Source organism: Streptomyces sp. NPDC102514 (genome assembly GCF_055584525.1).
This window is the reverse complement of record NZ_JBVJLW010000006.1, coordinates 215,759-271,799: the sequence shown is the minus strand read 5'-3', so window position 1 is coordinate 271,799 and position 56,041 is coordinate 215,759. Positions and strand designations below refer to the sequence as shown.

Here is a 56,041-nt window from a genome sequence, read left to right as displayed (position 1 = left end):
AGAGGGACCCGCCGCACAGGAACTTAGGTTAGGCTAACCTAAGTTAAGCGCCGCCCCCCACGGCCCCGTCATGCGCCCGTCCCTCTCCCGCCCCTCCGGAGGACTCCCCCATGCGCTCGCACCTGCTCAATGACACGACCGCGGATCGGTACCGCCGTTCCGTGACCGAAGGAATAGAGCGGGTGGCGGCCAAACTCGCCACCACCGACCGTCCGTTCACGGGTGTCACGGTCGACACCCTCGCCCCCCGCATCGACCGGATCGACCTCGACAAGCCGCTGCACGACACCACCGCGGTGCTCGACGAGCTGGAGGACGTCTACCTCCGGGACGCGATCTACTTCCACCACCCCCGCTACCTCGCCCACCTCAACTGCCCGGTGGTCATCCCCGCGGTGGTGGGCGAAGCGGTCCTGTCCGCCGTCAACTCCTCCCTGGACACCTGGGACCAGTCGGCCGGCGGCACCCTCATCGAGCGCAGGCTCATCGACTGGACCAACGAGCGCATCGGGTTCGGCTGCTCCGCCGACGGCGTGTTCACCTCCGGCGGCTCGCAGTCCAACCTCCAGGCGCTGCTGCTCGCCCGCGAGGAAGCGAAGACCGACTCGTACGCCAAACTGCGGATCTTCGCCTCCGAGGCGAGCCACTTCAGCGTCAAGAAGTCGGCGAAACTCCTCGGGCTCGGCGCGGACTCCGTGGTCACCGTGCCCACCGGCAACGACAAGCGCATGCAGACCGTGGCGCTCGCCCACGAGCTGGAGCGCTGCAGGCGGGACGGCCTGGTCCCGATGGCCGTCGTCGCCACCGCCGGCACCACCGACTTCGGCTCCATCGACCCGCTGCCCGAGATCGCCGAGCTGTGCGAGCAGTTCGGCGCCTGGCTGCACGTGGATGCCGCGTACGGCTGCGGACTGCTCACCTCGCTGAAGAACCGGCACCGCATCGACGGCATCGAGCGCGCCGACTCGGTCACCGTGGACTACCACAAGTCCTTCTTCCAGCCGGTGAGTTCGTCCGCCGTGCTCGTCCGCGACGCGGCCACCCTGCGCCACGCGACCTACCACGCGGAGTACCTCAACCCGCAGCGCATGGTGCAGGAGCGCATCCCGAACCAGGTCGACAAGTCCCTCCAGACCACCCGCCGGTTCGACGCCCTCAAACTGTGGATGACGCTGCGCGTGATGGGCGCCGACGGCATCGGCCAGCTCTTCGACGAGGTCTGCGACCTGGCCGAACAGGGCTGGCGACTGCTGGCCGCCGACCCGCGCTACGACGTCGTGGTCGCCCCCTCGCTCTCCACCCTCGTCTTCCGCTACATCCCGGCCGCCGTCACCGACCCCGCCGAGATCGACCGCGCCAACCTGTACGCCCGCAAGGCGCTGTTCGCCTCCGGCGACGCGGTGGTCGCGGGGACGAAGGTCGGCGGCCGTCACTTCCTGAAGTTCACCCTGCTCAACCCCGAGACCACGACGGACGACATCTCCGCCGTACTCGACCTGATCGCCGGCCACGCCGAGCAGTACCTGGGAGACTCCCTTGACCGCGCTTCCTGAATCCGCCGTGCGCACGCACGATTTCATCGGCATCGGGCTGGGCCCCTTCAACCTCGGTCTCGCCTGCCTCACCGAGCCGATCGACGAACTCGACGGTGTCTTCCTGGAGTCCAAGCCGGACTTCGAGTGGCACTCCGGGATGTTCCTGGAGGGCGCGCACCTCCAGACGCCGTTCATGTCGGACCTGGTCACCCTGGCCGACCCGACGTCCCCGTACTCCTTCCTCAACTACCTCAAAGAGTCGGGCCGTCTGTACTCGTTCTACATACGCGAGAACTTCTATCCGCTGCGCGTCGAGTACGACGACTACTGCCGCTGGGCCGCCTCGAAACTCTCCTGCGTCCGTTTCAGCACGACGGTCGCGGAGGTGACGTACGAGGACGCGCACGAGGTGTACGTGGTGCGGACCACCGCCGGTGACGAGTACCGCGCCCGGCATCTCGTCCTCGGCACCGGCACTCCCCCGTACGTCCCGGAGGCCTGCGCGGACCTCGGCGGGGACTTCATCCACAACTCCCGCTACCGGCAGCACAAGCGGGAGCTGCAGGCCAAGAAGTCGATCACGCTGGTCGGCAGCGGGCAGTCCGCCGCCGAGATCTACCACGACCTGCTGAGCGAGATCGACGTCCACGGCTATCGGTTGAACTGGGTCACGCGCTCCCCGCGGTTCTTCCCGCTGGAGTACACGAAGCTCACGCTGGAGATGACCTCCCCGGAGTACATCGACTACTTCCACGCGCTGCCCGAGCGGACCCGCTACCGCCTCCAGTCGGAGCAGAAGGGCCTGTTCAAGGGCATCGACGGGGAGCTGATCGACTCGATCTTCGACCTGCTCTACCAGAAGAACCTCGGCGGCCCGGTCCCCACCCGCCTGCTCACCAACTCGGCGCTGAGAACGGCGGGTCACGAGAACGGCACGTACACCCTGGGGCTGCGCCAGGAGGAGCAGGAGACGGACTACGAGCTGCAGTCCGAGGGTCTGATCCTGGCGACCGGCTACAAGTACGTGGAGCCGGAGTTCCTCAAGCCCGTGCGTGACCGGATCCGCTACGACGAGCACGGCAACCACGACGTGGCGCGCAACTACGCCATCGACACGACGGGCCGCGGCATCTTCCTGCAGAACGCCGGCGTCCACACCCACTCGGTGACGTCACCGGACCTCGGCATGGGCGCGTACCGCAACGCGTACATCATCCGGGAACTGCTCGGCACCGAGTACTACCCGGTGGAGAAGTCCATCGCGTTCCAGGAGTTCGCCGTATGAGCGCCCCGGGAACGGGCGACGGCGTGGGCGCCCTCACCATCCGCCCCCTCGACCCCCTCAAGGACGCGGAGCTGCTGCACTCCTGGGTGACCGACCCCAAGGCGGCGTTCTGGATGATGCAGGACGCGAAACTCCAGGACGTCGAGCGCGAGTACATGGCCATCGCGGCCGGCGAGCACCACCACGCGTACCTCGGTCTGCACGACGGCCGGCCCGCGTTCCTGATGGAGAAGTACGACCCCCGGTACATCGAACTCGTCGGGCTGTACGAGCCCGAACCGGGTGACGTCGGCATGCACTTCCTGGTCGCCCCCACCGACCGGCCCGTGCACGGCTTCACCCGGGCCGTCATCACCGCCGTGATGGACGAGCTGTTCGCCGCCCCCCGCACCCGCCGGGTCGTCGTCGAGCCCGATGTCACCAACAAGGCGGTCCACGCGCTCAACGAGACCGTCGGTTTCGTCCCGGAGCGCGAGATCGAGAAGCCGGAGAAACGCGCGCTGCTGTCCTTCTGCACGCGCGAACAGTTCCTGAACCGGCGCAGTCCGGCCAGCCGAGGAGTTTCCCTGTGACCCTGTCCGACGCCGTGGCGCATCTGTCCCCCCACCGCTGGGCCCGGGCCAATCGCCTCCTCATCCGCAAGGCCCTCGCCGAGTTCGCCCACGAGCGCCTGATCACCCCCGAGCCCCTTGACGAGGGTGGCACCGGCAAAAAAGCCGAGTACGCCGTCCGCAGCGACGACGGTCTGACCCGCTACCGCTTCACCGCCACCCGCCGCGCCCTAGACCACTGGCAGGTCGACGCCGAGTCGATCACCCGCAGCCGTGACGGCGGTGAACTCCCGCTCGCCGCACTGGACTTCTTCATCGAGCTGAAAAAATCACTCGGCCTGAGCGACGAGGTGCTGCCGGTCTACCTGGAGGAGATCTCCTCCACCCTCTCCGGCACCTGCTACAAGCTCACCAAGCCGCAGCTCACCTCCCCCGAGCTGGCGAAGAGCGGCTTCCAGGAGATCGAGACGGGGATGACCGAGGGTCACCCCTGCTTCGTCGCCAACAACGGCCGGCTCGGCTTCGGCATCCACGAGTACCTGTCGTACGCGCCCGAGACCGCGAGCCCCGTACGGCTGGTCTGGCTGGCCGCGCACCGTTCGCGGGCCGCGTTCACGGCGGGCGTGGGCATCGAGTACGAGTCCTTCCTCCAGGGCGAGCTGGGCAAGGAGACCGTGGACCGCTTCCACGGCACGCTCCGCGACCAGGGCCTCGACCCGGCCGACTACCTGTTCATCCCGGTCCACCCCTGGCAGTGGTGGAACAAACTGACGGTCACCTTCGCCGCCGAGATCGCCCGGCAGCACCTGGTGTGCCTGGGCGAGGGCGACGACGAGTACCTGGCCCAGCAGTCGATCCGGACGTTCTTCAACAGGAGCGAGCCCGGGAAGCACTATGTGAAGACCGCCCTGTCGGTCATCAACATGGGCTTCATGCGCGGCCTGTCCGCCGCCTACATGGAGGCGACCCCGGCCATCAACGACTGGCTGGCCCAACTCATCGACAACGACCCGGTGCTGCGGTCGACCGGCCTGTCGATCATCCGCGAACGCGCGGCCGTCGGCTACCGGCACCTGGAGTACGAGGCCGCCACCGACCGCTACTCCCCGTACCGGAAAATGCTCGCCGCCCTGTGGCGCGAGAGCCCGGTCCCCACGCTCGGGGACAGCGAGTCCCTGGCCACCATGGCCTCGCTCGTCCACGTGGACCACGACGGCTCCTCGATCGCCGCAGCGCTGATCGAGCGCTCGGGCCGCACCCCGGTGGAGTGGCTGCGCCGCTACCTCCGCGCCTACCTCACCCCGCTGCTGCACAGTTTCTACGCGTACGACCTGGTGTTCATGCCGCACGGCGAGAACGTCATCCTCGTCCTCAAGGACGGGGTGGTCGAGCGGGCGATCTACAAGGACATCGCCGAGGAGATCGCCGTCATGGACCCGGACGCGGTGCTCCCGCCGACGGTCGAGCGGCTGCGCGTCGACGTCCCCGAGGACAAGAAACTCCTGTCGATCTTCACCGACGTCTTCGACTGCTTCTTCCGCTTCCTGGCGGCGAACCTCGCGGCCGAGGGCGTCATCGAGGAGGACGACTTCTGGCGGACGGTCGCCGACTGCGTACGCGACTACCAGGCGTCCGCGCCCGAACTCGCGGACAAGTTCCGGCAGTACGACCTGTTCGCGCCCGAGTTCGCACTGTCCTGCCTCAACCGGCTGCAACTGCGGAACAACGAGCAGATGGTCGACCTGTCCGACCCGGCCGGGGCCCTCCAGCTCGTCGGCACCCTGAAGAACCCCATAGCCGGGCTGTAGAACCCGTTCCGCAGCCCCCACAGCAGGCGGGCGCCCCCATGTACGGTCCCAGGGGCGCCCGCCGTCGTACTCGGTCCTGATCAGTAACTACTGTGCGGGCCAGGGCACTTGCGGCGACCGGTAGTAGTCGATGCCCAGCGCGTCCCAGCGGGGCGCCTGCGCGGCGAGCCGCACCTTGTAGGTGTCCCAGTCGTGCGTCGAGTCGGGCGACCAGCCCAGCTCGGCCACACCCGGCAGCCGCGGGAACGCCATGTACTCGATGTGCGACGAGGTCGAGAGCGTCTCGGTCCACAGCGGCGCCTCGACCCCCCGCACGGCCGAACCGGTCACGCCCGGCAGGTAGTCGCCCGGGTCCCAGTCGTACGACCGCCGCACCTCCACCAGCCCGGCCCAGTCCTGCCCGAGGGGCGTGTCGGCGGTGTACTTCATGTCCAGATACACGCGGTCGGCGGGCGAGAGGACGACCCCGGTGCCGTTCCTGGCCGCCGCCGCGACCTGCTCCTTCTCGGCGGCGCTCGTGTCGTCGAGACCCCAGTACTGGGCCAGCGCGCCCTTCGCCGGACTCGCGCCGGTCAGCTGGTGCCAGCCCATCACGCTCTTCCCGTACTTGGCGACGATCGGCTGGACCTTCTCCATGAAGGCCACATAGTCCTCGTGGCTGGTGGAGTGCGCCTCGTCACCGCCGATGTGGAGGTACTTGCCCGGGGTGAGCGCGGCCAGTTCGCGGATGACATCGTCCACGAAGTCGTACGTCACCGGCTTGTCGACGCACAGCGAACTGAAGCCGACCTCGGTGCCGGTGTAGAGCGGCGGGGCGACACCGTCGCAGTTCAGCTCCGCGTACGAGGCGAGCGCCGCGTTGGTGTGACCGGGCATGTCGATCTCGGGCACGACCTGCAGATGCCGCGAGGAGGCGTACCGCACGAGGTCCTTGTACTGGGCCTTCGTGTAGTGGCCGCCGGGCCCACCGCCACCGACCTGCGTGGAGCCGCCGTACGTGGCGAGGCGCGGCCAGGAGTCGATGGCGATGCGCCAGCCCTGGTCGTCGCTGAGGTGCAGATGCAGCGTGTTGATCTTGTAGAGCGCGAGCTGGTCGATATAGCGCTTGACCTGGTCCACGGTGAAGAAGTGCCGGGAGACGTCGAGCATCGCGCCGCGGTAGCCGTAGCGGGGGGTGTCCGTGATGGTGCCGCCGGCGACGGCCCACGGCCCCGGCTGCGCGGAGTCCTTCTCGATCGCCGCGGGCAGCAGCTGCCGCAGGGTCTGCACACCGTGGAACAGCCCGGCGGGCGCGCGGGCGGTGATCGTGACAGCACCCTTCCCGCTGGTCAGCCGGTACCCCTCGGCGCCGAGGCCGCCGGTGCCCTTGTCGCTGATCCTGAGCCGGATGCCGTCGCCGCCCGGGTCGCCGGTGACGGGAAGCCGGTAACCGGTCGACGGCCGCAGCACACCGGCGAGATACGCGCCGACGTCCTGGACCCCCTTCGACCGGTCCACACGGATACGCGTACCGCTCGTGATCCGGTACGGGGAGCCGCCCGGGTCGACCGAGGCGGGTGCCGGGACGACCCGGCTCAGCGGAGTGACGGTGCGGTCGACTGTGCGGTCGGGCGCGGACGGTGCCGCGCCGACCACGGAGATACCGGCGGCTGCCACGAGCAGCAGCGTACCGAGCAGACGGGGCGTTCTGTGCTGTCTCACATGCGCTCCCTTCGAATGGGTATAGACCACTCTCCCGCAGAGCCGGTGAAACAATCCCCCTCATGGCGGAAATCATCCAACGGGACGGTACGTGGACCTTCGACGGCGACGCCCTTCGGCTGGTGCCGGGCCGCGACAAGAACGCGGGCGTGCTGCGCAAGTCCCTGGGTGAACTGGCGGTCCCGCTGGGCGCGTTGGCGGGGATCTCGTTCGAACAGGGCAAGAAGTCCGGCCGGCTCAGGCTGCGGCTGCGGGACGGCGCGGACCCGCTGCTGCACGCGACCGGAGGCAGACTCACGGAGGCCTCCGACCCCTACCAGCTGACCGTCGAGTCGGACCGCTACGGCGTCGCCGAGTACTTCGTGGACGAGATACGCAACGCGCTGCTGCTGGACGAGGTGCCGAGCGGCGCCGTCGACCGCTATCTGCTGCCGGGTCCCGCCGTGCCCCTGTCGGTCTCCGCCGGGGACGGCACCGCGAGCTTCGACGGGGAGCAGGTGCGGCTGGAGTGGAACTGGAAGACCGAGGAGGCGAAGTCGGCCGCGGGCGCGCGAACGCTCGCGCTGGCGGACATCCAGGGGGTGGAGTGGCAGCCGTCGGTGGGCCTGGAGAACGGGCATCTGCGCTTCACCGTCCGAGGCGCACCGACGAAGGCGCCGCCGAAGTACGACCCCAACGCGGTCGAACTGTGGGGCTTCAAGAAGGACCCCCTGATGGCGCTGGTCGCGGCGGCGGTCCAGGCCCGCCTCCCCCACCCGTCGGCTCCGCCGCCCGCTCCCGCGAAGCACCTCACGCCCCCGGAGGTCGACCACGACGCACTCCTGCGCCGCCTCCGAGAACTCGGCGACCTACGCACGGCGGGCGTCCTGACGGAGGAGGAGTTCACCCTGGCGAAGCGAGCGATCCTACGGGGGAGGTAGGGCGGGTGCGGCCCGGTGGGGGCGGGCCGCGCAGTTCCCCACCGACCCGCAGGCTCACACAGCGTTTCGACAGCCCCTTGCCCGAAATCGGGCAGGATCCTTGCGATTACCCGCGCTTTACCCCAGGATCAACGGGTGCACGACGACCTTGTTGATCACCTGACGCGTTCCTCACCCCTCAGCCGGGGCGAGGCACTGCGGGTGATCCAGGACGTGCTCGCCTACTTCGACGAGACGACGGAGGACTACGTCCGTCGCCGCCACCGGGAGCTCCAGGCGCAGGGCCTGGTCAACTCGGCGATCTTCGAACGGATCACGGCGGACCTCGAATACCGCGCGGTCGCACCGCCGGAGCTCACGCTCCGGCAGGTGCGCCGCATCGTCTACGGCTAGGAACTTCTCTGTATGTGCGGAATCGTGGGATACATCGGCAGGCGTGACGTGGCGCCGCTCCTCCTGGAGGGTCTGCAGCGCCTGGAGTACCGCGGCTACGACTCGGCCGGTCTCGTCGTGACGTCACCGAAGACGGCCGGTCTGAAGATGGTCAAGGCCAAGGGCCGCGTACGTGACCTGGAGGCCCGCGTCCCCAAGCGCTTCGCCGGCACCACGGGCATCGCCCACACCCGCTGGGCCACCCACGGCGCCCCCTCCGACGAGAACGCGCACCCGCACATGTCGGCCGACAACAAGGTCGCGGTCGTCCACAACGGCATCATCGACAACGCCTCCGACCTGCGCAAGAAGCTGGAGGCGGAGGGCGTCGAGTTCCTCTCGGAGACCGACACCGAGGTCCTCACGCACCTCATCGCCCGCTCGCAGGCCGAGAAGCTGGAGGACAAGGTCCGCGAGACCCTCCGGCTGATCGAGGGCACGTACGGCATCGCCGTGATGCACGCCGACCACGCGGACCGCATCGTGGTCGCCCGCAACGGCTCCCCGGTCGTCCTCGGCATCGGCGAGAAGGAGATGTTCGTCGCTTCGGACATCGCCGCGCTGGTCACCCACACCCGCCAGATCGTCACGCTCGACGACGGCGAGATGGCCACGCTGAAGGCCGACGACTTCCGTACGTACACCACCGAGGGCACCCGTACGACGGCCGAGCCGACCACCGTCGAGTGGGAGGCCGCCTCCTACGACATGGGCGGCCACGACACGTACATGCACAAGGAGATCCACGAGCAGGCCGAGGCCGTGGACCGGGTGCTGCGCGGCCGGATCGACGACCGGTTCTCGACCGTGCACCTGGGCGGGCTGAACCTGGACGCCCGCGAGGCGCGCAAGATCCGCCGCGTGAAGATCCTGGGCTGCGGCACCTCGTACCACGCGGGCATGATCGGCGCCCAGATGATAGAGGAGCTGGCCCGTATCCCCGCGGACGCCGAGCCCGCCTCGGAGTTCCGCTACCGCAACGCCGTCGTCGACCCCGACACGCTGTACGTGGCGGTGTCCCAGTCCGGTGAGACGTATGACGTACTGGCCGCCGTGCAGGAGCTGAAGCGCAAGGGCGCCCGGGTCCTCGGCATCGTGAACGTGGTCGGTTCCGCCATCGCCCGCGAGGCCGACGGCGGCATGTACGTGCACGCCGGGCCCGAGGTCTGCGTGGTCTCCACCAAGTGCTTCACGAACACCACGGTCGCCTTCGCGCTGCTCGCCCTGCACCTCGGCCGCACCCGTGACCTGTCGGTCTCCGACGGCAAGCGGATCATCGAGGGCCTGCGCAAGCTGCCCGGCCAGATCACGGAGATCCTCGACCAGGAGGACGAGATCAAGAAGCTGGCCGAGCAGTACGCCGAGGCCCGCTCGATGCTCTTCATCGGTCGTGTACGCGGCTATCCGGTGGCCCGTGAGGCCTCGCTGAAGCTGAAGGAGGTCTCGTACATCCACGCCGAGGCCTACCCCGCCTCGGAGTTGAAGCACGGCCCGCTCGCGCTGATCGAGCCCGCACTGCCGACGGTCGCGATCGTCCCCAACGACGACCTGCTGGAGAAGAACCGCGCGGCCCTTGAGGAGATCAAGGCTCGCAGCGGCAAGATCCTCGCCGTCGCCCACGACGTCCAGGAGAAGGCCGACCAGACGATCGTCGTCCCGAAGAACGAGGACGAACTGGACCCCATCCTGATGGGCATCCCCCTCCAACTCCTCGCCTACCACACGGCTTTGGCCCTGGGCCGAGACATCGACAAGCCGAGGAACCTGGCAAAGTCGGTAACGGTCGAGTAGCCCCGCAAGGGCACCCCTGAGGGGCGCGGGGAACGGCGCAATCTTTTATCTTTAAGGGGCGCGGGGAACGGCGCAGTCTTTCGTCTTCGGGGGCGCAGCCCCTTAGGGGCGCGGGGAACTGCGCGACCGGCCCCCACCGGCCCGCAGAGACAACGCACCGCAAAAGAACGGACCCCCACGTGTCGCCACCAGACACGCGGGGGTCCGTTCACGCGCCGGGGCCGCCCAAAACCCCGGCTGGCTGCCCACCACCGGTAACCGTCACGCTCCGGCCGGCAGCACGTACACGCTCACCGGTGCCGCACAACGGCGGCAAACCTGCTGCCTATATGCCCTTCACAAGCACACAAACACATCTACGCATGAGTAGTTTTGCCGTGCCACGAAAGGGAGTTACCGCGCCCCGGGACGCATATCACCTGGGACGGAGCCGAGTTGAGGACCGAGCCGCGGGCCGGGTTACGGAATGACGACCACGGGCCGCTGCGCCCGCTTGGCGAGCCGCCCCGCGACCGACCCGAAGATGCGCCCGACGATCCCGTGGGTCGACCCCACCACGATCGCGTCGGCCTCGTACTCCCGCCCCACCTCTTCGAGTTCGTGGCAGATGTCGCCACCGCGCTCGACGAGGATCCACGGAACCTCGGCCAGATACTCCGCGCAGGCCAGCTCAAGACCGAGCACCTCGGTGCGGTGGTCCGGCACGTCGACGAAGACGGGGGGCTCGCAGCCGGCCCACACCGTGGTGGGCAGCCGGTTCGCGACGTGCACGATGATCAGGCCCGATCCGGAGCGGCAGGCCATGCCGATCGCGTACGCGAGGGCGCGCTCGCTGGATGTCGAGCCGTCGAAGCCCACGACGACGCCATGCTTGAAGGCTGGGTCGCAGGACTGGCGTGTCTCTTCCGCCGCCAAGGGCTCGGCCGCCGTGTGATCGGCGACGGGGCGCTTGCGGTCCGCGGGTTCGAATTCGTGACCGGCCATGGGTGTCTCGGCGTTCGGATCCTCTTGGGTGGGCCGACAGGAGCTGCGGAGCTGTGTCCGGGAATCATCTTCCCAACCCCATACCCCCAAGGGTACGGCGGCACGCCTCCTCTGCCCAGATCCCGCTCTCGCCGCGGGAGGGTTCCAGGGAGCATGCCCGAGAGCATGCCCGTAACGCAATGGTTGCTGCCCCGTACAGCCGTTTTACACAGCACTCCCTCAGCCGGCCCTCCCCCGGGGCAAGGGACGCAGCCCCGCCCGTCAGGGGCGCGGGGAACTGCGCGACGAGCCCCCACGGACCCGCACCCGACCCTCCGCCCCAGGGGGCGCAGCCCCTCAAGGGGCGCGGGGGACTACGCGACCGGCCCCCACCGGACCCGCACCCGACGGGACGCACCCCGCGGCGGAGCCGAGGCATCCCGGGGAACCCTGGGAAAACCCCCGTGACCGCCCGCTCGAACAAGCGTTGAACCCATGTACCCCACGTCCCCCAGGGAGGAGCCCACCGTGCCCGGCCACCACACGACCGCCCCCCACCCTCCCGCCGGCGAAGGCAGGGGCACCGCGCAGGACACCGCCACGGACGTGGTCCGCTGGGCGGCCTTCAGCTGCGTCCTGGTTCCGGTCGTCCTCGTCGGGTACGGGACCTCACTGGCGGGCACGGCCGGCACGGCCCTCGGTCTCGCCGCGGTGACGGGCGCCTGCCGGGTACTGCTGCGCCGGTCCGAGCGCGGCGCGGCGCAACCGCACGCGGCGGAGCGGACCCCGCATCATGTGCTGCACGGCGGGGCAGACGACGGTGACCGCCACGACATCCGTCAAGGTGTCCGTCAGGGCGTCCCTCACGGCGACCGCCACGGAGGCCGGCACGCCGGTGGAAATACGCCGGTTGACTGACCGGTTTGTGCGCACGCGCCCGCTGCTTTTCAGCCAACTTCCATGCCCTGCGTACCCCTTGGCCGAACCACCCCCCAACCCCCGTTCGACCTGCACCGAAAGGGTCCCGTAGGGTGCCCGCACCCTACGGGGACCGGCCACGGGGACGAGGCGCACTTCCCTGTGCGGCCCACGAGTGCAACGCTTCGTGATCGAATGCTTCACGCCAAGTTGCCATGTCGACAATCTGCCGAGTGCTGAACTGGCCACCTCGGCACCTGACGACACAGTAGATTCGATCTTGACGTCTTACGGCGGGGGACTCGTGCAGGACCGAGGGGAAACGTGCAGGAGCGACACAACCGAGGAGCCGCGACCACCGAGGGGGGCTTAGCAGGATGAGCCACGACTCCACTGCCGCGCCGGAAGCCGCGGCCCGGAAACTTTCCGGGCGACGCCGCAAGGAGATCGTCGCGGTGCTGCTGTTCAGCGGCGGCCCCATCTTCGAGAGTTCCATACCGCTGTCGGTGTTCGGCATCGACCGCCAGGACGCCGGCGTGCCGCGGTATCGACTACTCGTGTGCGCCGGTGAGGAAGGCCCACTGCGGACGACAGGTGGCCTGGAACTCACCGCGCCCAACGGGCTGGAGGCGATCTCCCGGGCGGGCACCGTTGTCGTGCCCGCCTGGCGGTCGATCACCTCACCGCCACCGGAGGAGGCGCTCGACGCACTGCGCCGGGCACATGAGGAGGGCGCCCGCATAGTCGGGCTGTGCACCGGCGCCTTCGTGCTCGCCGCGGCCGGACTGCTGGACGGCCGTCCCGCGACCACACACTGGATGTACGCACCGACGCTGGCCAAGCGCTATCCGTCGGTGCATGTCGATCCCCGCGAGCTGTTCGTGGACGACGGCGACGTGCTGACGTCGGCGGGCACCGCGGCGGGGATCGACCTGTGTCTGCACATAGTGCGGACGGACCACGGGAACGAGGCGGCCGGGGCACTGGCCCGCCGTCTGGTGGTCCCGCCCCGGCGCAGTGGCGGCCAGGAGCGCTATCTCGATCGATCTTTACCGGAGGAGATCGGCGCCGACCCCCTCGCGGAGGTCGTCGCCTGGGCACTGGAGCACCTCCACGAGCAGTTCGACGTGGAGACGCTGGCGGCACGCGCGTACATGAGCAGGCGTACGTTCGACCGCCGGTTCCGCTCGCTCACCGGGAGCGCTCCCCTGCAGTGGCTGATCACGCAGCGGGTGCTCCAGGCGCAGCGGCTCCTGGAGACGTCCGACTACTCGGTGGACGAGGTCGCGGGCCGCTGCGGCTTCCGTTCGCCGGTGGCGCTGCGCGGGCACTTCCGCCGCCAGCTCGGCTCCTCCCCGGCGGCGTACCGCGCCGCGTACCGGGCACGCCGCCCGCAGGGTGAGAAGAAGAGCGACCCGGACGGTCCGCCGCCACCGGCGCCGCCGGTGCTCCAGCAGGAGCCACCCGTGCCGTTCCAGACCCGTCGCACGGCAGCCGCCCACGCGGTCGGCGCGACCGCCTCGTCCCTCTCCACGGACGCGGGCCGCCCGGGCGCGGAGCTGTACGCGGCCGGACGGCACAGCCTGCCGGGCCAGCGGAGCGCGCCCTAGCTCCCCGCGGTGACGTCGTACGCCGGCCCCGGACCCTTCACGGTCCGGGGCCGGCGCCGTTCGTGTACCCCGGCCCGGGCGTTCCGCCGTCCCGCCGGTCACGACTGCCGAGGTCCCGGGCCTGCCGGGGCGGGTGAGCGGGCCGTAGGGTGAGCCCATGAACGATCGCATGGTGTGGATCGACTGCGAGATGACCGGTCTCTCGCTGTCGGAGGACGCGCTCATCGAGGTGGCCGCGCTGGTGACCGACTCGGAGCTCAACGTGCTCGGCGAGGGGGTGGACATCGTGATCCGTCCGCCGGACGCCGCGCTGGAGACGATGCCGGAGGTGGTGCGCACGATGCACACGTCCTCCGGTCTCCTCGACGAGCTGGCCGCGGGCACGACCCTGGCCGCCGCGGAGGAGGAGGTCCTCTCCTACATCCGTGAGCACGTCAAGGAACCGGGCAAGGCCCCGCTGTGCGGGAACTCGGTGGGCACGGACCGCGGCTTCCTGCTGAGGGACATGGCGACCCTGGAGGCGTACCTCCACTACCGGATCGTGGACGTGTCCTCCGTGAAGGAACTGGCCCGCCGCTGGTATCCCCGGGCGTACTTCAACAGTCCCGACAAGAACGGCAACCACCGGGCGCTGGCCGACATCCGCGAGTCGATCGCCGAGCTGCGCTACTACCGCGAGGCGATCTTCGTCCCGCAGCCCGGACCGGACTCGGACACGGCCCGTTCCATCGCCGCGAAGCACGTCCTGCCCGCGCAGTAGCCCCCGCCGTAAAGGCGGGAGCGAGCACCCCTTCGGACCCTGTACACTTTTTCTCGGCCGGTCGGTGAACCACTTCAGGTGAACCAAGCGCAGGATCGCCGGTCATGGTGGGTGTAGCTCAGCTGGTAGAGCACCTGGTTGTGGTCCAGGATGCCGCGGGTTCAAGTCCCGTCACTCACCCTGATGATCAGAGGGCCGGGCCGCGAAAGCGGTCCGGCCCTCTGGCGTTTCCCCCACGAGGGGTCACGGCCCTCCCCCTGCGCGGGGTCACGACGAATGCCGTGCCACCAGCTCCGTGGGAAGCACCAGCTGCCGTCGTTCCAGGCCCCGGGAGACCGCCGGGCGGCGGTCCGCGATCTCGTCCATCAGCAGGGCGAGCATCGCGCGGCCCATGTCCTCGATCGGCTGGCGCACACTCGTCAGGGGCGGGTCCATGTGGCGGGCGATCGCCGAGTCGTCGTAGCCGACGAGGGCGACGTCGTCGGGTATGCGGCGCCCCACCTCGCGCAGGACCTGCCGGGCGCCGGCCGCCATCACGTCCGACCCGGCGAAGACCGCGTCCAGCGTGGGGCAGACGGCGAGCAGTTCCGTCATCGCGCGACGGCCGCCCTCCTCGGTGAAGTCCCCCGGCACGATGAGGCGTTCGTCGACCTCGTGGCCCGCGTCGCGCAGCGCGGCGCGGTAGCCGTCGACGCGGCGCTGGGCACCGAACACGTCGAGGCGTCCGGCCAGGTGGGCTATGGTGCGGCGGCCCTGGGCGATGAGGTGCTCGACGGCGAACCGGCCGCCGCCGAAGTTGTCCGAGTCCACGGACGGCAGCGTCTCGTCCGCCGACCTGCGACCGCTGATCACGGCCGGGATCTCCAGCTGGGCCAGCAGGTCGGGCAGCGGGTCGTCCGCGTGGACCGAGACCAGCAGGACCCCGTCCACCCGGTGCGCCGCCAGGTACTGGGCCAGCCGGGCCCGCTCCCGGTCGCTGCCCGCGAAGATCAGCAGCAGCTGCATCTCGGTGTCGGAGAGGGCCGCGCCCACGCCCCGCAGCATGTCGGAGAAGTACGGCTCGGCGAAGAAGCGGGTCTCGGGCTCGGGGACGACCAGGGCGATCGCGTCGGTGCGGTTGGCGGCGAGGGCCCGGGCCGCGGTGTTCGGCACGTACCCCAGTTCCGCGACCGCCGCCTCCACGGCCGCCCGGGTGGCGTCGCTGACCCGCGGGGAGCCGTTGATCACACGGGAGACCGTGCCGCGGCCCACCCCGGCCCGCGCGGCGACCTCTTCGAGCGTCGGCCTCCCGCCGCTCCGGCTCCGCGCTCCGTGGACTGCCATGGTCCGCCTCCCGTCCGACACGGTTGACACCGCGCTTGGCCTGGAATGTAACAGCCGTGATCGGGGCCGGGCCCGCGGAGACGGTGCCTCCACTTTCCTGACGCCCTCCCCCGGCGTCCCCGGGGCCACTCCGAAGCCGATCCGGAGCCTTCCCGAGGCCGTCCCGCAACCGTCGGAGACCTACCCTCCGGGTCTCCCCTCGGGTCTCCGCCGGCGTTAGTTAACAGCCCGATAACTGAAGACACGTCTCTGCGTCCTCTCCCTTGACACCCCCGCGCCGAGCGACGAACCTTCAACACATCACCTGTGGGAGCGCTCCCACAGTACCTGACACATACACATCCCGCACGTTCCCCGCCCGAGCCGCAGCATGAACAAACGGGCCCAACAACGCAGTTGGCCGGGGGGTCGGCACGTCAGGCAACAGGAGGACGCAATGCGCACGAGTAACCGCGGGTCCCGCAGGCTGATGGCCCTCGCGGCCGTGGCCGCGCTGACGACGGGGCTGCTCGCCGGCTGCGCCGAGGACTCGGACGACGGGTCGTCGGACTCGGACGGCGGCAGCGGCGGTGGCAAGACCACGCTGACCATCGGCACTTTCGGGGTCTTCGGCTACAAGCAGGCCGGCCTCTACGACGAGTACATGAAGCAGAACCCCGACATCACGATCAAGGAGAACGTCACCACCCGTACGGACGTGTACTGGCCGAAGACGCTCACCCGTCTGCAGGCCGGGTCCGGTACGGACGACATCCAGGCGATCGAGGTCGGCAACGTCGCCGAGGCCGTCCAGACGCAGGGCGACAAGTTCGTCGACCTCGGAAAGGACGTCGACAAGTCCCAGTGGCTGGACTGGAAGACCGCGCAGGCCACCACCAAGGACGGCAAGACCATCGGGCTCGGCACCGACATCGGTCCGATGGCGGTCTGCTACCGCAAGGACCTCTTCAAGGCGGCGGGCCTGGAGACGGACCGCGTCAAGCTCGCCGAGCAGTGGAAGGGCGACTGGTCGAAGTACGTGGCCGTCGGCAAGGACTACATGAAGAAGGCGCCCAAGGGCACCAAGTTCGTGGACTCCGCCGCCTCGGTCTACAACGCGGCTCTCGGTGGCGAGAGCGAGCGGTACTACGACAAGGACGGCAACGTCATCTGGGACAAGTCCGCCGGGGTGGAGAAGGCCTGGGACGCCTCCATGGAGGTGGCGACCAGCAACATGTCGGCGAAGCTGAAGCAGTTCGACAAGCCGTGGGACCAGGCCTTCGCCAACGGCGGCTTCGCGACGGTGGCCTGCCCCGCGTGGATGCTGGGCTACATCCAGGAGAAGTCCGGTGACTCCGGCAAGGGCAAGTGGGACGTGGCGGCAGCGCCCACCGCGGCCAACTGGGGCGGCTCGTTCATCGGTGTGCCCACGGCGGGCAAGCACCAGAAGGAGGCCATCGCGCTGGCGAAGTGGCTGACCGCCCCCGAGCAGCAGGCGAAGGTCTTCGGCAAGCAGGCGAGCTTCCCGTCCACCCCGTCGGCGTACGCGAGCCTGAAGCCGCAGGCCGCCACCACGACGTTCTTCTCGGACGCGCCGATCACGCAGATCTTCTCCGACTCGGCGAAGACCATCCCGACGCAGATCTTCGGCGTCAAGGACCAGCCGATCAACACCGCGATCTCGGACATCGGCATCCTCCAGGTCGAGCAGAAGGGCAAGACCCCGGACCAGGGCTGGGACGCGGCCACCAAGGAGATCAAGGACGTGCTCGGCCAGTGACCAGCTCCAAGCAGGCTCTCGCGCGAACCGCGCCGAGCGCCGACGCCGCGCCCGGCTCCCAGCCGGGCGCGGCGCGCCGTGCTCAAGGTCGTGGTACACCGCCCCCGGGCCCCGGCTCGTGGCGCAGCCGGCTGTACCGCTGGGACATGAAGGCGTCGCCGTACGCGTTCGTCGCCCCCTTCTTCATCTTCTTCGGGGCCTTCGGGCTCGTCCCGCTGCTGTACACGGCCTGGTACTCGCTGCACAACGTGCAGCTGTCCAACCTGGACCAGCAGACCTGGGTCGGCCTGGACAACTACAAGAACCTGATGTCCTCGGACTTCTTCTGGGGGGCACTGCAGAACACCTTCACCATCGGTGTGATCTCGACCGTGCCGCAGCTGGTCATGGCGATCGGCATCGCGCATCTGCTCAACTACAAGCTGCGGGGCTCGACCCTGTGGCGGGTCGTGATGCTCACCCCGTACGCCACCTCGGTGGCGGCGGCGACGCTGGTGTTCGTCCTGCTCTACTCGTGGGACGGCGGCATGATCAACTGGCTGCTGCACTTCGTCGGGGTCGACGCCGTCAACTGGCGTGAGTCCACCTGGGGTTCGCAGTTCGCCGTCTCCTCGATCGTGATCTGGCGGTGGACCGGCTACAACGCGCTGATCTACCTGGCCGCGATGCAGGCGATCCCCGCCGACCTGTACGAGTCGGCGGCGCTGGACGGCGCGGGCCGCTGGCAGCAGTTCCGCCATGTGACGATCCCGATGCTGCGGCCCACCATCCTGTTCACGGTGGTCGTCTCCACGATCGGCGCGACGCAGCTGTTCGGCGAACCGCTCCTGTTCGGCGGGGTCAGCGGCTCCAAGGGCGGCTCCGAGCACCAGTACCAGACGCTCGGCCTGTACATGTACGACCAGGGCTGGATCATCGGCAACCTCGGCAAGGCGTCCGCGATCGCCTGGACGATGTTCCTGATCCTGCTGATCGTCGCCGCGGTCAACCTGCTGATCACCCGACGGCTGAGGAAGTCCCAATGACCACTAGCGAACTGACGGCCCCTCAGGCGCCGATGGACGCGGCCGAGAAGGCCGCCCGGGACGGCTCCGGGCGCCGCCGGCTCATGGGCGCGGGCAAGCAACTGCACGCGGGGCCCCTCACGTACGTCGTCCTGGCGGTCTTCGCGCTCGTCTCGCTGGCGCCGCTGCTGTGGACCGTGGTCGCGGCCTCGCGCACCAACCAGCGGCTCGCCGAGACCCCGCCGCCGCTGTGGATCGGCGGGAACCTCTTCAAGAACCTGCAGAGCGCGTGGGAGGAGGGCGGCCTCGGCACCGCGATGGTCAACAGCACGATCGTCGCCGGCACCATCACCGTCGGTACGGTCCTGTTCTCCACGCTCGCCGGCTTCGCCTTCGCCAAGCTGCGGTTCAAGTTCTCGAACGTCCTGCTGCTGCTGACCATCGGCACGATGATGATCCCGCCGCAGCTGGCCGTCGTACCGCTGTACCTGTGGATGAGCGAGCTGGGCTGGTCCAACCAGCTGCAGACGGTCATCCTGCCGACCCTGGTCAGCGCCTTCGGTACGTTCTTCATGCGGCAGTACCTGATCCAGGCGCTGCCCAGTGAGCTGATCGAGGCGGCGCGGGTCGACGGCGCGAGCAGTCTGCGCATCGTGTGGCACGTCGTCTTCCCGGCGGCGCGGCCCGCGATGGCCGTGCTCGGCCTGCTGACGTTCGTGATGGCCTGGAACGACTTCCTGTGGCCGATCATCGCGCTCAACCAGCAGAACCCCACCGTGCAGGTCGCCCTCAACTCGCTCGGCACGGGCTATGTGCCCGACCAGGCGGTGATCATGGCGGGCGCGCTCCTCGGCACCCTGCCGCTGCTCATCGCCTTCCTGCTGTTCGGCAAGCAGATCGTGGGCGGCATCATGCAGGGCGCGATCAAGGGCTGACCCGCGCCCCGCGCCGACGGGGGCGAGCCGCCGCCGCCTCGCCCCCGCTCCCCGACCTCACATTCCCCGGTCTCCTACGACCTTCCTCCCATGGGAGCGCTTCCATGCCCGAGTCCGAAACGCCCGTGACCTTCCCGCCCGCCTTCCTCTGGGGCTCCGCGACCTCCGCGTACCAGATCGAGGGGGCGGTGCGGGAGGACGGACGTACGCCCTCGATCTGGGACACCTTCAGCCATACGCCCGGCAAGACGGCGGGCGGTGAGAACGGCGACATCGCCAACGACCACTACCACCGCTACCGCGACGACGTGGCGATGATGGCGGACCTCGGCCTGACCGCGTACCGCTTCTCGGTGTCCTGGTCCCGGGTGCAGCCGACGGGCCGCGGGCCCGCCGTGCAGCGCGGCCTCGACTTCTACCGCCGCCTCGTCGACGAGCTGCTCTCGCACGGCATCAAGCCCGCGATCACCCTCTACCACTGGGACCTCCCCCAGGAGCTGGAGGACGCGGGCGGCTGGCCCGAGCGCGACACCGCGCTGCGCTTCGCCGAGTACGCGCAGATCGTCGGCGAGGCACTCGGGGACCGCGTCGAGCAGTGGATCACGCTCAACGAGCCCTGGTGCAGCGCGTTCCTCGGGTACGCGTCCGGTGTGCACGCCCCCGGCCGCACCGACCACGAGGCCTCCCTGAGGGCGGCGCACCACCTCAACCTGGCGCACGGCCTGGGCACCAAGGCCCTGCGCACCGCGATGCCGGCCCGCAACTCCATCGCGGTGAGCCTCAACTCCTCGGTGGTCAGGCCGCTGACCCGGGACCCCGCCGACCTGGCGGCGGTGCAGCGGATCGACGACCTGGCCAACGGCATCTTCCACGGCCCGATGCTGCACGGCGCGTACCCGGAGACCCTCCTCGCCGCGACGGCCTCGGTGACGGACTGGTCGTACGTGCGCGACGGCGACCTCGCCCTGATCAAGCAGCCGCTGGACGCGCTCGGCCTGAACTACTACACGCCGACGCTGGTGTCGGCCGCCCCGGCGGACGCCTCGGGACCGCGCGCGGACGGCCACGGGGCGAGTTCGTCCTCCCCCTGGCCGGGCGCGGACGACGTGGCCTTCCACCAGACGCCCGGTGAGCGCACCGAGATGGGCTGGACGATCGACCCGTCGGGCCTCCAGGACCTGATCATGCGCTATACGCGGGAGGTGCCGGGCCTGCCGCTGTACATCACGGAGAACGGCGCCGCCTACGACGACAAGCCGGACCCGGACGGCCGCGTCCACGACCCGGAGCGCATCGCCTACCTGCACGGACACCTGCGCGCGGTCCGCCGCGCGATCGCCGAGGGCGCGGACGTACGCGGCTACTACCTGTGGTCCCTGATGGACAACTTCGAGTGGGCGTACGGCTACGGCAAGCGCTTCGGCGCGGTGTACGTGGACTACGCGACGCAGGCGCGCACCCCGAAGTCGAGCGCCCTGTGGTACCGCGAGGCGGCCCGCACCGGCGAGCTGCCGCCGGTGAGTCGGGCCGAGTGACCGAGTAGACGCCCCTCCTGGGGGAAGCGGGCGGGGGCGGGGCGCGGCACACGGTGAGGGGAGTGCCGCGCCCCGCGTACGCGTGCACGCGCGCCCCGGCCGGGTGGGGGGAAGGCCGGCCGGGGCGCGCGACCCCCGCGCGGGCATGACCTCCTGCGGGGGCGTTCGGGGGTACCGCTCACGTGGTGTCAGCGGGGGCTCACTTGTAGGCGGCGAAGGCCTTCGAGAAGGCGTTCGCGTCCTGGAGGACCGAGCTGCAGGTGGCGTCGGCGGTGGGCTTGGTGCCGCCCGCGCACTGCTTGTCGCGGGTGGCGGACCACAGGGAGAGCCAGCCGAGCCCCTTCGACTTGGCGAAGGCCACGAGCTGGGTGGCGTCCTCGACCTTGAAGATCTCCGACGCGACGTCGTTGACGCCGATCATCGGGGTGACGGCGACCGCCTTCCAGGCGGCGGAGTCGGAGAGCCCGAGGACGCCCTTGATCTGCGCCTGGGTCGCGGTGGCGGCCTGCTCGGCGTAGGTGCCCATGTCGTCGCTGTAGGCCGGTCCGTAGTCCATCGCCATGATGTTGACCGTGGCGATGCCCACGCCGTTCGCCTTGGCGTCGGCGAGCAGGCTCACACCGTCCTGGGTGAGGCCCTCCGGCATGACGGGCAGGGTGAACGAGACGTCCAGGCCCGGGTGCTGGGCCTGCAGCTTCGCGATCGCCTGCGCCCTGCGGGTGTTGGCCGCCTTGTCCGGGAGCGCGCCGCCCTCCACGTCGAAGTCGACCTTCGTCAGGTCGTACGCGTCCACGGCCTTGCCGTACGCCGCCGCGAGGGCGTCCGCGGACGAGCAGTTCAGCGCCAGCTCGGAGCCGGACGCGCCGCCGAACGAGACGCGGACGTCACCGCCCTTGGCCCGGAGCGCGCCGATCTGCGCGGCGACCGCGTCGCCTGCGAGGTCCGTCACCCCGCCCCACTTGGGGGTGCAGCCCCCGCCGTCCGTGACGAACGCGAGGTTGTACTCCTTCACCCCGGTGGCCGCGGAGTGGGCGAGCAGGTCGAAGGCGGGGTAGAGCGAGGTGTCGACGTAGGGCGCGAAGCCTGCGCCGGCGGCCGTGCCGCCGCCGGTGGTCCCGGAGGGCGTGGGGGTGGCGGTCGGGCTCTTGGTCGCGGTGGCCGTGGCGGTCGGCGTGGCCGTCGGGGTGGCGGTGGCCTTCGTCGGTTCCGGCGACGGGGACGAGGTCTGCGTCGGGCGGCCGGTGGGCTCCGGTGTCGCGCCGTCGTCCACCGAGCACTTGGCGCCGTCGACGAGACAGCCGGTCGGGTCGCCGGAGCCGCGCACCACGAAACCGACGGTCACCGACTCGCCCTCGGCGAGCCCGTCCTTGTCCCAGGACGGCGGCTTCACGGTGACGTGCCGGCCGCTCACCTTCGACTCGGCGTTCCACAGCGAGCTGAGCTCGGCGCCCGACGGCAGGTCGAACTCCAGCGTCCAGTCCGTCTTCGCACCGGCGCTGTCGTTGGCCACGACGTACTGCGCGGTGTAACCCGTCGACCAGTCGCTGGTCTTCGTGTACGCGGCTCCGACGCCCGCCGCCTGTGCCGTACCGGAGAACATGAGCGCCCCGCCGCCGACCACGGCCGCGGCGACCACGCCGCCTATCGCCTTGTTCCTGCCACTGGCCATGCGCCGGTGCGTGCTCATCGCGTGCCTGCCTTCGCCGTACGGAGCCCCGGTTTCCCGCGAACGGGACCGAGGGTGGGGGTGCGGCAGCACGCTAGCGAGCCGGAAACCGGCAAAACGCCTGATCCGGACGGGGCTTGTGGTTCTTAGGGTGCGCTTAAGGAAGGGATCGGGAACGGTTAAAGGTCGAGACCAATGCGGCGGGCCTGCGCCGTCGCACCGAGCCCCGGTGACCGCGCCGCTCGGGCTCGCGCCCGTCCAGCTGGATCCAGATCCTGACCTCGGTGCCGCCCAGGACGGACCGGCCGATCCGCACGTCCCCGCCCGTCGACTCCGCGAGCCGGCTCACGATGTCCAGACCGAGCCCGGTCGAGCCGTCGGCGCCGGAACCGCGGCCACGGGCCATCGCGGCCTGCGGGTCGGCTATCCCCGGGCCCGCGTCCGAGACGAGGACGATCACCGCGTCCTCGCCGTTGTGCACGTCGACCGCGAAGGCCGTGCCCTCGGCCGTGTGCCGGAACACGTTCCCGAGCAGCGCGTCGAGCGCGGCGACGAGATCGGCGCGGGCCACGGGTATCCGTACGGGCCGGTCGACCCCGGCCACCCGCACCTTGCGTCCCTCGTCCTCCGCGAGCGCCGACCAGAAGTCCATCCGCTCCCGGACGACCTCGGCCGCGTCGCAGCCGACGCCGACTCCGATCGCGGCGGTCTGCGGCTTGGCGTCCCGGGCCGTGCGGATGATCGTGTCGACCTCGCGCTCCAGCTGGGCGACGGCGGCCCGGGTCTGCTCGGCGGCGGGCCCGTCACCGAGCGAGGCCGCGTTCAGCCGCAGCACGGTGAGCGGTGTACGCAGCCGGTGCGAGAGGTCGGCCGCCAACTCCCGCTCATTGGCCAGCAGTTGTACGACCTGGTCGGCCATCGAGTTGAAGGCGACCGCCGCGAGCCGCAGTTCGGTCGGCCCCTCCTCGGGCACCCGCACGCCCAGCTTCCCCTCCCCCAGTTCGTGCGCGCTCTCCACCAGGCGCTGCGCGGGCTGCACCATCCGGACGCCGAGCCGGTCGGCCACCGCGACCGAGCCGACGATCAACGCGACCCCGACGCCGGCGAGGACGGCCCAGGCGGTGCCCAGGCCGTTGCTGACCTCCGCCTCGGGGACGTACACCTCGACGACCGCGATCGCGCCCGAGCTGAGCGCGACGGGCTGCAACAGCGTGGAGCCGCCGGGTACTTCGGTGGTGGAGGCCCGGCCCAGCTTCCGGGTCGTGGCGATGTCCTTGTCGGCGGCGCGCTGCCGCCCGATGTCGACGGCCTGCTGCTTCCCACCGGAGCCACCGGCACCACCGGTGGCATCGGTGGTGCCTCTGCCGCCACTGTCACCGCTGCCGCCGCCTGCGGGGATGTGCACGGCCATGCCCGCGTCCGACGCGGCCGAGGCGACGACCCGCTCCAACTCGGCCCGGTCGGTGGTGATCGAGAGCGCGGGGGCGATGGCCGCCGCCTCCCGCTCGGCGTTCGAGAACGCGCGGTCCCTCGCCATCTCCCTGATCACCAGGCCCAGCGGAACCGCGAACGCCACCACGACCATCGTGGTGACGGCCACACAGACCTTCACCAGCGCCCACCTCATCGCGCCGGCTCCGTGCCCGCCGGACCGCGCAGCCCGCCCTGGCCCGGCGGCTCCAGCTTCACGCCGACCCCGCGCAGGGTGTGCAGATAGCGCGGCCGTGCCGCCGTCTCACCCAGCTTCCGCCGCAGCCACGACAGATGGACGTCGATCGTCTGGTCGTCCCCGTAGGACTGCTGCCACACCTCGGCCAGCAGCTCCTTGCGCGCCACGACGACACCGGGCCGCCCCGCGAGAAAGGCCAGCAGGTCGAACTCGCGCCGGGTCAGGTCCAGTCGTACGCCGTCCAGTTCGGCCTGGCGGCGCAGCGGGTCGATGGCGAGGCCGCCGACCCTGAGCTGGGGCGAGGGCGGCGGCTCGGCGGCCGAGGACCGGGCCCGGCGCAGGACCGCCGCCATCCTCGCCGACAGGTGCTCCACCGAGAACGGCTTGGTCAGATAGTCGTCCGCGCCGTCGTTCAACAGCCGGACGATCTCCGTCTCGTCGTCCCGCGCGGTCGCCACGATCACGGGCACGTCGGTGATGCCGCGCAGCATCTTCAGCGCCTCCGACCCGTCCAGGTCGGGCAGGCCGAGATCCAGGATCACGACGTCGAAACGGAAATGGGCGACCTCACGCAACGCCTCAAGGGCCGTACCGACACTGCGCACCGTGTGCGCGGCCTCGGTCAGATGCCGGATGAGAGCGGAGCGTACGAACTGGTCGTCCTCGACCACGAGCACACTTGCCATGCGCCGCACCGTACGCCAATCCGGCGGACCGGGTCCTGGGCCTGTGGACAACTCCCAGGCCTGTGGACGGGCGGGACACGGACGGGGCTCGTGGGGCAGGATGGCCCGCGATGCGCAGAGGACTCGTACACGTACTGGCTTGGTCGCTCGCCACGGGCGCGGCGGTCACGCTGTCGTGGTGGGGTGTGCACTCGGTCATGACGGGCACGGCCTACGATCCGCCGCGGGCCCTGCCGATCGCGGCGGACGGGACCGCGCAGGGGGCGAAACCGCTGTCGTCCTCGACGAGTCGGCCGGAGTCCCCGGCGGGGTCGGCGGCCTCGCCGTCGAAGAGCCCGTCGCCGCATGCGAGCGGTTCTTCTCCGGCCGCGCCCTCGGCTTCATCGTCACCGTCGGCGTCGGCGTCGCATTCGAAGCCGGCGAGTGCGACTTCGCCGAGCGTGGGGGCCTCCGGTGAGGTGAAGAGTTACGACACCGACGGAGGGCGGGCCGTCTTCGACCTCGGGAAGACGTCCGCGTCGCTGGTGTCCGCGACGCCCGCGTCCGGGTGGTCGATGCAGGTGTGGAAGACGGAGACGTGGATTCGGGTGGAGTTCTCGTCCGGGGCGGATCGGGTGTCGGTGTTCTGTACGTGGCACGACTCGGCGCCGCGGGTCGAAGTGAACGATTACTGAGGGTTCTGACTCCGACTGCGGGTCCGGTGGGGGCTGGTCGCGCAGTTCCCCGCGCCCCTGAAAAACGGGCCCGCTACGCCTTGGCCCTACCGGAAAACTGATGGCGGAGGCGCGGGGGACGCCACTGCCGATGCGTCCGTCACCGGGGCTGCTCCGCCGGTGAAGTCCCTCAGTTGCTTGCCGTGTTCGACCCTGGCGGGGTGGGGGTCGGAGGCCGCTCGGCGGGTCAGTTCCGCGACCGGCAGTGGCTGGTCGGAGGCGACCAGGACCGCGTTGCCGAAGCGTTTGCCGCGCAGGACCGTGGGGTCGGCGACGAGGGCGAGTTCGGGGAAGACGCCGGCCGCGGTGGCGATCTGGCCGCGCAGATGCGCCAGAGGCGGACCGTCGGCGAGGTTGGCGGCGTACAGCCCCCCGGCCTTCACGACCCTGCGCACCTCGGTGAGGAACTCTCCGGATGTCAGATGCGCGGGCGTGCGCGCCCCGCTGAACACATCGGCGATGACCAGGTCCGCCCAGCCGTCCGGCACCTTGGCGAGCCCTTCGCGTGCGTCGACGGACCGCACCCGGATCCGGGCGTTCGGGTCCAACGGCAGTTCGCGCCGCACCAGTTGGACGAGCGCCGCGTCCCGTTCGACGACCTGCTGGGTGGAGCGGGGGCGGGTGGCGGCCACGTACCGGGCGAGGGTGAGGGCGCCACCGCCGAGGTGCACGGCGTGCACGGGCCGGCCGGGCGGGGCGACGAGGTCGATGACGTGCCCGAGGCGGCGCTGGTACTCGAAGCTCAGATAGGCCGGGTCGTCGAGGTCGACATGCGACTGCGGGGCCCCGTCGATGAGCAGGGTCCACCCGCGCGCCCGCTCCCGATCGGGCAACAACTCGGCAAGCCCCCCGTCGACCTGTCCGACAACGGCCGCACTCACCACACGCCGGTTCTTCCCCTTACCCATCCCCCCATTATCGACCAACCGAACGAACCCACCTCAGCACCGTCCCACCCAAGGACCGCGGGGAACGGCACAGTCTTTTGCCTTGGGGGCGCGGGGAACGGCGCAATCTTTCGTCGTGAGGGGGCGCAGCCCCCAAGGGGCGCGGGGAACGGCGCAGTCTTTTGCCCTTAAGGGGCGCGGGGAACGGCGCGACCAGCCACAACGAACCCGCACCCGACAACGAGACGCCCAGCCCCACAACCCCCCGGCCCACCTCAACGGCAGTTGTCCGCCGCCTCGATCAACCGAGCCGCCTCCCCCAACGCCGCCCGCAACACCGCAGGGTCCGTCGCCAGCTCCGCCTCGCCCGGCGGCAGCAGCCAGTCCGACCCCTCGACGGGCGGCTCGGGCGGCGCCAACCGCACCCCCCGCCCTTCGGTCCGCGTACACGTACTGCCGGGGACGTCCCACGCGGAAGCCGTACCGGGCGGCACCAGAAACCCCAGCGTGTCGCAGTTGTCGTCGTGCAGAACGGGCCCGACGGCCTCGGCGGGAGCACCCCGCCGCAGAATGTCGACGGCCTCCAGCCCCTGCCGCGCGGGCACGGTGACAAGGTCACAAGGGTCCCCGCGGCCTTCGCTCTGCCTGGTCTCCATCCTGGCCTCCACCACGGAACCCCTCCTCGATCGAGCACACCACATGGTTCAACGCTGCACAGCGTCAACGGCTACGGCGAAACTCGGCCGCAAAGGATGGCAGTTCATGGCAGATCAGGGATGAGATATCCGTTTTGTAGCCAAACCCCGTGTGGTCGACTCATCACAGCGGGTACGTTCGTGCCCGCCGGAAACACAGGTGCGGCCCGATCGCTCGCATGATCGACTCGCTCCGGTTCCGGCATGGTTCGACGGTTCGCGAGAGAGGGCCCGGCCATGGCGTCGTCACCGACGACCTCGTCGTCCCAGTCACCTCGACCACCTCGGCCGCCACGGCCGAACCTCGCTTTCCGGCGCCTGCGCGGACAGCGCTCGCCGGGCGAGTTCGCCGCCGCCGTGCGGCGGGCGGCCCTGGAGATCGACGAACGGGTCAGCTGCGACGCGCGCTACATCGGGCGGGTCGAGGCGGGCGAGATCCGCTGTCCCAACTACGCGTACGAACGGGTTTTCCTGCACATGTTCCCCGGCCGGACACTGACCGACCTGGGCTTCGTGCCCCGTTCGGCGGTACGTGGACGGGGGGCGCGCACCGCCGAGGTGGCGCCCGCTCCACGCACCACGAGCCCACTGTCCGCCCCGCATGAGACGAACGGGGCGTACGAGCCGTATGTAACGGCACACGCGCCGCATGCGTCGTACGCCCCGCACGACCCGTACGGCCCGCACGAGATCGACGATCAGAACCACGAGGAGAGCGACGTGCAACGTCGCGCATTCATGAGCGGCGGTACCGCCACGGTGGCGGCCGTCTCACTGGGCCCCTGGGGGCTCGCGTTCGGCGGCACGGCCGAGGCCGCGCCGCGTTCCGTGCGCCGCGCCGGCGAAGCCGAGGCGGGGGCACTGGAGGACGCCGTCCGCAAGATCCGCGTACTGGACGACCGGCACGGCGCCGACGGGCTGTACCGGAGGGCGGCGGCTCCACTGCGGGCCGCGTACGCGCTGCTGGACGCCGGCGCCACGCGGCAGGCGACCGCCGACCGGCTGCACACCGGGGCCGGTGAGCTGGCCATCTCGGTCGGCTGGCTGGCGCACGACTCGGGGAGGTTCGACGACGCCCGCTCGCACTACGCGGAGGCGCTCGCGACGGCCCGGGTGGCCAGAGACCCGGCCCTGGAGGCGCACGCCTTCTGCAACACGTCCTTCCTCGCCCGGGACGCGGGACGGCCCCGCGAGGCGGTACGGGCGGCCCAGGCGGCGCAGTACGCGGCGCGCCCCCTGGGCTCGGCCCGGCTCCTGTCGCTGCTCTCGCTGCGTGAGGCGGGCGGCTGGGCGGGGCTGGCCGACCGGACGGGCTGCGAACAGGCACTGACACGTGCGCAGGCCCTGTACGGGCGGGGCCCCTGCGACGCCGATCCGGAGTGGATGAGCTTCTACGGAGACGCCGAACTGGCCGGCCTGGAGGCGCAGTGCTGGTCGGCGCTCGGCGACTGGCAGCGCGCCGCCCACCAGGCCCGCCGGGCGACCCGGCTCCAGGACCCGCACTTCACCCGCAACCTCGCGCTGTACACGGCCGAGCTCGCCGACGACCTGGCCCGCGCCGGGCACCCCGACGAGGCCGCCGCGGCCGGGCTGCGCGTCCTGGACCTGCTGGACGAGGTCCAGTCGTCCCGGGTGCAGACCATGCTGGCGGGGACGGCCAGGGTGCTGCTGCCGCACCGCCGCGCCTCGGGGGTGTCGGACTTCCTGGAACGGCACGGGGCCCTGCCGCGACCTGCCTAGACCTCGACCGGGCCAGGCCGTGACCGGGCTACGGGCTACGGGCTACGGGCTACGGGCTACGGGCTACGGGCTACGGGATCAGGTGGCCGCAGTCGTTCCAGGTCTCGATCGCGGGCTCTCCGTAGGCCCAGCCCAGGACCGAGAGGGACGTGGGGTTGAGGCGGACCCGGGCCGCGAAGTCGATGTCCAGGCCGAGCCAGCGGGCGCCGATCGACCGCAGGATGTGGCCGTGGGCGAAGACCAGCACGTCACGCTCCCCGGCGCGGACCCGCTCGACGACCTCGTCCGCGCGCGCGGAGACCTCGGCGAGGGTCTCGCCCCCGGGCACACCGTCCCGCCAGATCAGCCAGTCGGGGCGGTCGGCCCGGATCTCGTCGGGCGTCAGCCCCTCGTACGCCCCGTAGTCCCACTCCATGAGCGCGTCCCAGGGGGTCGCCCGGCCGCCGAACCCGGCGATCTCGCACGTCTCACGCGCGCGCACCAGCGGGCTGGTGAGGACCTCCGCTCCGGAGAGCCCGTCCAGCGGCGGCCGGTGCAGGCGCTCGCCGAGCAGTTTCGCGCCGCGTCTGCCCTCGTCCAGGAGGGGGATGTCGGTCCTGCCGGTGTGCTTGCCGGACAGCGACCATTGCGTCTGTCCGTGGCGGGCCAACAGGATGCGCGGTGCCATGAAAGGGCCTTTCGGGGAAACTCGGGCGGGTGAACCGCGGAAGAACGAGGGATGGATCACTTCAATCATCGCGCACGTGGTCGAGAAGCAACCCGGCGGGCGATCTCCGCGTCTTTGAGCACCGGGGGCGCCCCCACGAGGGAAGCGCACAGACCGTACATTGGTCCGCGGCACTGCGCGCGGGGGAGCAGGAGGGGGAGGAATCGGATGCTGCGGACCGATGCACCAGTCAGCGAGGCGGCACCACGAACCCGCCTCCGCTGGTGGACCGAGCTGCCCCTGATCCTGCTGGTCTACGGGGCCTACTCGGCGGGGCGGCTCCTCGCGCGCGGGGATGTGACCCATGCCGTCGACCACGGCCTGGCGATCCTGCGGGTGGAGAAGTTCTTCTTCCTGAACGCGGAGCACCCGCTGAACCGCCTGTTCACGCGTGAGCCCTGGCTCGGCATCCCGGCGGACTTCTGGTACGCGTCACTGCACTACATGGTGACGCCCGCCGTCCTGGTCTGGCTGTTCCGGTCCCGCGCGGTGCGCTACCGGGCCGCCCGGACCTGGCTGATGACGTCCACGTTCATGGGTCTGATCGGTTTCACCCTGCTGCCGACCTGCCCGCCGCGGCTGCTGTCGGCGAGCCACGGATTCGTCGACACGATGGCCCAGTACAGCGACTACGGCTGGTGGGGCGGCGAGGCGAGCGCGCCCCGCGGACTCGGCGGCATGACGAACCAGTACGCGGCGATGCCGAGCCTGCACTGCGGCTGGGCCCTGTGGTGCGGTGTGATGCTCTGGATGTACGGCGGCACGCGGCTCACCAAGATCGCGGGCGTCCTGTACCCGCTGATCACGACGATCGTGGTGATGGGCACCGCCAACCACTACTTCCTGGACGCGGTCGCGGGCTTCGCCGTCATGGGCGTCGGATTCCTGCTGACCCGGCCGGTGCTGCGGCTCGCGGACAGGTTCCGGACGCGGTTCGGGATCCGTCCCTTCGCACCGGCCCTCGGGGGTCCCCCGGCCGCCGGCCCGGTCGCCCCGCACGACGCAGGTTCCTCAATTGTCAGTGCAGGGTGCCAGACTTCCCCGGGTGAGCGACTTCCCCGACAACGCAAGGTCCCAGCCACCCCGGGTGCCGCCGAGCCGGGAGCCGAACCGGCAGCCAGTCCCGTCGACTCGGGGGACGAGACTCCGGCACCGGCTCGCTGAGCTGCGCGGCCCGGCCGTCCCACCGCAGCCGCTGGACGCGCGCGCCCTCGCGGCGCTCGCGGCGAATCCGGGGTGCCGCCGGCGCGCGATCCTCGACGGCGCGGGCGTGAACAAGGCGGTGCTGGCGAGCGCGCTCGGCTCGCCGTCGGCCTTCGGGCAGTCGCAGTTCGCGTTCATGCGGGGCAACGCCTTCGAGGCGCGGGTCAAGGCCGACGGGGGCGCGGAGCTGCTGCGGCTCGTGCACGAGAAGCTGGACGCGGGGGCCGAACCGCCGGTCGGCGGCGCGGTTCCCGACCTCGGCGCCAGTGGCCCCGAGGGGCGCACGGCCCGTACGGCGCTGGCGCTGCGCGAGGCCACCGCGTCGGGCGGCTGGACGCTCCTCGACCACCCGCTGCTCGCCCTGGAGGTGGCGGGCTCCCCCGCCTTCCTGGAGCCGGACGCGGTGGTCGTGCACCCCGACGGCGGTTGGACGGTCGTCGAGATCAAGTCCTTCCCGATGCTGGACGGTTCGGCGGACGCGGCGAAGGTGGGCGCGGCGGCCCGCCAGTCCGCGGTGTACGTCCTGGCGCTGGAGAAGGTCGCGGCCCGGCTCGACCCCGCGCCCGAGGTCCACCACACGGTGCTGCTGGTCTGCCCGAAGGACTTCTCCAACCTGCCCACCGCGTCGGCCGTGGACGTCCGCAAGCAGTGCTCGGTGACCCGCCGCCAGCTGGACCGCCTCACCCGTGTCGAGGACATCGCCGACGCGCTCCCCGAGGGCACCTGCTTCTCCCCCGACCTCCCCGCCGCCGAGCTGACGGCCGCGGTCGAGTCGGTCCCGGCGACCTACGCCCCCGAGTGCCTGGCCGCCTGCGAACTGGCCTTCCACTGCCGCGCCCACTCCCGCGCCGAGGGCGCGGTCACCTCCCTGGGCCGCTCCCTCCGAGCCGAACTCGGCGCCCTGACCACGGTCACCGACGTCCTCTCGGCGGCCCACGGCCACACGGGCGACCCCACGGACCCCACGGTAGAAACCCTCCGCAGAGCGACAACCCTCCGCGCGGAAGCCCTGGGCACCCCAAGCCCCGCAAGGGGCGCGGGGAACTGCGCGACCAGCCACGACGGCGCGGCAGACGACACACCACCGGCCGCGCAGCGAACCGCGCAGCAATCCGGGCGATCGGGGTCGAAATGACCCTGATCACCACCCTCGCCAGGCTGGAAGCCGTGAGCACCGGCCGAGCCCAGCCCCTCACCACCGTCCGCCACCGCCACCTCACCGACCACCCCCTGGTCCTCGTCCCGCTCACCACCGCGGGAGAGGCCGGCGCCCCGCTCGGCGCACTGGTCGGCACGGACCGCGACGCCCCGCGCCTCCTCGTCGTGCCGCAGCCCCGCGACCGCGACCTCCGCTTCGCGTTCCTCGCCGAGCTCGCGGACATCGTCCTGCCGTACATCGACGCCTACGCGGACGACGTCGAGGCCGCCGAGCGCAACGAGACCGACCCGGAGACCGGCAAGCGGGTCAAGGTCGAGGTCGAACTGTGCGCGGACGCACCGCAGTTGATCGTCCCGGGCCGGGCCGGCATCGAACTCGTACGGCTGCTGGGGCGTTCCATGCGGTTCAGGCGCACCGCCGAGCAGGACCCGGAGACCCCCTATCCCGCGCCGCCGCGCGTGCCGTTGCTCGGGCGGTGGCTCACGCACTACGGGGAGCGGGCGCGGGTGCCGGGTTCGTCGCTCCTGACGGCCCTCACCGACGCGCTGTCCCGGCACTGGGCCACCGGCCAGTCCTCCCTGGAGGACCAGCATCTCGGCGCGCTGCTCGCGTGGATCGATCCGCCGCAGGGCGAGTCGGGCGCCGACGCGGCGCTGCGGGCCGAGTTGGAGCGGGACGCCCAGGGCCAGCTCGTCTGCCCGCCCGCGGGACCGACCACCGACCCGGCCTTCGACAACAAGCTGCTCGCCCCCGCCATCGAGCGCTACGACCGCGCGCGTACGGCGCTCGCGGCCGCCGAGGACGGTGTCGAGGCGGACGACCGGCTCGGTGAACTCACCGCGGCCGAGCGGCACATCCACGAGCTGGTGGCCAGCCGCACCCGCCCCACCTGGGACGCGGTGTGGCACGGCCTGGACCTGCTGCGGACCCTGCCCGAAGGCCCGCGCGCGGCCGACCGGTGGACCCGCGACCGCTGGTCGTTCACCGGCCACCGGGACCGCGTCCTCGCCGGTGAACCGCCGCAGCCGCGCCGCGACGACGCGGTCACGGCGGCGAACAAACTCGCCACGCGCGAGCGCGAACAGGCCCGGCTGGAAGCCCAGGAGGCCCTGGACGACCCGCTGGTCATGGCCGGGCGCCGGCTCGGGGGCGAGGCCTTCGCGGGTGAGGTCGTCGATGTCGTGATGGCGTACAGCGAGGGGAAGCGGGCCGCCCCGCGCCCCCTGGTGACCGTACGGACGGACGACCGGCCGCATCTCGGCGAGCGGGCGAAGGTCTACCGCTCGCTCGGCGGCAAGCCGCAGTCGGCGGAGTTCGTGGGGTACGAACGGGACGGCTCGGACGGCCCGCCCGAGGAGGACGGCGGCTCGGCGGAGTCCGGTTCCGGCGGCGCCCTCGTCGTGCTGCGCATCCTCGACAAGATGGGCCGCGGCAAGGAGCCCGAGCCCGGATCCGTGCCGGAGAAGGGCGATCCGCTCTGCTTCACGCTCTTCGAGCACGAGCAGCGGGGCGGCGCGAAGCTGCCCGAGCCGGAGGACACGCCGTGGACGCACGGCGGGCCGCCCGGAGAGACCGACGCCGCCCCGCAGCCCGACGCCGTGACCCCGGAGGACGTTCTGTGACCACCGTGTTCGACCCGGGGGCCGAGGCCGCCCGCGCCACCGACGCGATCCTGCGCGACACCCTGCACGGGGCGCACCGCGGGGTCGTGGTCGACTCACCGCCCGGCGCGGGCAAGTCCACGCTCGTCGTACGGGCCGCGCTCGAACTGGCCGAGGCGGGGCGCCCGTTGATGGTCATCGCCCAGACGAACGCCCAGGTGGACGACCTGGTGGTCCGACTCGCCGAGAAGAACCCCGACCTCCCCGTCGGCCGCCTGCACAGCAGCGACTCCGACCCGTACGACAAGGCGCTCGACGAGCTGCCGAACGTGCGCAAGTCCGCGAAGGCGGGCGACCTCGCCGGGCTCGACGTGGTCATCTCGACGGCCGCGAAGTGGGCGCACGTCAAGGGGGTCGAGCCGTGGCGGCACGCGATCGTCGACGAGGCGTACCAGATGCGTTCGGACGCGCTGCTGGCCGTGGCCGGGCTGTTCGAGCGGGCGCTGTTCGTGGGCGACCCGGGCCAGTTGGACCCGTTCGCGATCGTCGGCTCGGAGCAGTGGGCGGGCCTGTCCTACGACCCCTCGGCCTCGGCCGTGACGACCCTCCTCGCGCACAATCCGGAGCTGCCGCAGCACCGGCTGCCGGTCTCCTGGCGGCTCCCCGCCTCGGCGGCGCCGCTGGTCTCGGCCGCGTTCTACCCCTTCACGCCGTTCCGCAGCGGCACGGGCCACGGCGACCGGCGGCTCGCCTTCGCGGTGCCCTCGGACGGTTCGGGCCCCGACCGCGTCATCGACGAGGCGGCCGAATCGGGCTGGGGCCTGCTGGAACTGCCCGCCCGGCACACCCCGCGTACGGACCCGGAGGCGATCCGGGCCCTCGCCCTGGTCGTACGCCGGCTGCTGGACCGGGGCGGCGCGGCGACCTCGGAGCGGTCCCCCGACGCGGTCCCGCTGACGGCCGACCGTATCGCCGTCGGCACGGCCCACCGCGACCAGGCGGCGGCCGTCCGGGCGGCGCTGGCCGAGCTGGGCGTTCCCGAGGTGACGGTCGACACCGCGAACCGGCTGCAGGGCCGCGAGTTCGACGTGACCGTCGTCCTGCACCCCCTGTCGGGGCGGCCCGACGCGACGGCCTTCCATCTGGAGACGGGCCGCCTGTGCGTACTGGCCTCACGCCACCGGCACGCCTGCATCGTCGTGTGCCGCGCCGGTGTCACCGACCTGCTGGACGACCACCCGTCGACGGAGCCGGTGCAGCTGGGCGTCACGGTGAAGTTCCCGGACGGCTGGGAGGCGAACCACGCGGTGTTCTCGCATCTGTCCGAACACCGGGTGGTGTGGGAGTCGTAAGGGAGCGCGTGCGGGGGTGTTCGGGGGCGTGCGCCGGGGCCGGTGGCCCACTTGCGCGGTCAAGGGACAATGGACGGTGGCCCGCCCACAAGGACGGGCCGACCGCTGTACGAGGAGGAGAAGTCATGGCGGAGCCCACGCCGCGTCGGAACGAGCCGCGGCTTCGCCCCGCGCCGCTGCTCTTCGAGCCGGCGGAGGCGGCGACCGATCCGGAGCACTTCTTCGACCTGGAGTCGATAGACGATCCGCTGGCGTTGCTGGCGCGCTCCACGGAGTTGGCGCTCGCGTTCCGCGCGGCGACCGATCGGGCCGTGGAGTTCCAGGCGATGGCCGCGGCGCAGCTTGCGGATCCTCGGCGGTTCGATCGGCTGACCCCTGCGGAGGTCGCTGCGCGGGCCGAGTGGACCGAGGACTATGCGATGAAGATGGTGGAGTTCGGGCGGGAGTTGTTGCGGGGGGCCGACGCGGAGGGGTATGCGGATCCGGTGTGATCGCCCTCCCGGGCGGGGGGGGCGTTCGGCGGGTGCGGGTCCGTCGTGGCTGGTCGCGCCGTTCCCCGCGCCCCTTAAGGGCAAAAGATTGCGCCGTTCCCCGCGCCCCTCAAAGCCGAAGACTGCGCCGTTCCCCGCGCCCCTGAGGGGCGGCTTGGCATATGCCAGGTGGGCAAGATACTCCACCCTGTCCTCTCCTGTCCTGGGTTCTCGCAACTCTGCGGGAGTGGGCGATCACGGCGGGTAGACCTGGGTGGTATGAGCATCGATGGGAACTACGGCGGGGCCGGGGTCACCGGGGTCACTCCCGAGGGGGCTGCCTGGCTCGCCTCGGCAGGAACGTATCCGCGTAGCACCCGCGTCCTCTGGGAGGACCGCCCCACCGCCCCGGTGGTCCTCGCCTGCGGGTCCGCCTTCGACGTCGTCAACGCCCCCGCCCTGTTCGGCCGCCTCATGCTCGACGGGCTGTGGGACGAGGGGCCGGGCTCGGGTCCCGTGGCCGCCCACCGGGGCCGGATGCTCCTGTTCGCCGCCCCCGGCACGGCGCAGCGCCTGCCCTCGCTGCTGGAGTGGGAGGAGTGGGGATCGGGCGGCGCCTCGGAGCGGGGCCGGGCCATCCCGCCGCTGCTGTGCCACGGCACCGGGGACGCGGTGACCGTGCCCGCCCCGGTCCCCTTCGCGCCGCCGGAGCCGGCCCCCGCCACCCACCTCGGCTCCCGCTGGCTGGTCGCCCCCGACACCCGCACCCCCTGGCTGCCGGGGCCGGAGATCATGCTGTGGGCGGCACTGCGAGCGGCCCGGTCAGCGGCCCGGCGGCGGCTCTCCGAGCCCTTCCCCGCGGCGCCGATATCGATTTTTCCTCCCGCCGATCAGGATGCTAAGGTTTACGACGTCAGCAGGCGCCGCTAGCTCAGTTGGTTAGAGCAGCTGACTCTTAATCAGCGGGTCCGGGGTTCGAGTCCCTGGCGGCGCACAGACGGTGAGAAGCCTCTCGCGGAAGCGGGGGGCTTTTCGCATGCCCGCGCCGCCCGGCCCCCGCGCGCCCTAGCCCCTGCCGTCGTCCCGTCCGGTCGAGATCGTCACCGTCCACGCTCCCGATGCCGTCCGGTCCGACACCTCGACCCGTACGTCCTCGCCGGGGACGGTGAAGCTCTCCCCGAGGGCGACCGGTGCGTCCGCGAGGGGGGCGTAGACCGAGTCGTCCCAGCAGGTTCCGGAACCGGGGTGCGCGTCGACCACCTCGATCGGCCCGCGGCCGGACTCCGCCCCGCCGCGCACGCGGTAGACGAGCACGCCCTGCGAACAGGCCTCCTCGTCGTTGCCCGCCGGCCCCCGCACCTCGAAGGCGATGGCGCTGTCGCGTCCGGTCCGCACCACCGCCAGCTTCGTCCCGCCCGCCGTCCCGAACCCCGCCCACCCCGGTTCGGACATCGGCTCGGACATCGGTTCGGCCATCGGTTCGGAGCCCGGCTCGGACATCGGCGCGCCCGCCGCCGTGCCACCCGCCGCGGCCACCGCGGCTCCCGCCGCCAGCGGCTCCAGCGTCAGGCGCGTACCCCGTCCGCCCGCGTCGCGTACGCACGCCACCTGACGTGGTTCCAGCCACCCGAGTTTCCATTTGTGCCAGCCGAAGAGGTCGGGGGCGAGTCCGAACTGGCTGCCCATGAGGTCCCAGTCGCCGACATACGTGTCCCAGTCGCCCTTGCCGTCGACGGGCCGGTGGTAGAGGTCGGGCAGATCGAAGACGTGACCGGTCTCGTGGGCCAGGACCAGCCGGTCCGGCGGATGCTTCTCGAACACCGTGACGACCCGGCGGATGTCCGTGCCGTCGGCCCGCAGCGGCACGTCCATGTTCACCACCTTCGTCGCGTCCGAGTCGACCCCCGGGGCGTCGGGATCGGCGACGAAGTAGACGACGTCGTAGCGCGAGAAGTCGACCCGGCTGTCCGCCGCCGCGAGGGCGTCCCGCAGATACGCGGAGCGCGACGCCGCGTTCCAGTCGCGCTGTATGGCGTACGCGGTGGACGGCCGCGGCATCCGGATCCACTCGCGCAGCGGGTGCGGGCGGAGCTGGAACTTCCCGTACGAGGCCCGTTCGAAGAAGCGGCTGGTGGCCGGGAAGTAGTCGGCCGTCAGTTCGGCGGGCCTGGTCAGCGGCTTGGCGTCGGGGAAGGAGAGGAAGACCATCACCGCGTCCAGGCGGCGGGCGGGCCGCGGATAGGCGGCGTTCCAGGTGTCCACACCCTCGGAGTGGTGGGCCGCGGTCCGCTTCAGCGCGCACGGCACGGAGAGCGGCACGGCGGCCGTGGGAACCCCCAGGGAGGTGGCCGCGAGCGCCGCCATGGAGGTGAACACGGCCGCGGGCATCCGCCATCCGTGTCCGGTCCACACCGGCCCGTACCAACGGGGTCGGACCCCGCCACGGGTGAGCCCCTTGAGGGGGAGCAGACGCGGCACGTCGACCTCCGGATGCGGAATTCGGGATACCGCAACCAGCCTGTGACGATTTGTTCTCCTACGTCCTGTTTATCTGATCCAAAGGAGTGAGCGGGCCGACATCCGACCGAGAACATCGGGGAGCACCAGGGGGGCGCCAGGACACGCCGACACCCCGAGCACTCACGGAACGTCACAAGTGATCGGCCGGTGAAGGAACCTGTCCAGGTGCGGGCAGAAACGATCTGTCAGAAAGGGGTGCCCTTCCGGGACACTGGACGGTAGCTGGAAGGCCTAACGGCCAGCCTCTATGATCGGCACACTTTCCTGCGCGGACACGGCTGGAGCGGCCGTCCACCACCGGCCGACCCTCGACGAGACCTGTACGACGAACGAGTGCACAGCGGGAGCGAACGGTGAGCGGAACGTCCGATGGACCGGCGCCCACGGCAGACCTCGTGCGGTCGGCCGTCACAGAGAGTCACGTCACGAGCTCTCTTCGTGCCGGGACCCTTTCCCATGAGGAGCGGGCTCGACGCGTCGAGCCCCTGGTAGAGCCCCTGATCGACACCCCGGTCGATCTGTCGGCCGGACTTCCGGCCGGCCTCTCGTCCACGTTCCCGGTCGGTCTGGCCGCGGGACTTCCGGCGAGGCTGTCGGCCGGCGCCCCGGCCGGACTCCCTCCGCACCCGGAGAACGGGTCCGGGGCCGGTACGGGCGTCGACGGCCGTACGTTTCGAGCCACCTTCGCCGCCGCGCCCCTCGCGATGGCCGTCGTGGACCGCGAGGGCCGGGTCGTCACGGCCAACGACACGCTGGCCGCGCTGCTCGGCACGGGCTCCGACGGGGAGGGCCTGGTCGGCCGCATCGCCGCCGACCTGGTCGACCTCGCCTCGGACGCCCGTACCTGGCACGCGTACCGCGAGGTGCTCCGCGGCCGGCAGGCCCGGCTGCGCTGCACCCGGCGCCTCAAGCACCCCGACGGCCACTCGCTCTGGGCGCAGGTGACGGTCAGTCCGCTGCCCGAGGAGGAGCGGGCGGTGCTGATCTCGGTCTCCGACATCAGCGGCCGCCGGGAACTCCAGGCGCGGCTTCGGCATCTGCAGATGCACGATCCTGTGACCCGGCTGCCCAACCGGACCTTGTTCTTCGAGCGGCTCTCGGCCGCGCTGGAGGCCGAGGCGTACGAGGAGTCCGGCACCGGCAGGATCGGGCTGTGCTACCTCGACCTGGACGGATTCAAGGCGGTCAACGACACGCTCGGTCACCGTGTCGGCGACCGGCTGCTGGCGGCCGTCGCCGAACGGCTGACCCGCTGCGCGAACGAGGCCGGGTACGCGAGAACGGCCACCCCGCTGGTCGCCCGGCTCGGCGGCGACGAGTTCGCACTGCTGGTCGAGGACTCGACGGGTACGGAACAGCTCGCGGACCTGGCCGATTCCGTGCTGAAGTCCCTGCAGGTGCCCTTCGACCTGTCCGGGCAGCGGCTGTCGGTCTCGGCCTCGATCGGTGTCGTCGAGCGGCACGCGGCCGGCACCACCGCGACCGGGCTGATGCAGGCCGCCGACACCACGCTGTACTGGGCGAAGGCCGACGGCAAGGCCCGCTGGACGCTCTTCGACCCGGAGCGCAACGCCCACCGCATGACCCGTCAGGCCCTCTCCTCCACGCTGCGTCCCGCGGTCGAGCGCGGGGAGTTCGCCCTGGAGTACCAGCCGCTGGTCTGCATGGAGGACGGCGTGGTGCGCGGCGTCGAGGCACTGGTGCGATGGAACCATCCCCAGTTCGGCACGTTGACGCCGAATCGGTTCATCGGACTGGCCGAGGAGGACGGGTCGATCGTCCAGCTGGGCCGCTGGGTGCTGGCCACCGCCTGCCGGCAGGCCCGCCGCTGGCAGCTGGACCACCCGGACGCGGAGCCGATCTTCGTCAGCGTCAACGTGGCGGTACGGCAGGTCTGGGACTCCGACCTGGTGTCCGACGTGGCGGCGATCCTCGCGGAGACCGGGCTCGCCCCGCATCTGCTGCAGCTGGAGCTCACCGAGTCCGCGGTGATGGGCTCCGCGGGCCGGCCCCTCCAGGCGCTCCAGGCGCTCAGCGACATGGGCGTGGGCATCGCCATCGACGACTTCGGCACGGGGTACTCCAACCTCGCCTACCTCAGCCGGCTGCCGGTCTCGGTGCTGAAACTCGACGGGTCGTTCGTCCGGGGCTTCCAGTACGAGAGCGGGGAGTACGAGGGCGCGGACGGCGCCGGAACGCCGCCCAACCCCGCCGACGAGGTCGTCGTGGAGGCGATGATCCAGCTCGCGCACCGGCTCGGCCTCACCGTCACCGCCGAGTGCGTGGAGACGGCGGGCCAGGCGACCCGGCTGCGGCGCATCGGCTGCGACACCGGCCAGGGATGGCTGTACTCCCGGCCGGTGGCGCCGGATCGTATCTCCGCGCTCCTGTCGGCGGCGGCCCTCCCGTAGAGCGCGGGGTCGTGACCGGCCCGACCGGCCCTAGGCGGGCAGTCCGTACGCGTCCGCGATCAGTTCGTACGAGCGCAGGCGTACGGCGCCGCTGTGCGCGTTGGCGGTGAGCATCAGCTCGTCGGCGCCGGTGCGCTTCTGCAGGTCGTCGAGACCGGAGCGGACCTCGTCGGCCGTGCCGTGGACGACGTTCGCGTTCCAGGAGTCGACGAACTCCCGCTCCATCGGACTGAAGTCGTACGCCTCCGCCTCCTCCGGAGTGGGAACCAGGCCGGGGCGGCCCGTGCGCAGGCGGACCATGTTCAGCGCGGCGGCCTCGACCTGCCGACGGGCCTCCTTCTCGTCGTCCGTCGCGAGCGCGGAGACGCCGATGAGGGCGTAGGGCTCGTCGAGCACGGCCGACGGCCGGAAGGACTCCCGGTAGAGGTCGAGCGCCGGGACGGTGTTCTGCGCCGAGAAGTGGTGCGCGAAGGCGAAGGGCAGACCGAGGGTGCCGGCGAGGCGGGCGCTGAAGCCGGAGGAGCCGAGCAGCCAGACCGGCGGCCGGTGCGGGGACTGGACACCGCCGGGCGAGGTCGCCTGGACCGGTCCCGGGACCGCGTGGATACGGGCGTACGGGTGGCCGTCGGGGAAGTCGTCGTCCAGGAACCGGGTCAGTTCCGCGAGCTGCTGGGGGAAATCGTCGGCGCCCTCGTTCAGGCGGTCCGAGCGGCGCAGGGCCGCGGCCGTGGCGCCGTCCGTACCCGGGGCCCGGCCCAGGCCCAGGTCGATACGGCCCGGGGCCATCGCCTCGAGCGTGCCGAACTGCTCCGCGATGACCAGAGGGGCGTGGTTCGGCAGCATCACGCCGCCGGAGCCCAGGCGGATGCGGGTCGTGTGGGCGGCCAGGTGGGCGAGGATCACGGCCGGCGAGGAGGAGGCCACGCCCGGCATGGAGTGGTGCTCGGCCACCCAGTAGCGGTGGAAGCCGCGGGTCTCCGCGAGGCGGGACAGCTCCACCGCGGTCCGCAGGGACTCGGTCGCGGTGTGGCCTGCGCCGACTGTGACCAGGTCCAGGACGGAGAGGGGGGTGGGGGCGGTGCCCTTCGCTTCCGCTCGGATGTCGCTGGTCCCGGTGGGCGTGTGGTCCGCCACGGTGATTCCTCCTGTTGTTGCTCGCGATGTCCGCGAGTCCCTAACAGGAGGTTGGCTCCGCTTATTCCCTCGCCCCCGCCGCCCCTACCCTTCCCGTCACTGCATGGGGGCTGCGCCCCCTCGCCCCCGTATCGCGCTCCGCGCTCGTCCTCAAACGCCGGACGGGCTGAAAGCGTTTCAGCCCGTCCGGCGTTTGAGGACCGGGGGTTCGGGGGCAGCGCCCCCGAGTCAGTGACGGGACGGGTAGGGGCGGCGGGGGCGAGGGAGAGCCCCTACGCCTGCACCGGACGTTCCTTCGTGAACAGCGCGCCCAACCCCGGCGCGTTCACCCGCCGGTCGGCGAGCCGCAGCGCCTCCCACACCGTGACCTGGTTGGCGGTCAGCACCGGCTTCCCCAGCGCCGCCTCCAGCGCGGGCAGGAAGGAGGCCGTGTGCAGCGCGGTGTCGGGCAGCAGCACCACCTCCGCCTCGGGATGGTCCGCCGCCCGGGCCGTCGCCAGCACTTCGGCCTCCCCCCAGGTCCCGACCTCGGCGGCGGTGATGATCCCGGCCCCCCTCACGGAGAGCACCTCGAACCCCGCGTCCGTCAGGAACGTCGAGAACAGCCCGGCCACGTCGTCCGGATACGTCGCGCCGACGGCGACCCGCTTCGCCCCCAGCTCCCCCACCGCGTGGGCGAACGCGAAGGACGTGGAGGAGGCGGGCAGCCCCGCCGTCAGGGCCAGGGCGCGGACCTGGTCGTGGGCGCCCTGCCAGCCGTACACGAAGCTGCCGCTGGTGCAGGCCCAGACCACCGCCTCGGCCCCGGACAGCCGCAGCTCCTCGACCCCGGCGGCGAGCCGGTCGGCCGAACCCATCTCCAGGAGGGCGTCCACACGGTGGGCGTCCTCGCCGATGTCCGTGTGGACGACCTGGAGGCGGATGTCGCTGCCGAGGAGCTGCTCGATGCGCGGGTAGTCGTCCTCGGCCGAGTGACCCGGGTAGAGAAATCCGAGAGCCGTCATGCCCAACCTTCCTGTTCTTCCGGTAGTGCGGGCGGTACGGGCCGCACGCGCGCCGACGCGTCGATCAGCGCCTGGTACGGCCCTATCGCCCGGGTACCCAGGTGACGCAGCGCCGCCCACATCGTGACCTGGTTGGCCGAGATCACCGGGATGCGCAGCTCGGCCTCCAGCTGCGGGATGACGTCGTACGTCGGGAGGTTGGTGCAGCTGATGAAGAGCGCGTCGGCGGCCCCGCGCACCGCGCCGCGGGCCATGTCGACGACATCGCGGTACGGGACCTTCCAGATGTGCCTGGTCAGACCCATGTAGGCGCGGCCGGTGACGGTGATGCCCGCCTCGGCGACGTACTCCTCCAGGGCCTGGGTCACGGAGACGGTGTACGGCGTGACGAGTGCGATCCGGCGTACGCCCAGTTCCTCCAGGGCTTCCAGGAGGGCGCCGGACGTGGTGACGGACGGCAGCTCGCCGGCCCGGGTCATGGCCTCGCACATGGCGCGCTCGCCTGCGATCCCGCCGACGAAACTGCCGGACGTGCAGGCGTAGGCGACGATCTCGGGCTGGACGGCGTTCAGCGCGCGCACCGCGTCGCCGAGCGTCTCGTGCTCGCTGACCAGGCGCGCCAGGTCGAGGCTGACCTCGACGGGCACGAACGGTGTACGGGTGAGGTGCAGCGACACCTCGTCGGGCACCCACCGCCACAGTTCGCGGTCGAGGGCGAAGTCGAAGGGAGCGACGACGCCGACACCCCGTTGAGGGTGCGGTCCACCAAGGAAGGAGACGTCCATGAGCAGCCCCAAACTCGGATCGAGCGAGTGGTGGAGATCGGCCGCGAGGCCTGCCTGGCAGCCGGGGGAGGACGGAAGCCGGCGCGTGCCGGGACGTCGGGACAGAGACGGACGGCTCCCCGGAACGCCTGGGAGACAAGCCCGTGTTGACGAAGGTAGGTTCGGGTGCGAGCGTGGTCAATCCGCCCATCTCAGACGACTTGCCCAATGTCCCGCGGCACGGCTCCGGAGCAGTGCTTCAGACGCTTCAGGAATCAGAGAAGCGGACCCTCGTTGCGAAACGGTTTCCCCCCGATGACCACTCCCTCGACCGCGCCCCTCTCCCCGAACATGGCCGAAAAGCCGACGCTGCTGGTGCTGGGCTCCGATCCGCCGCCCCGACTCGGCAGGCTCACCGGGCGGGTGCGCGTCGAGTACGCGGACGACGGGACGCTGGCCGCGCTGCTGCCCACCGCCGACGCGCTCCTGATCTGGGACTTCCACTCGCGCGCACTGCGCGGGGCCTGGCCGGGCGAGGGCCCGCGACCGCGCTGGGTGCACACGGCGAGCGCGGGTGTGGATCACGTGATGTGCCCCGAACTGGCCGCGTCCGACACGCTGGTGACGAACGCGCGCGGTGTCTTCGACCAGCCGATCGCCGAGTACGTGGCCGCGCTCGTCCTCGCCCTGGCGAAGGATCTGCCGCGCACTCTGGAGCTCCAGGGGGCGCGCGAGTGGCGGCACCGCGAATCGCGGAGAGTCGCAGGTACGCGTGCGTGCGTGGTGGGTTCCGGGCCGATCGGGCGGGCCATCGAGCGGACTCTGGGGGCGCTCGGCATCACGACCGCGCTCGTGGGGCGCACCGCGCGCGACGGCGTGCACGGTCCCGGGGAGCTGGACCGGCTGATGGCGCGGGCCGACTGGGTGGTGTCGGCGGCGCCGCTCACCGAGGAGACGTCCGGGATGTTCGACGCGCGCCGCCTGGGGCTGATGCAGCCGTCGGCGTACTTCGTGAACGTCGGCCGGGGGCAGCTCGTCGTGGAGGACGCGCTCGTCCGGGCCCTCAGGGACCGGTGGATCGCGGGGGCGGCGCTCGATGTCTTCGAACGCGAACCACTCGGCCCCGACAGCCCGTTGTGGGAGGTCCCCGGTCTGATCGTGTCCCCGCACATGAGCGGCGACACGGTGGGCTGGCGGGACGAACTGGGTACGCAGTTCGTGGAGTTGTTCGAGCTGTGGGAGGCGGGTGAACCCCTGCCGAACGTGGTCGACAAGCGGCGCGGATACGTACCCGGCCCCTGACACCCGTCGGGACACAGGTCTGGGGCACACGTGGGAGGGGCGGATGACCGGATGACCGAGCTCACCGAACTGACGGCCGTACGACTCGTCGAGGGGTACCGCAAGGGTGAATTCAGCCCCGTGGACGCGGTGCGGGCCGCGTTGCGCAGGGCCGAGGAGATCCAGCCCGCGGTGAACGCGTTCGTACGCCTCGACGAGGAGGCGGCCCTCGCGCAGGCCGCGGAATCCGCGGAGCGATGGCGGCGCGGTGAGCCCGCCGGGCTCGTGGACGGTGTGCCGGTCTCGGTGAAGGACATCCTGCTGATGCGGGGCGGGCCGACCCTGCGGGGTTCGCGGACCGTGTCCGCGTCCGGTGCCTGGGACGAGGACGCGCCGTCGGTGGCTCGGCTGCGCGAGCACGGGGCGGTGTTCCTGGGCCGGACGACCACTCCCGAGTTCGGCTGGAAGGGCGTCACCGACTCGCCGGTGTCGGGGATCACCCGCAACCCGTACGACCTGTCCCGCACCTCGGGCGGGTCGAGCGGCGGGAGCGCGGCGGCCGTGGCGCTGGGCGCGGGTCCGCTGTCCCTCGGCACGGACGGGGGCGGCAGCGTCCGTATCCCCGGCTCCTTCTGCGGCATCTTCGCGCTGAAGCCGACGTACGGGAGGGTGCCGCTGTATCCCGCGAGCGCGTTCGGGACGCTCTCGCACGTGGGGCCCATGGCGCGTGACGCGGCGGACGCGGCGCTGCTGATGGACGTCATCAGCGGCCCCGACACCCGCGACTGGTCGGGGCTCGGGCCGGCTGCGGGCTCGTACACGGACGGGCTGAACGGTGGCGTGCGGGGGCTGCGGGTCGCGTACTCGCCCTCCCTCGGCGGGCAGGTCGCGGTACGGCCCGGGGTCGCGGCGGCCGTGCGGCGCGGGGTGGAGGGGCTGGCGGCCCTCGGCGCGTACGTCGAGGAGGCCGACCCCGATTTCACGGATCCCGTCGAGGCGTTCCACGTGCTGTGGTTCAGCGGGGCGGCGCGGGTGACGCAACGGCTCGGCCCGCGGCAGCGGGAGCTGCTCGATCCGGGGCTGCGGGAGATCGTCGGGCTGGGTGAACGGTTCAGCGCGCTGGACTATCTCGCGGCGGTGGACGTGCGGATGGAGATGGGGCGGCGGATGGGGCGCTTCCACGGCACGTACGACGTGCTGGTGACGCCGACCATGCCGATCACGGCGTTCGAGGCGGGGGTGGAGGTGCCGGGTGGGTCCGGGCTCCGCCGGTGGACGGGGTGGACGCCGTTCACGTACCCCTTCAACATGACGCAGCAGCCGGCTGCGACGGTGCCTGTGGGGGTGGACGGGGCGGGGTTGCCTGTGGGGTTGCAGGTGGTGGGTGCGCGGCACGCGGACGCGCTGGTCCTGCGGGCGGCGCATGCGCTGTACGCGGCGGGTGTCGCGGGGCTTGCGCCCCCGCGCGCGTAGGCCTGAACAGGTCGGAGACACCTGCGGCCAGGTGGGGGCTGGCCGCGCAGTTCCCCGCGCCCCTAAAAAGCCACAAGACTGCGCCGTTCCCCGCGCCCCTGACGGGCGCCCCCGATGGCGCCGCAGGCGCCTTCTGGGGGCGCGGGGAACTGCGCGGCCAGCCACAGCGCGCCCGAGGCGACCCTCCGGCGTCAGGCCGTGCTTTTAGGGGCGCGGGGAACTGCGCGATCAGCCCCCGCCGGGGCCGCAGGTGCCCACGACCTGTCCAGACCTACGCGCGGCGGAACGTCAAAGATTCGCCCAGCGCGCCCGCCCGCCACAGGTCGTTGCAGGCCGAAGCCATGTCCTCCAGCCCCTCCACCACCTGCCCCCACACGATCCCCGGCACCCACCCCACGTCACCGTTGAGCAGCAGGTTGTTGCGTTCGTAGAACAGGGCCAGGTCGATCACCGGCGTGCCCGCGCGGACGCCGGACGCGCCTTCGTAGCCGTACGCCTGCGATCCCAGTTGCGTGCCGGAGAACGAGAAGTAGCAGAGGTCGCCCGGGATGGGCGTGACGGTCGGGTTCTCCAGGGGTGGTTCCGTCTGCGCGAAGGCAGGGAACAGGGCGTAGATCTCGTTGCGGGCGTACTTCGCGTGGTAGACGTCACCGCCGAGCGGCAACGCGTTCCAGACGGCTTCGCAGGTGATCGGTGCGCGGTCGTCGAGGAGCTTCGCCGTGCAGTGGACTCCGCGCTCGGACAGGGACACGTCGATGTAACGGTCAGCCATGCGTTCCATGGTCCACCCGGGGTCAATACCCCCGCCGGAGGGATGGGGGCGCAAATTAATCCGAATAATTTGCATCGCATGGGGTAGCCGCGCGCCCATGGCTCCACCAATTGGGAACGACTCTAAGGAAGCTTCGCCGGACGTCGGAAACCGCGGCACGAGCCGCCGGTCACTGCTGGCGGGTGTCACGGCACTCGGCGCGCTCGGTGCCGCCGGCTGCAGCCGTGTGGCCACGGCGTCGGGCGAGAACGGCGGTGATCTCCTGGACCGGCTGAAGGCCCAGGGCGTCGTACGCCTCGGTATCGCCGGCGAGATCCCCTTCGGTTACATCGACACGAACGGCGAGCTCACGGGTGAGGCCCCGGAACTCGCGAGGGTCATCTTCAAGCGGCTGGGGGTGGAGCGCGTACAGCCCGTGCCGACGGAATTCGGCTCGCTCATTCCCGGTCTGAAGTCCCAGCAGTTCGACGTGGTCGCCGCCGGGATGTACATCAACGCCGAGCGCTGCGCCCAGGTGATCTTCTCCGACCCCGACTACCAGATGCTCGACGCCTTCATCGTCCGCAAGGGCAACCCGAAGAACCTGCGCGACTACAAGGACGTCGTGAAATCGGGGGCGAAATTCGCGACCGGAACGGGATACGCGGAGATCCAGTACGCGGTCGAGGCCGGGTACAAGGAGAGCGACATCCTGATCGTCCAGGACCAGGTCGCGGGCATGAACGCCGTCGAGGCGGGCCGTGTCGACGTCTTCGCCGGGACGGCGCTGACCACCCGCGAGGTCGTCAAGAAGTCCAGCAAGGTGGAGTCGACCGAACCGTTCGCGCCACTCGTGGACGGCAAGCCGCACACGGACGGCGGCGGCTTCGCGTTCCGCCCGACGGAGACGAAGCTGCGGGACGCCTTCAACGTGGAGCTGAAGAAGATGAAGGACAGCGGTGAGCTGCTGCGGATCCTGCGGCCCTTCGGCTTCACGAAGAACGAGATGACCGATTTGACCGCGAAGGAGTTGTGCGGCGGATGACATCGGGACTCTGGGAACTCGTCCTCAAGGGGATCTGGGTCACGGTCCAGCTGCTGGTGCTCAGCGCGCTGCTGGCCGGGGCCGTCTCCTTCGTGGTGGGCATCGCGCGCGTCCACCGGCTGTGGATCGTCCGCTTCCTCGCGGGCTTCTACACCGAGGTGTTCCGAGGCACCTCGGCACTGATCATGATCTTCTGGGTGTTCTTCGTGCTGCCGATCGCCTTCGGCTGGCAGCTGGTCCCGATGTGGGCGGGCACCCTCGCGCTGGGTCTGACGTACGGGGCGTACGGCTCCGAGATCGTGCGCGGCGCCCTGAACTCCGTCGACAAGGCGCAGGTCGAGGGCGGTATCGCGCTCAGCTTCACGCCCTGGCAGCGGCTGCGGCTGATCCTGCTGCCGCAGGCCGTGCCGGAGATGATCCCGCCGTTCTCCAACCTGCTGATCGAGCTGCTCAAGGGCACCGCCCTGGTGTCCGTGATGGGCATGGGCGACCTGGCCTTCAGCGGGAACCTGGTGCGGCTCGCGCTGCAGCAGAGCGCGGAGATCTACACGTACATCCTGCTGATCTACTTCGTGATCGCCTTCCTGCTCACGCGGCTCATGCGCGGGCTGGAGAAGCGGCTCAAGGCCGGGGTCGGCGAAGTTCCTGAGATGGGTGTGTCCCAGGGCGAGCTGCACCGCCCGGAGACCACCGGAGTCGGCGGAGGTGCCGTATGACATGGGACTGGAGTGCCGTCGGCGACTTCATGCCGCACTTCTGGGACGGCCTGCTGATCACCCTGCAGGCCCTGGTGCTCGGCTCGCTGATCTCCTTCGCCCTCGGGCTCGTGTGGGCGCTGCTGATGCGTACGCCGACCCGCTGGGTGCGCTGGCCGGTCGGGGTCGTCACGGAGTTCATCCGCAACACCCCGCTGCTGGTCCAGCTGTTCTTCCTCTTCTACGTGCTGCCCGAGTGGAACATCACGTTCTCCGCGATGACCACCGGTGTCGTCGCCATCGGGCTGCACTACTCGACGTACACGATGCAGGTCTACCGGGCCGGTATCGAGGGCGTGCCGGCCGGCCAATGGGAAGCGGCCACGGCACTGAACCTGCCCATGACCCGGACGTGGACCGCGGTGATCCTGCCGCAGGCGATCCGCCGGGTGGTGCCCGCGCTGGGCAACTACGTCATCTCGATGCTCAAGGACACGCCGCTGCTGATGGCGATCACCGTCCTCGACATGCTCGGTGAGGCGCGGCTGTTCTCCCAGCAGAACTTCCAGTTCACCGAGCCGCTGACGGTCATCGGCGTGGCCTTCATCCTCATTTCCTATCCGGCTTCCCTCCTCATGCGAGCCCTGGAGCGACGTCTTGTCCGCTGACACCCCCCTGACAGAAGAGTCCGCCGCCAACCCGGCCGTGGACGGCAGCGAGCTGATCCGGTTCGACAAGGTCACCAAGCGCTTCGGCGACAACACGGTCCTCGACAACCTCGACTTCTCCGTCGCGTCCGGCAAGCACGTCACGCTGATCGGCCCGTCCGGCTCCGGCAAGACGACGATCCTGCGGCTGCTGATGACCCTGCTCAAGCCCGACGAGGGCACCATCAAGGTGGGCGGCGACTACCTCACCCACGAGGAGAAGAACGGCAAGCTCGTCCCGGCCGGCGACAAGCACATCCGCGAGGTCCGCAAGAACATCGGGATGGTCTTCCAGCAGTTCAACCTCTTCCCGAACATGAAGGTGCTGCGCAACATCACCGAGGCACCGGTCACCGTGCTCGGCATGTCCAAGGACGCGGCCGAGGAGCGGGCCCGCGAACTGCTCGACCTGGTCGGTCTGGCGGAGCACATCGACAAGTACCCGAGCCAGCTCTCCGGCGGGCAGCAGCAGCGTGTCGCGATCGCGCGGGCGCTGGCCATGCGGCCGCAGGTGCTGCTCCTCGACGAGGTGACCTCCGCGCTCGACCCCGAGCTGGTCGTGGGCGTCCTCGACGTGCTGCGGGACATCGCCCGCAGCACCGACATCACGATGCTGTGCGTGACGCACGAGATGAGCTTCGCCCGGGACATCTCCGACCAGGTGCTGATGTTCGACTCCGGGCGGGTCCTGGAGTCCGGGTCTCCGGAGAAGATCTTCGGCGACCCGGAGCACGACAGGACGAGGGAGTTCCTCGGCGCGGTGCTGTGATCCCACGGCCCGGCCGGACCGGCCGGGTCACCGGCTCAGGCCTGTGGCATATGCCGGACGGGTGAGCCACTGTTGGGGGGATCGGATCACGCCATCAATCCCGCCAACAGCCCCTCCACGCCCCCGGCCCGACGGCTATCCTGGAGGGGGCCCGGCCGTCCGGGCTGCGTTGATGTGCGGGTCGATGCGCGTGACGTCGAGCCGCGCGCTGGGCCGAAAAGCGCAGGGGGATCACCGTGGCGCTGAAGCGTGAGTCGACCGCGCCGTACCACTCGGCCCAGGACGCCCTGCGCGTCCTGGAGACCGTGGCACGGCACACCACCGGCATCACCGACATCGAACTCGCCCGGCACACCGGCCTCGGCACCGAGCGCCTCACCGCCCTCCTGCGCATGCTGCGCCGCGAGGGCTACGTGGAACAGCTCGCGGACGGGGCGTACGTGACCGGGGAGGCCTTCGGCCGGCTCGGCTCCGTGCGCGACCGGGACGAGGCACTGCGCGTCCAGCTCCAGCGCAACCTCGACCGCCTGCGCGACTCGGTCGGCGCCGCCGTCTACATGAGCCGTTACGTGGACGGCGAGATCCACGTCACCCAGTGCGCGGAGGGCCCGGCCACCCCGGCGGTCAACGAATGGGTGGACTTCCGTTCCGCGGCCCACGCCAGCGCCATCGGCAAGAGCCTGCTCGGCCAGCTCGACCTCAACGGCCGGCGCGACCACCTCTCCCGCCACCGCATGGCCCGGCTCACCTCGCGCACCATCACGAACGAGCGGGTGCTCCTGTCCCGGCTCGACGCCCAGGCACCCACCGTGCCCGTGCTCGACCTCCAGGAGTACGCGATCGGCACGGTCTGCGCGGCGGTCCCCATCACGGCCGGTTCGGCCGTGGGCTGCCTCGCCCTCTCCCTCCCGGTGGAACACGCCCACCGGCTCCGCGAGGCCGCCGACACCCTGAACCGGGGCGCGACACCGCTGCTCCTCTCGCTGGCCATCTGAGCAGGCCGTCCGGGCGGCACCCCGGCATCCGCCGCCGCCCCGCGGGTGGTCCGGAGCACCCCTGAGGACCGGGTAGTATTTTCCCTGTCGCCAGCCGCGAGAGCGGTCGGCGGGAGTCACGCGCCGCTAGCTCAGTTGGTTAGAGCAGCTGACTCTTAATCAGCGGGTCCGGGGTTCGAGTCCCTGGCGGCGCACAACAGCACCACAGCAGAGGGCCCCCGCGAGAGCGGGGGCCCTCTGCGTTGCCCGGCCTTCCGCGTCGCCCGCTCCGGCCCGTGCCCGCCGCGGCCCCGCCTCACCGCGACAGCAGTTCCTCGCGCCCCCGCGCCCGGTACCGCTCCACCAGCGCCTCGACGTCCGCCCCGTCCAGCAGCCGGTATCCGGTGCACCCCGGCTCCCCCTCCGGCCGCCACCACACCGGGTCCGTGCAGCGGAAGCCCTCGCGGCGCAGTCCGGCCCGGTGGATCTTGTTGGTGGCGGTGACCGGCATCCGGTCGACGACCCGTACGAAGCGCGGGGTCATCTTGGTGCCCAGGTCAGGCTGGGCGTCCAGGAAGGCCTCGAAGGCGAGCGGGTCGAAGGTGCCGGCCACGGTGGCCATGACCTGGTCGCCGGCCACCGGGTCGGGGACGGCGTACACGGCCACGGCGTCCGCGCCCTCGTAGCGGGCGAGGATGTTCTCGATCACCGCGGCGGCCAGGTTCTCGCTGTCGACGCGGAGCCTGTCGTCGGTGCGGCCCGCGAAGTACAGGAATCCCTCGGCGTCCCGGTAGAAGAGGTCGCCGGTCCAGTACCAGCCGTCCCGGCCCCGGGCCGCGTCCGCCGCCGGGTTGCGCCAGTAGCCCTCGAAGGGGTTGGGGCCGCGGTTCACCAGCTCGCCTATGGCCTCGTGGCCGTTGAGCAGCAGACCGTCGGGGCCGAAGACCGCCGCGGGGCACTCGGCGCGGGTCCGCGGATCCAGCACCGCGAGGTCGTCGCCGGGTGCCGCCCGTCCGGTCGCGCCCTTCGGCGTCCCGGGCGACCACTGGATCGCCGCCCCGCCCTCCGACGACCCGTAGCCCTCCACCAGGCGCACCCCGAACCGCTCCTCGAAGGCCGCCGCGTCCACCGCCCCCGCCTCCGTCCCGAAGCCCGTGCGCAGCGGGTTGTCACGGTCGTCGGCGCGGGCCGGGGTCTGGAGGATGTACTGGACGGCGCGTCCCACATAGGTGAAGTACGTGGCCCCGTAGGCCCGTACGTCCGGCAGGAAGGCCGAGGCGGAGAAGCGGCGCCGCAGCGCCACGCCCGCGCCGGCCGCGAGGGCGGGTGCCCAGTCGGCGATCACCGCGTTGCCGTGGAACATGGGCATGCAGATGTAGTGCACGTCGTCCGCGCGCACCCCGAAGTGGCCGACCAGTGACCGCCCGGCCGCCGCGAGCCGCCCCTGCGAGCAGATCGCCGCCTTGGGCGCACCGGTCGAGCCGGAGGTGAAGTAGAGGAGGAAGCGGCTGCGCGGGGTGGCCGGTCCCGGCTCCGGGCGCGCGTCCGCGTACGGCGCGAGCAGGTCCTCGTACGCCTGCGTGTCGGTCACCAGGACGCGTACGCCCGGGAGTTCGAGGCCGTCGAGGAGCGGGAGGTGGGTCCGCTCGGTGATCAGGACGCGGCATTCGGTGTGCAGGATGTCGCGGGCGAGTTCGGGGCCGCGGCGGGTGGGGTTGATCCCCGCGACGGCCGCGCCCGCGAGGGCCGCGGCGCTCAGCCAGAGCGGGAACTCGGGGGTGTTGTCGAGCAGCACGCCGATGTGCGGTTCCGCGCGGGGCGACAGCAGTTCGGCGAACAGCGCGGCCCGCGCCGCCGCGCCCGCGGCCACCTCGTGGTGGGTCAGGGCCCGCTCCTCGCACCACAGCCCCGGCCGGTGGTCGCCCCACCGCTCCTGTACGAGTTCGGCGACGGTACGCGCGCCCGTGCCCACGCTCCTGACTCCCATGGACGCGCACCATAATTGACGGAGCGTCAGATGACGAGGGTGGGAGCGGGAGCGGTACAGCTCCACGCACGCCGTCACTCCATGCCGACGTGCGTGGAACCTACCCGTGGGGGGTGGCCGTGCGATGGCTCAGAAGGTGACGTCCGAGCAGGCGTAGAACGCGTTGCTCGTGTCGGCGATCGTCCACACCGCGAGGATCACGTGGTGTCCGCTCCGGCCCGACGGCAGGGTGCCGCTGTGCGAGAGCGTCGCCGGGGGCTGACCGCTGTAGGGAACGGTCAGGAACGGGGTGGTGTCCAGCGCGGACCGCGTCAGCGGAGCGTTCTGGTTCCAGCCGCTCTTGGTGATGTAGTACTTGAAGTCGGTCGTCGAGTGCCGTGCCGTGAACTGCCAGCGGAAGGTGTAGCTCTGCCCGCCGCTGACCTTCGTCGTCGGCCAGGCGCCGCCCGAGGGCGTCGTCGCCTTGTCGAGCGCGCCGAAGTTGCCGTGGTTCCCGGAGCAGATCTGACCGTCCGAGGGCCCGGCCGCCGGGAAGCCCTTGGGGCCCTCGACGCTCTGGGGCTCCCACTGGATGTCACCGCAGTTGGCCACGCCGCCGTTCTGGCAGAGCTTCTGCCGGCTGACGGGGAGATCGGTGTAGCCGTGGCCGGTGGCACCGCCGCTGGAGAGGACGATCGCTCCGGTGGTGGCGAGTCCGACGGCGGCGGCGTACCACTTCAGCCGCTTTCGGGGCGGGGGAGTTGGCCGGAGGGTTGGCTGGGGAGTTTCTCGCATGCTGCCGCTCCTGGAGAACGTGGGGGAAGTTCCGTGAGCCGTGCGTGCGCATCGCGATGCGTGAAGGTGAAGACGAAGGTGAAGATGAGGCGATGATTCAGGTCTAGACCAAGTACCAGATTATTGCCAGGACTTGGCTGTGTCCATATCAAGTCCACGTCAAAAGCCGGATGGGTCCATACCAATCGTGGAGAGGGCCCGGTGGCACCGGTCCCGCGACTTCTCCACCAGCTGTCCGTTCGGGTCGTCGTTGGTGGCCACCCAGTCCCGCGCCTGCGCCTCGTCCCTCCCACCAGCCAACTGCCGCTCCACCAGCCTCTCCTGCCGCACGCCCCCCGGCGTCTCCACGTACCAGCACTCCCCCATGAGCACATGTGCGTCCCGCCAGCCCGGCAGATCACAGGCGAGATAGTTCCCCTCGGTGACGACGAGCCGGGCGGCCGGAGGCACCAGATGCCGCGCGGCGACCGGCTCGTGGAGCGTGCGGTCGTAGTCCGGTACGTAGATGTCGCGGACGGTCTCGTCGAGGACCCGGCGCAGCAGATCGACGTACCCCCACACGTCGAAGCTCGGCTCGGAGCCCTTGCGGGCGGTCAGACCGAGGCGTTCCAGCTGGACGTTGGAGAGGTGGAAGCCGTCGAGCGGCAGATAGGCGGCGCCCTCGCCGAGGTGCGCGACCAGGGCGCGGGCGAGGGTGGACTTGCCGGCACCGGGCGGTCCCGCCAGGCCCAGCACGGCACGCGGGGTGCCCTCGGTCAGACTCCAGGCGTCCGCGGCCAGGTCGTCGAGGGTGTGGGGACCCGCGAGGATGTGGGGGTCGGTGAGGTCGTGGGGGCCGGTGGCGGAGGCTTCGGGGTCGGCGGCCGGGACGGGGGTGCGGGGGTCATCGATCTCCATGCCCCGTATAGAACGCCACCGTCAGGTCCTTCACCAGGGCCTTGCGCTCGTAGTCGTCCAGCTCGACGAGACCGCGCACGGTCAGCCGGGTCACCGTGTCCTCCACCGAGTCGACGACCGAGGTGAGGACCTTGTCGCGGTGCTGGGCGTCCAGGGCCGCGATCCGGCGGCGCTGCATCACGGCGGCGATCTCGGGCGCGTACTCCACCCCGAGCGGCTGCGCCGAGTACACCTGGAGCCCGACCGCCGCCGCCTCCGCCGCCACCAGCCGGGTCAGCGAGTCGCTGACGGCCTCCGTGTTCCGCAGGGTCGCGGAGTCCGCCCCGCCCGACGCGTTCGGCCCGTAGGGCGAGTTCGGCGAGAGGTCGGCCGGCAGCTGCGCGAGCACCCGGGCGAGCGCCGCCTCCACGCACTCGCGCAGATACAGCTGGTGGTCCTCGACGCCGAGCGCGGCGCGGGCGGTGTCCCGCACCCGCCAGACGACGAGCACCACGACCCGCAGCGCGACGCCGTTCGCGTCGACCGCGGGCATCGCCTCGCTCCGCCAGTGCCGCAGCCGTACGTCGATCCGGCGGCGCAGCACCAGCGGGTTCACCCACATCAGCCCGGTGCGCCGGACCGTGCCCCGGTAGCGGCCGAAGAGGCCGAGCACCCAGGCGCGCCCGGTACGGCCGCGGGCCAGCCCGCCGAACCCGAACAGCGCGAGCGCCCCGCCTCCCGCGAGCGCCGCCCACTGCGGACCGCCGAGTCCGGCGGCGGTGTGCGCGGGCAGTCCCAGCGCGTCCACGGCGAGCGGCGGCAGGACGCCCGCCCACCAGGACGCCAGGACGCAGCCGGTCGTACCGACGGCGCCCGCCAGTACTCCGGCCAGGCCCGGCAGCACCCGTGCGGGCCGCTCGACCAGGTCGGGGTCGACCTCCGGTGTGGGCCTCGGCCGCAGCGGGGCGGGGGTGCGCCGCGCGATCCGCGGCTGCTCGCCCGTACCCCGCCGACGGCTGACCACCGCGGGCGCCAGTGCCACGGACACCGGTCCGGGCTCGTCGCGGAAGAGCAGGTGGACCGGGATCTCGGTGGTCGCCTCGTTGTGGATGACCCGCGCCCCGCGGCCACCCGCCTCCCGACCGCCGGTGTCCCGGCCGCCGGTGTCGCGTCCGCCGGGGTCCCGGCCGCCCGCCTCGGGCGGTCCCTCGGGCTCCGGCGAGTGTGAAGTGGTCGTCGTACTCATCTGTGCCTCCGTGCCTCCGCGCCAGGAAGAACCGCCGTGCCGGTCGAACAACCGCCCTAGGGGGTGTCGGCGAAGAGCCGTCGCCAGGTCTCCGGACCCGGGTAGCCGTCCGCCGCCCCGCCGCGCCACCCCTGCGCGCGCTGGAACGCCTCGACGTTGCGCCGGTCGCCCTCGCCCCAGCGCGATCCCGGACCCTGCGTGTAGTGCGTGCCGAACCCCTTCTTCACCAGTTGCCTCCCCAGCCGGGTGACGT

General features: G+C 71.2%; 49 protein-coding genes and 3 tRNA genes (1 of these 52 only partly in view). 33 read left to right on the top strand and 19 right to left on the bottom strand.

Going from position 1 to position 56,041, the window contains the following annotated elements; genetic code table 11:
• Nucleotides 1-110: 110 nt before the first annotated feature.
• From desA to ACZ60E_RS18010, 4 genes are read left to right on the top strand one after another with little or no spacing between them, the layout of a single operon-like run.
• Complete coding sequence (gene desA / locus ACZ60E_RS18025) at nucleotides 111-1,553, top strand: lysine decarboxylase DesA (RefSeq protein WP_469441521.1); 1,443 nt, start codon at nucleotides 111-113, stop codon at nucleotides 1,551-1,553.
• Nucleotides 1,537-2,820 carry a lysine N(6)-hydroxylase/L-ornithine N(5)-oxygenase family protein gene (locus tag ACZ60E_RS18020; RefSeq protein WP_469441517.1) on the top strand — a complete coding sequence of 428 codons (1,284 nt, stop codon included), beginning with the start codon at nucleotides 1,537-1,539 and terminating at the stop codon, nucleotides 2,818-2,820. Before desA ends, ACZ60E_RS18020 begins: the two co-directional genes overlap by 17 nt.
• A complete protein-coding gene (locus tag ACZ60E_RS18015) occupies nucleotides 2,817-3,392 on the top strand; it encodes a GNAT family N-acetyltransferase (protein WP_469441514.1) in 576 nt (191 codons plus the stop codon). Before ACZ60E_RS18020 ends, ACZ60E_RS18015 begins: the two co-directional genes overlap by 4 nt.
• The gene (locus ACZ60E_RS18010; protein ID WP_469441512.1) at nucleotides 3,389-5,179 is read left to right on the top strand and encodes an IucA/IucC family protein; all 1,791 of its coding nucleotides are present in this window, start codon (nucleotides 3,389-3,391) and stop codon (nucleotides 5,177-5,179) included. Before ACZ60E_RS18015 ends, ACZ60E_RS18010 begins: the two co-directional genes overlap by 4 nt.
• An 87-nt stretch (nucleotides 5,180-5,266) precedes the next feature.
• Here the strand turns inward: ACZ60E_RS18010 and ACZ60E_RS18005 are convergent, their stop codons facing one another.
• Nucleotides 5,267-6,880 (bottom strand): beta-N-acetylhexosaminidase, encoded by a 1,614-nt coding sequence (locus ACZ60E_RS18005; protein ID WP_469441510.1) that lies wholly within the window; start codon nucleotides 6,878-6,880, stop codon nucleotides 5,267-5,269.
• Between the two features lie 62 nt (nucleotides 6,881-6,942).
• Here ACZ60E_RS18005 and ACZ60E_RS18000 point away from each other — a divergent pair, with 62 nt between their 5' ends.
• From ACZ60E_RS18000 to glmS, 3 genes are all read left to right on the top strand, one after another.
• Nucleotides 6,943-7,800: a DUF4429 domain-containing protein gene (locus ACZ60E_RS18000; protein WP_469441509.1), complete on the top strand. Its 858-nt coding sequence runs from the start codon at nucleotides 6,943-6,945 to the stop codon at nucleotides 7,798-7,800.
• 135 nt (nucleotides 7,801-7,935) lie between these two features.
• Nucleotides 7,936-8,193 (top strand): hypothetical protein, encoded by a 258-nt coding sequence (locus tag ACZ60E_RS17995; RefSeq protein ID WP_107016078.1) that lies wholly within the window; start codon nucleotides 7,936-7,938, stop codon nucleotides 8,191-8,193.
• Nucleotides 8,194-8,205: 12 nt separating this feature from the next.
• Nucleotides 8,206-10,023: a glutamine--fructose-6-phosphate transaminase (isomerizing) gene (glmS, locus tag ACZ60E_RS17990; RefSeq protein ID WP_385833550.1), complete on the top strand. Its 1,818-nt coding sequence runs from the start codon at nucleotides 8,206-8,208 to the stop codon at nucleotides 10,021-10,023.
• Between the two features lie 459 nt (nucleotides 10,024-10,482).
• Here the strand turns inward: glmS and ACZ60E_RS17985 are convergent, their stop codons facing one another.
• On the bottom strand, nucleotides 10,483-11,007 hold the full coding sequence (locus tag ACZ60E_RS17985) for a universal stress protein (RefSeq protein ID WP_107016076.1): 525 nt from the start codon (nucleotides 11,005-11,007) through the stop codon (nucleotides 10,483-10,485).
• Between the two features lie 474 nt (nucleotides 11,008-11,481).
• On the opposite strand from ACZ60E_RS17985, the gene ACZ60E_RS17980 reads away from it, so the two are divergent.
• The 4 genes from ACZ60E_RS17980 to ACZ60E_RS17965 all read left to right on the top strand — a co-directional run bounded on the left by ACZ60E_RS17980 (nucleotide 11,482) and on the right by ACZ60E_RS17965 (nucleotide 14,454).
• Entirely contained in the window at nucleotides 11,482-11,904 is a 423-nt protein-coding gene (locus ACZ60E_RS17980; protein ID WP_469441504.1) for a hypothetical protein, read from the top strand.
• Nucleotides 11,905-12,281: 377 nt separating this feature from the next.
• Nucleotides 12,282-13,514, top strand: a complete 1,233-nt coding sequence (locus ACZ60E_RS17975; protein WP_469441502.1) for a helix-turn-helix domain-containing protein — start codon at nucleotides 12,282-12,284, stop codon at nucleotides 13,512-13,514.
• A gap of 157 nt (nucleotides 13,515-13,671) precedes the next feature.
• Nucleotides 13,672-14,274 carry an oligoribonuclease gene (gene orn, locus ACZ60E_RS17970; protein WP_107016073.1) on the top strand — a complete coding sequence of 201 codons (603 nt, stop codon included), beginning with the start codon at nucleotides 13,672-13,674 and terminating at the stop codon, nucleotides 14,272-14,274.
• A gap of 107 nt (nucleotides 14,275-14,381) precedes the next feature.
• Nucleotides 14,382-14,454, top strand: a tRNA-His gene (locus ACZ60E_RS17965).
• Nucleotides 14,455-14,541: 87 nt separating this feature from the next.
• Here the strand turns inward: ACZ60E_RS17965 and ACZ60E_RS17960 are convergent.
• A complete protein-coding gene (locus tag ACZ60E_RS17960) occupies nucleotides 14,542-15,597 on the bottom strand; it encodes a LacI family DNA-binding transcriptional regulator (RefSeq protein ID WP_469441500.1) in 1,056 nt (351 codons plus the stop codon).
• Between the two features lie 436 nt (nucleotides 15,598-16,033).
• Between ACZ60E_RS17960 and ACZ60E_RS17955 the strand changes: the two genes are divergently transcribed.
• The 4 genes from ACZ60E_RS17955 (at nucleotide 16,034) to ACZ60E_RS17940 (ending at nucleotide 20,830) form a co-directional block, all read left to right on the top strand.
• A complete protein-coding gene (locus tag ACZ60E_RS17955) occupies nucleotides 16,034-17,356 on the top strand; it encodes an ABC transporter substrate-binding protein (RefSeq protein ID WP_384807894.1) in 1,323 nt (440 codons plus the stop codon).
• Entirely contained in the window at nucleotides 17,353-18,381 is a 1,029-nt protein-coding gene (locus ACZ60E_RS17950) for a carbohydrate ABC transporter permease (protein WP_469441498.1), read from the top strand. The genes ACZ60E_RS17955 and ACZ60E_RS17950 overlap by 4 nt, the downstream gene beginning before the upstream one ends.
• Nucleotides 18,378-19,295, top strand: a complete 918-nt coding sequence (locus tag ACZ60E_RS17945; RefSeq protein WP_384807890.1) for a carbohydrate ABC transporter permease — start codon at nucleotides 18,378-18,380, stop codon at nucleotides 19,293-19,295. The genes ACZ60E_RS17950 and ACZ60E_RS17945 overlap by 4 nt, the downstream gene beginning before the upstream one ends.
• A 104-nt stretch (nucleotides 19,296-19,399) precedes the next feature.
• Nucleotides 19,400-20,830, top strand: coding sequence for a GH1 family beta-glucosidase (locus ACZ60E_RS17940; RefSeq protein ID WP_469441495.1), 1,431 nt, complete (start codon nucleotides 19,400-19,402; stop codon nucleotides 20,828-20,830).
• Nucleotides 20,831-21,029: 199 nt separating this feature from the next.
• On the opposite strand, the gene ACZ60E_RS17935 is transcribed toward ACZ60E_RS17940, so the two are convergent.
• From ACZ60E_RS17935 to ACZ60E_RS17925, 3 genes are all read right to left on the bottom strand, one after another.
• Nucleotides 21,030-22,517 (bottom strand): glycoside hydrolase family 18 protein, encoded by a 1,488-nt coding sequence (locus tag ACZ60E_RS17935; RefSeq protein ID WP_469441493.1) that lies wholly within the window; start codon nucleotides 22,515-22,517, stop codon nucleotides 21,030-21,032.
• A gap of 136 nt (nucleotides 22,518-22,653) precedes the next feature.
• Nucleotides 22,654-24,123 carry a sensor histidine kinase gene (locus ACZ60E_RS17930; protein WP_469441491.1) on the bottom strand — a complete coding sequence of 490 codons (1,470 nt, stop codon included), beginning with the start codon at nucleotides 24,121-24,123 and terminating at the stop codon, nucleotides 22,654-22,656.
• A complete protein-coding gene (locus tag ACZ60E_RS17925) occupies nucleotides 24,120-24,851 on the bottom strand; it encodes a response regulator transcription factor (RefSeq protein ID WP_107016065.1) in 732 nt (243 codons plus the stop codon). The genes ACZ60E_RS17930 and ACZ60E_RS17925 overlap by 4 nt, the downstream gene beginning before the upstream one ends.
• Before the next feature lie 110 nt (nucleotides 24,852-24,961).
• Between ACZ60E_RS17925 and ACZ60E_RS17920 the strand changes: the two genes are divergently transcribed.
• Nucleotides 24,962-25,525, top strand: a complete 564-nt coding sequence (locus tag ACZ60E_RS17920) for a hypothetical protein (RefSeq protein WP_469441488.1) — start codon at nucleotides 24,962-24,964, stop codon at nucleotides 25,523-25,525.
• Between the two features lie 86 nt (nucleotides 25,526-25,611).
• Here the strand turns inward: ACZ60E_RS17920 and ACZ60E_RS17915 are convergent, their stop codons facing one another.
• Both ACZ60E_RS17915 and ACZ60E_RS17910 read right to left on the bottom strand, forming a co-directional pair.
• Nucleotides 25,612-26,472, bottom strand: a complete 861-nt coding sequence (locus ACZ60E_RS17915; protein WP_469441486.1) for a spermidine synthase — start codon at nucleotides 26,470-26,472, stop codon at nucleotides 25,612-25,614.
• A gap of 254 nt (nucleotides 26,473-26,726) precedes the next feature.
• On the bottom strand, nucleotides 26,727-27,107 hold the full coding sequence (locus ACZ60E_RS17910) for a hypothetical protein (RefSeq protein WP_453792701.1): 381 nt from the start codon (nucleotides 27,105-27,107) through the stop codon (nucleotides 26,727-26,729).
• A gap of 276 nt (nucleotides 27,108-27,383) precedes the next feature.
• On the opposite strand from ACZ60E_RS17910, the gene ACZ60E_RS17905 reads away from it, so the two are divergent.
• Complete coding sequence (locus ACZ60E_RS17905; protein ID WP_469441484.1) at nucleotides 27,384-28,886, top strand: hypothetical protein; 1,503 nt, start codon at nucleotides 27,384-27,386, stop codon at nucleotides 28,884-28,886.
• A 70-nt stretch (nucleotides 28,887-28,956) separates the two neighbouring features.
• Here ACZ60E_RS17905 and ACZ60E_RS17900 read toward each other — a convergent pair whose 3' ends face one another.
• Complete coding sequence (locus ACZ60E_RS17900; protein ID WP_384807877.1) at nucleotides 28,957-29,553, bottom strand: histidine phosphatase family protein; 597 nt, start codon at nucleotides 29,551-29,553, stop codon at nucleotides 28,957-28,959.
• Between the two features lie 207 nt (nucleotides 29,554-29,760).
• Here ACZ60E_RS17900 and ACZ60E_RS17895 point away from each other — a divergent pair, with 207 nt between their 5' ends.
• From ACZ60E_RS17895 to ACZ60E_RS17865, 7 genes are all read left to right on the top strand, one after another.
• Nucleotides 29,761-30,756, top strand: a complete 996-nt coding sequence (locus ACZ60E_RS17895) for a phosphatase PAP2 family protein (protein ID WP_469441481.1) — start codon at nucleotides 29,761-29,763, stop codon at nucleotides 30,754-30,756.
• Nucleotides 30,680-31,930: a hypothetical protein gene (locus tag ACZ60E_RS17890; protein WP_469441799.1), complete on the top strand. Its 1,251-nt coding sequence runs from the start codon at nucleotides 30,680-30,682 to the stop codon at nucleotides 31,928-31,930. Before ACZ60E_RS17895 ends, ACZ60E_RS17890 begins: the two co-directional genes overlap by 77 nt.
• Nucleotides 31,927-33,576 (top strand): hypothetical protein, encoded by a 1,650-nt coding sequence (locus tag ACZ60E_RS17885; RefSeq protein ID WP_469441478.1) that lies wholly within the window; start codon nucleotides 31,927-31,929, stop codon nucleotides 33,574-33,576. The genes ACZ60E_RS17890 and ACZ60E_RS17885 overlap by 4 nt, the downstream gene beginning before the upstream one ends.
• Nucleotides 33,573-34,907: an AAA domain-containing protein gene (locus tag ACZ60E_RS17880; RefSeq protein ID WP_384807871.1), complete on the top strand. Its 1,335-nt coding sequence runs from the start codon at nucleotides 33,573-33,575 to the stop codon at nucleotides 34,905-34,907. Before ACZ60E_RS17885 ends, ACZ60E_RS17880 begins: the two co-directional genes overlap by 4 nt.
• Nucleotides 34,908-35,032: 125 nt before the next feature.
• Nucleotides 35,033-35,398 (top strand): hypothetical protein, encoded by a 366-nt coding sequence (locus ACZ60E_RS17875; protein ID WP_107016056.1) that lies wholly within the window; start codon nucleotides 35,033-35,035, stop codon nucleotides 35,396-35,398.
• A 258-nt stretch (nucleotides 35,399-35,656) separates the two neighbouring features.
• A complete protein-coding gene (locus ACZ60E_RS17870; RefSeq protein WP_453792626.1) occupies nucleotides 35,657-36,307 on the top strand; it encodes a bifunctional DNA primase/polymerase in 651 nt (216 codons plus the stop codon).
• Nucleotides 36,298-36,371, top strand: a tRNA-Lys gene (locus ACZ60E_RS17865). Before ACZ60E_RS17870 ends, ACZ60E_RS17865 begins: the two co-directional genes overlap by 10 nt.
• 71 nt (nucleotides 36,372-36,442) lie before the next feature.
• Here the strand turns inward: ACZ60E_RS17865 and ACZ60E_RS17860 are convergent.
• On the bottom strand, nucleotides 36,443-37,765 hold the full coding sequence (locus ACZ60E_RS17860; RefSeq protein WP_469441476.1) for a M6 family metalloprotease domain-containing protein: 1,323 nt from the start codon (nucleotides 37,763-37,765) through the stop codon (nucleotides 36,443-36,445).
• Between the two features lie 485 nt (nucleotides 37,766-38,250).
• On the opposite strand from ACZ60E_RS17860, the gene ACZ60E_RS17855 reads away from it, so the two are divergent.
• Nucleotides 38,251-40,308 (top strand): putative bifunctional diguanylate cyclase/phosphodiesterase, encoded by a 2,058-nt coding sequence (locus tag ACZ60E_RS17855; protein ID WP_469441474.1) that lies wholly within the window; start codon nucleotides 38,251-38,253, stop codon nucleotides 40,306-40,308.
• A gap of 30 nt (nucleotides 40,309-40,338) precedes the next feature.
• Here the strand turns inward: ACZ60E_RS17855 and ACZ60E_RS17850 are convergent, their stop codons facing one another.
• The 3 genes from ACZ60E_RS17850 to ACZ60E_RS17840 form a co-directional block, all read right to left on the bottom strand.
• Entirely contained in the window at nucleotides 40,339-41,442 is a 1,104-nt protein-coding gene (locus ACZ60E_RS17850; RefSeq protein ID WP_385838943.1) for an LLM class flavin-dependent oxidoreductase, read from the bottom strand.
• 272 nt (nucleotides 41,443-41,714) lie between these two features.
• A complete protein-coding gene (locus ACZ60E_RS17845) occupies nucleotides 41,715-42,446 on the bottom strand; it encodes a maleate cis-trans isomerase family protein (protein WP_469441472.1) in 732 nt (243 codons plus the stop codon).
• A complete protein-coding gene (locus tag ACZ60E_RS17840) occupies nucleotides 42,443-43,231 on the bottom strand; it encodes a maleate cis-trans isomerase family protein (RefSeq protein WP_384816638.1) in 789 nt (262 codons plus the stop codon). The genes ACZ60E_RS17845 and ACZ60E_RS17840 overlap by 4 nt, the downstream gene beginning before the upstream one ends.
• Before the next feature lie 294 nt (nucleotides 43,232-43,525).
• Between ACZ60E_RS17840 and ACZ60E_RS17835 the strand changes: the two genes are divergently transcribed.
• Together ACZ60E_RS17835 and ACZ60E_RS17830 are read left to right on the top strand one after the other, a co-directional pair.
• Nucleotides 43,526-44,512, top strand: coding sequence for a D-2-hydroxyacid dehydrogenase (locus ACZ60E_RS17835; protein WP_469441471.1), 987 nt, complete (start codon nucleotides 43,526-43,528; stop codon nucleotides 44,510-44,512).
• Between the two features lie 51 nt (nucleotides 44,513-44,563).
• Entirely contained in the window at nucleotides 44,564-45,964 is a 1,401-nt protein-coding gene (locus tag ACZ60E_RS17830; RefSeq protein WP_469441469.1) for an amidase, read from the top strand.
• A 271-nt stretch (nucleotides 45,965-46,235) separates the two neighbouring features.
• On the opposite strand, the gene ACZ60E_RS17825 is transcribed toward ACZ60E_RS17830, so the two are convergent.
• Nucleotides 46,236-46,736: a DUF3830 family protein gene (locus tag ACZ60E_RS17825; RefSeq protein WP_469441467.1), complete on the bottom strand. Its 501-nt coding sequence runs from the start codon at nucleotides 46,734-46,736 to the stop codon at nucleotides 46,236-46,238.
• A 97-nt stretch (nucleotides 46,737-46,833) separates the two neighbouring features.
• Between ACZ60E_RS17825 and ehuB the strand changes: the two genes are divergently transcribed.
• From ehuB to ACZ60E_RS17795, 6 genes are all read left to right on the top strand, one after another.
• Nucleotides 46,834-47,760 (top strand): ectoine/hydroxyectoine ABC transporter substrate-binding protein EhuB, encoded by a 927-nt coding sequence (gene ehuB, locus ACZ60E_RS17820; RefSeq protein WP_469441462.1) that lies wholly within the window; start codon nucleotides 46,834-46,836, stop codon nucleotides 47,758-47,760.
• Nucleotides 47,757-48,476, top strand: a complete 720-nt coding sequence (gene ehuC / locus ACZ60E_RS17815; protein WP_469441460.1) for an ectoine/hydroxyectoine ABC transporter permease subunit EhuC — start codon at nucleotides 47,757-47,759, stop codon at nucleotides 48,474-48,476. Before ehuB ends, ehuC begins: the two co-directional genes overlap by 4 nt.
• Nucleotides 48,473-49,123, top strand: a complete 651-nt coding sequence (ehuD, locus tag ACZ60E_RS17810) for an ectoine/hydroxyectoine ABC transporter permease subunit EhuD (protein ID WP_384816311.1) — start codon at nucleotides 48,473-48,475, stop codon at nucleotides 49,121-49,123. The genes ehuC and ehuD overlap by 4 nt, the downstream gene beginning before the upstream one ends.
• Nucleotides 49,113-49,931: an ectoine/hydroxyectoine ABC transporter ATP-binding protein EhuA gene (ehuA, locus tag ACZ60E_RS17805; RefSeq protein ID WP_384816312.1), complete on the top strand. Its 819-nt coding sequence runs from the start codon at nucleotides 49,113-49,115 to the stop codon at nucleotides 49,929-49,931. The genes ehuD and ehuA overlap by 11 nt, the downstream gene beginning before the upstream one ends.
• 236 nt (nucleotides 49,932-50,167) lie before the next feature.
• The gene (locus ACZ60E_RS17800) at nucleotides 50,168-50,926 is read left to right on the top strand and encodes an IclR family transcriptional regulator (RefSeq protein ID WP_384816314.1); all 759 of its coding nucleotides are present in this window, start codon (nucleotides 50,168-50,170) and stop codon (nucleotides 50,924-50,926) included.
• A gap of 120 nt (nucleotides 50,927-51,046) precedes the next feature.
• Nucleotides 51,047-51,120 (top strand) — tRNA-Lys (locus ACZ60E_RS17795).
• Between the two features lie 101 nt (nucleotides 51,121-51,221).
• Here ACZ60E_RS17795 and ACZ60E_RS17790 read toward each other — a convergent pair.
• The 5 genes from ACZ60E_RS17790 to ACZ60E_RS17770 form a co-directional block, all read right to left on the bottom strand.
• Complete coding sequence (locus ACZ60E_RS17790) at nucleotides 51,222-52,892, bottom strand: AMP-binding protein (RefSeq protein WP_469441457.1); 1,671 nt, start codon at nucleotides 52,890-52,892, stop codon at nucleotides 51,222-51,224.
• A gap of 129 nt (nucleotides 52,893-53,021) precedes the next feature.
• A complete protein-coding gene (locus tag ACZ60E_RS17785; RefSeq protein WP_385838871.1) occupies nucleotides 53,022-53,666 on the bottom strand; it encodes a lytic polysaccharide monooxygenase auxiliary activity family 9 protein in 645 nt (214 codons plus the stop codon).
• Between the two features lie 159 nt (nucleotides 53,667-53,825).
• Nucleotides 53,826-54,563: a nucleoside/nucleotide kinase family protein gene (locus tag ACZ60E_RS17780; RefSeq protein WP_469441455.1), complete on the bottom strand. Its 738-nt coding sequence runs from the start codon at nucleotides 54,561-54,563 to the stop codon at nucleotides 53,826-53,828.
• Nucleotides 54,550-55,788 carry an SPFH domain-containing protein gene (locus ACZ60E_RS17775; protein ID WP_469441451.1) on the bottom strand — a complete coding sequence of 413 codons (1,239 nt, stop codon included), beginning with the start codon at nucleotides 55,786-55,788 and terminating at the stop codon, nucleotides 54,550-54,552. Before ACZ60E_RS17775 ends, ACZ60E_RS17780 begins: the two co-directional genes overlap by 14 nt.
• Nucleotides 55,789-55,844: 56 nt before the next feature.
• On the bottom strand, nucleotides 55,845-56,041 hold the 3' end of the coding sequence (locus ACZ60E_RS17770) for a peptidoglycan-binding protein (RefSeq protein ID WP_469441449.1). Its footprint extends 1,159 nt past the window's final position; the window shows 197 of its 1,356 coding nt (coding positions 1,160-1,356); its start codon lies beyond the right edge, outside the window; its stop codon occupies nucleotides 55,845-55,847.

Excerpts from the sequence above, each read along its gene's own strand:
- desA (WP_469441521.1), top strand. The coding sequence starts at position 111 with ATGCGCTCGCACCTGCTCAATGACACGACCGCGGATCGGTACCGCCGT.
- ACZ60E_RS18015 (WP_469441514.1), top strand. The coding sequence starts at position 2,817 with ATGAGCGCCCCGGGAACGGGCGACGGCGTGGGCGCCCTCACCATCCGC.
- ACZ60E_RS18000 (WP_469441509.1), top strand. The coding sequence starts at position 6,943 with ATGGCGGAAATCATCCAACGGGACGGTACGTGGACCTTCGACGGCGAC.
- glmS (WP_385833550.1), top strand. The coding sequence starts at position 8,206 with ATGTGCGGAATCGTGGGATACATCGGCAGGCGTGACGTGGCGCCGCTC.
- ACZ60E_RS17985 (WP_107016076.1), bottom strand. The coding sequence starts at position 11,007 with ATGGCCGGTCACGAATTCGAACCCGCGGACCGCAAGCGCCCCGTCGCC.
- ACZ60E_RS17980 (WP_469441504.1), top strand. The coding sequence starts at position 11,482 with ATGTACCCCACGTCCCCCAGGGAGGAGCCCACCGTGCCCGGCCACCAC.
- ACZ60E_RS17975 (WP_469441502.1), top strand. The coding sequence starts at position 12,282 with ATGAGCCACGACTCCACTGCCGCGCCGGAAGCCGCGGCCCGGAAACTT.
- orn (WP_107016073.1), top strand. The coding sequence starts at position 13,672 with ATGAACGATCGCATGGTGTGGATCGACTGCGAGATGACCGGTCTCTCG.
- ACZ60E_RS17960 (WP_469441500.1), bottom strand. The coding sequence starts at position 15,597 with ATGGCAGTCCACGGAGCGCGGAGCCGGAGCGGCGGGAGGCCGACGCTC.
- ACZ60E_RS17955 (WP_384807894.1), top strand. The coding sequence starts at position 16,034 with ATGCGCACGAGTAACCGCGGGTCCCGCAGGCTGATGGCCCTCGCGGCC.
- ACZ60E_RS17945 (WP_384807890.1), top strand. The coding sequence starts at position 18,378 with ATGACCACTAGCGAACTGACGGCCCCTCAGGCGCCGATGGACGCGGCC.
- ACZ60E_RS17940 (WP_469441495.1), top strand. The coding sequence starts at position 19,400 with ATGCCCGAGTCCGAAACGCCCGTGACCTTCCCGCCCGCCTTCCTCTGG.
- ACZ60E_RS17935 (WP_469441493.1), bottom strand. The coding sequence starts at position 22,517 with ATGAGCACGCACCGGCGCATGGCCAGTGGCAGGAACAAGGCGATAGGC.
- ACZ60E_RS17930 (WP_469441491.1), bottom strand. The coding sequence starts at position 24,123 with ATGAGGTGGGCGCTGGTGAAGGTCTGTGTGGCCGTCACCACGATGGTC.
- ACZ60E_RS17925 (WP_107016065.1), bottom strand. The coding sequence starts at position 24,851 with ATGGCAAGTGTGCTCGTGGTCGAGGACGACCAGTTCGTACGCTCCGCT.
- ACZ60E_RS17920 (WP_469441488.1), top strand. The coding sequence starts at position 24,962 with ATGCGCAGAGGACTCGTACACGTACTGGCTTGGTCGCTCGCCACGGGC.
- ACZ60E_RS17915 (WP_469441486.1), bottom strand. The coding sequence starts at position 26,472 with ATGGGTAAGGGGAAGAACCGGCGTGTGGTGAGTGCGGCCGTTGTCGGA.
- ACZ60E_RS17910 (WP_453792701.1), bottom strand. The coding sequence starts at position 27,107 with ATGGAGACCAGGCAGAGCGAAGGCCGCGGGGACCCTTGTGACCTTGTC.
- ACZ60E_RS17905 (WP_469441484.1), top strand. The coding sequence starts at position 27,384 with ATGGCGTCGTCACCGACGACCTCGTCGTCCCAGTCACCTCGACCACCT.
- ACZ60E_RS17900 (WP_384807877.1), bottom strand. The coding sequence starts at position 29,553 with ATGGCACCGCGCATCCTGTTGGCCCGCCACGGACAGACGCAATGGTCG.
- ACZ60E_RS17895 (WP_469441481.1), top strand. The coding sequence starts at position 29,761 with ATGCTGCGGACCGATGCACCAGTCAGCGAGGCGGCACCACGAACCCGC.
- ACZ60E_RS17885 (WP_469441478.1), top strand. The coding sequence starts at position 31,927 with ATGACCCTGATCACCACCCTCGCCAGGCTGGAAGCCGTGAGCACCGGC.
- ACZ60E_RS17875 (WP_107016056.1), top strand. The coding sequence starts at position 35,033 with ATGGCGGAGCCCACGCCGCGTCGGAACGAGCCGCGGCTTCGCCCCGCG.
- ACZ60E_RS17870 (WP_453792626.1), top strand. The coding sequence starts at position 35,657 with ATGAGCATCGATGGGAACTACGGCGGGGCCGGGGTCACCGGGGTCACT.
- ACZ60E_RS17860 (WP_469441476.1), bottom strand. The coding sequence starts at position 37,765 with ATGCCCGCGGCCGTGTTCACCTCCATGGCGGCGCTCGCGGCCACCTCC.
- ACZ60E_RS17845 (WP_469441472.1), bottom strand. The coding sequence starts at position 42,446 with ATGACGGCTCTCGGATTTCTCTACCCGGGTCACTCGGCCGAGGACGAC.
- ACZ60E_RS17840 (WP_384816638.1), bottom strand. The coding sequence starts at position 43,231 with ATGGACGTCTCCTTCCTTGGTGGACCGCACCCTCAACGGGGTGTCGGC.
- ACZ60E_RS17835 (WP_469441471.1), top strand. The coding sequence starts at position 43,526 with ATGACCACTCCCTCGACCGCGCCCCTCTCCCCGAACATGGCCGAAAAG.
- ACZ60E_RS17830 (WP_469441469.1), top strand. The coding sequence starts at position 44,564 with ATGACCGAGCTCACCGAACTGACGGCCGTACGACTCGTCGAGGGGTAC.
- ACZ60E_RS17825 (WP_469441467.1), bottom strand. The coding sequence starts at position 46,736 with ATGGCTGACCGTTACATCGACGTGTCCCTGTCCGAGCGCGGAGTCCAC.
- ehuB (WP_469441462.1), top strand. The coding sequence starts at position 46,834 with ATGGCTCCACCAATTGGGAACGACTCTAAGGAAGCTTCGCCGGACGTC.
- ehuC (WP_469441460.1), top strand. The coding sequence starts at position 47,757 with ATGACATCGGGACTCTGGGAACTCGTCCTCAAGGGGATCTGGGTCACG.
- ehuD (WP_384816311.1), top strand. The coding sequence starts at position 48,473 with ATGACATGGGACTGGAGTGCCGTCGGCGACTTCATGCCGCACTTCTGG.
- ACZ60E_RS17790 (WP_469441457.1), bottom strand. The coding sequence starts at position 52,892 with ATGGGAGTCAGGAGCGTGGGCACGGGCGCGCGTACCGTCGCCGAACTC.
- ACZ60E_RS17785 (WP_385838871.1), bottom strand. The coding sequence starts at position 53,666 with ATGCGAGAAACTCCCCAGCCAACCCTCCGGCCAACTCCCCCGCCCCGA.
- ACZ60E_RS17780 (WP_469441455.1), bottom strand. The coding sequence starts at position 54,563 with ATGGAGATCGATGACCCCCGCACCCCCGTCCCGGCCGCCGACCCCGAA.
- ACZ60E_RS17775 (WP_469441451.1), bottom strand. The coding sequence starts at position 55,788 with ATGAGTACGACGACCACTTCACACTCGCCGGAGCCCGAGGGACCGCCC.